45 protein-coding genes (2 of these 45 cut by a window edge) are annotated in these 57,671 nt (G+C 45.9%); 16 read left to right on the top strand and 29 right to left on the bottom strand.

The window, feature by feature from the left end:
- Both EHV08_RS06010 and EHV08_RS06005 read right to left on the bottom strand, forming a co-directional pair.
- A protein-coding gene (locus tag EHV08_RS06010) for an aminotransferase class IV (RefSeq protein WP_126678516.1) crosses the window boundary here: on the bottom strand, positions 1–59 show its beginning. Its footprint begins 538 nt before the window's first position; only the first 59 of its 597 coding nucleotides appear in the window; the start codon lies at positions 57–59; its stop codon lies off the left edge, out of view.
- Complete coding sequence (locus EHV08_RS06005; RefSeq protein WP_126678515.1) at positions 43–1,026, bottom strand: aminodeoxychorismate synthase component I; 984 nt, start codon at positions 1,024–1,026, stop codon at positions 43–45. Before EHV08_RS06005 ends, EHV08_RS06010 begins: the two co-directional genes overlap by 17 nt.
- A 256-nt stretch (positions 1,027–1,282) precedes the next feature.
- Between EHV08_RS06005 and priA the strand changes: the two genes are divergently transcribed.
- Together priA and EHV08_RS05995 are read left to right on the top strand one after the other, a co-directional pair.
- On the top strand, positions 1,283–3,553 hold the full coding sequence (gene priA / locus EHV08_RS06000; RefSeq protein ID WP_126678514.1) for a replication restart helicase PriA: 2,271 nt from the start codon (positions 1,283–1,285) through the stop codon (positions 3,551–3,553).
- Positions 3,554–3,760: 207 nt separating this feature from the next.
- Entirely contained in the window at positions 3,761–4,660 is a 900-nt protein-coding gene (locus tag EHV08_RS05995) for a hypothetical protein (RefSeq protein ID WP_126678513.1), read from the top strand.
- A gap of 131 nt (positions 4,661–4,791) precedes the next feature.
- Here the strand turns inward: EHV08_RS05995 and EHV08_RS05990 are convergent, their stop codons facing one another.
- A complete protein-coding gene (locus tag EHV08_RS05990) occupies positions 4,792–6,276 on the bottom strand; it encodes a transporter (protein WP_126678512.1) in 1,485 nt (494 codons plus the stop codon).
- A 182-nt stretch (positions 6,277–6,458) separates the two neighbouring features.
- Entirely contained in the window at positions 6,459–8,513 is a 2,055-nt protein-coding gene (locus EHV08_RS05985) for an HD family phosphohydrolase (RefSeq protein ID WP_126678511.1), read from the bottom strand.
- A 196-nt stretch (positions 8,514–8,709) separates the two neighbouring features.
- Here EHV08_RS05985 and gltX point away from each other — a divergent pair, with 196 nt between their 5' ends.
- Positions 8,710–10,245 (top strand): glutamate--tRNA ligase, encoded by a 1,536-nt coding sequence (gene gltX, locus EHV08_RS05980; protein WP_126678510.1) that lies wholly within the window; start codon positions 8,710–8,712, stop codon positions 10,243–10,245.
- A 97-nt stretch (positions 10,246–10,342) separates the two neighbouring features.
- Complete coding sequence (locus EHV08_RS05975; protein WP_126678509.1) at positions 10,343–11,578, top strand: 3-deoxy-D-manno-octulosonic acid transferase; 1,236 nt, start codon at positions 10,343–10,345, stop codon at positions 11,576–11,578.
- Positions 11,579–11,744: 166 nt separating this feature from the next.
- Here EHV08_RS05975 and EHV08_RS05970 read toward each other — a convergent pair whose 3' ends face one another.
- Complete coding sequence (locus tag EHV08_RS05970; protein ID WP_126678508.1) at positions 11,745–12,680, bottom strand: DMT family transporter; 936 nt, start codon at positions 12,678–12,680, stop codon at positions 11,745–11,747.
- 140 nt (positions 12,681–12,820) lie between these two features.
- On the opposite strand from EHV08_RS05970, the gene EHV08_RS05965 reads away from it, so the two are divergent.
- Entirely contained in the window at positions 12,821–14,608 is a 1,788-nt protein-coding gene (locus EHV08_RS05965) for an AAA family ATPase (protein ID WP_126678507.1), read from the top strand.
- Positions 14,609–14,713: 105 nt separating this feature from the next.
- Positions 14,714–15,100, top strand: a complete 387-nt coding sequence (locus tag EHV08_RS05960; RefSeq protein WP_126678506.1) for a YbjN domain-containing protein — start codon at positions 14,714–14,716, stop codon at positions 15,098–15,100.
- Between the two features lie 98 nt (positions 15,101–15,198).
- On the opposite strand, the gene EHV08_RS05955 is transcribed toward EHV08_RS05960, so the two are convergent.
- Positions 15,199–15,696, bottom strand: a complete 498-nt coding sequence (locus EHV08_RS05955; RefSeq protein ID WP_126678505.1) for a gamma carbonic anhydrase family protein — start codon at positions 15,694–15,696, stop codon at positions 15,199–15,201.
- Between the two features lie 384 nt (positions 15,697–16,080).
- Here EHV08_RS05955 and EHV08_RS05950 point away from each other — a divergent pair, with 384 nt between their 5' ends.
- Positions 16,081–19,110, top strand: coding sequence for a leucine-rich repeat domain-containing protein (locus EHV08_RS05950; protein ID WP_126678504.1), 3,030 nt, complete (start codon positions 16,081–16,083; stop codon positions 19,108–19,110).
- A gap of 318 nt (positions 19,111–19,428) precedes the next feature.
- On the opposite strand, the gene EHV08_RS05945 is transcribed toward EHV08_RS05950, so the two are convergent.
- Together EHV08_RS05945 and EHV08_RS05940 are read right to left on the bottom strand one after the other, a co-directional pair.
- A complete protein-coding gene (locus EHV08_RS05945; protein WP_126678503.1) occupies positions 19,429–21,723 on the bottom strand; it encodes a PKD domain-containing protein in 2,295 nt (764 codons plus the stop codon).
- Positions 21,724–21,864: 141 nt separating this feature from the next.
- Complete coding sequence (locus EHV08_RS05940) at positions 21,865–23,370, bottom strand: glutamine synthetase family protein (RefSeq protein WP_126678502.1); 1,506 nt, start codon at positions 23,368–23,370, stop codon at positions 21,865–21,867.
- A gap of 912 nt (positions 23,371–24,282) precedes the next feature.
- Here EHV08_RS05940 and EHV08_RS05935 point away from each other — a divergent pair.
- Together EHV08_RS05935 and EHV08_RS05930 are read left to right on the top strand one after the other, a co-directional pair.
- Positions 24,283–25,656 (top strand): tryptophanase, encoded by a 1,374-nt coding sequence (locus EHV08_RS05935; RefSeq protein ID WP_126678501.1) that lies wholly within the window; start codon positions 24,283–24,285, stop codon positions 25,654–25,656.
- Positions 25,657–25,886: 230 nt separating this feature from the next.
- The gene (locus tag EHV08_RS05930) at positions 25,887–27,548 is read left to right on the top strand and encodes a putative transporter (RefSeq protein WP_238988020.1); all 1,662 of its coding nucleotides are present in this window, start codon (positions 25,887–25,889) and stop codon (positions 27,546–27,548) included.
- 323 nt (positions 27,549–27,871) lie between these two features.
- Here the strand turns inward: EHV08_RS05930 and EHV08_RS05920 are convergent, their stop codons facing one another.
- The 15 genes from EHV08_RS05920 to EHV08_RS05850 all read right to left on the bottom strand — a co-directional run bounded on the left by EHV08_RS05920 (position 27,872) and on the right by EHV08_RS05850 (position 46,793).
- Complete coding sequence (locus tag EHV08_RS05920; protein WP_317125830.1) at positions 27,872–28,879, bottom strand: glycosyltransferase family 2 protein; 1,008 nt, start codon at positions 28,877–28,879, stop codon at positions 27,872–27,874.
- A gap of 4 nt (positions 28,880–28,883) precedes the next feature.
- A complete protein-coding gene (locus tag EHV08_RS05915) occupies positions 28,884–29,903 on the bottom strand; it encodes a lysophospholipid acyltransferase family protein (protein WP_238988019.1) in 1,020 nt (339 codons plus the stop codon).
- A gap of 78 nt (positions 29,904–29,981) precedes the next feature.
- On the bottom strand, positions 29,982–30,788 hold the full coding sequence (locus EHV08_RS05910) for a DUF3108 domain-containing protein (RefSeq protein WP_126678498.1): 807 nt from the start codon (positions 30,786–30,788) through the stop codon (positions 29,982–29,984).
- A gap of 40 nt (positions 30,789–30,828) precedes the next feature.
- Positions 30,829–32,796, bottom strand: a complete 1,968-nt coding sequence (locus EHV08_RS05905; RefSeq protein WP_394366039.1) for an Ig-like domain-containing protein — start codon at positions 32,794–32,796, stop codon at positions 30,829–30,831.
- A gap of 24 nt (positions 32,797–32,820) precedes the next feature.
- Positions 32,821–34,380, bottom strand: a complete 1,560-nt coding sequence (locus EHV08_RS05900) for a GH3 auxin-responsive promoter family protein (RefSeq protein WP_126678497.1) — start codon at positions 34,378–34,380, stop codon at positions 32,821–32,823.
- A gap of 272 nt (positions 34,381–34,652) precedes the next feature.
- Positions 34,653–35,246 (bottom strand): hypothetical protein, encoded by a 594-nt coding sequence (locus EHV08_RS05895; RefSeq protein ID WP_126678496.1) that lies wholly within the window; start codon positions 35,244–35,246, stop codon positions 34,653–34,655.
- 297 nt (positions 35,247–35,543) lie between these two features.
- Complete coding sequence (locus tag EHV08_RS05890; RefSeq protein WP_126678495.1) at positions 35,544–38,156, bottom strand: InlB B-repeat-containing protein; 2,613 nt, start codon at positions 38,154–38,156, stop codon at positions 35,544–35,546.
- Positions 38,157–38,532: 376 nt separating this feature from the next.
- On the bottom strand, positions 38,533–39,375 hold the full coding sequence (gene murI / locus EHV08_RS05885; RefSeq protein WP_126678494.1) for a glutamate racemase: 843 nt from the start codon (positions 39,373–39,375) through the stop codon (positions 38,533–38,535).
- Between the two features lies 1 nt (position 39,376).
- Positions 39,377–39,889: an OmpH family outer membrane protein gene (locus EHV08_RS05880; protein WP_126678493.1), complete on the bottom strand. Its 513-nt coding sequence runs from the start codon at positions 39,887–39,889 to the stop codon at positions 39,377–39,379.
- Positions 39,890–40,097: 208 nt separating this feature from the next.
- A complete protein-coding gene (locus tag EHV08_RS05875) occupies positions 40,098–40,598 on the bottom strand; it encodes an OmpH family outer membrane protein (RefSeq protein ID WP_126678492.1) in 501 nt (166 codons plus the stop codon).
- Between the two features lie 62 nt (positions 40,599–40,660).
- Entirely contained in the window at positions 40,661–41,173 is a 513-nt protein-coding gene (locus EHV08_RS05870) for an OmpH family outer membrane protein (RefSeq protein ID WP_126678491.1), read from the bottom strand.
- A gap of 22 nt (positions 41,174–41,195) precedes the next feature.
- On the bottom strand, positions 41,196–43,769 hold the full coding sequence (locus EHV08_RS05865; protein ID WP_394366046.1) for a BamA/OMP85 family outer membrane protein: 2,574 nt from the start codon (positions 43,767–43,769) through the stop codon (positions 41,196–41,198).
- Positions 43,770–43,868: 99 nt separating this feature from the next.
- On the bottom strand, positions 43,869–44,621 hold the full coding sequence (locus EHV08_RS05860) for an isoprenyl transferase (protein ID WP_126678489.1): 753 nt from the start codon (positions 44,619–44,621) through the stop codon (positions 43,869–43,871).
- The gene (porG, locus tag EHV08_RS05855) at positions 44,621–45,325 is read right to left on the bottom strand and encodes a type IX secretion system protein PorG (protein ID WP_126678488.1); all 705 of its coding nucleotides are present in this window, start codon (positions 45,323–45,325) and stop codon (positions 44,621–44,623) included. The genes EHV08_RS05860 and porG overlap by 1 nt, the downstream gene beginning before the upstream one ends.
- 49 nt (positions 45,326–45,374) lie before the next feature.
- The gene (locus EHV08_RS05850; RefSeq protein WP_126678487.1) at positions 45,375–46,793 is read right to left on the bottom strand and encodes a DUF6242 domain-containing protein; all 1,419 of its coding nucleotides are present in this window, start codon (positions 46,791–46,793) and stop codon (positions 45,375–45,377) included.
- Between the two features lie 637 nt (positions 46,794–47,430).
- Here EHV08_RS05850 and EHV08_RS05845 point away from each other — a divergent pair.
- The 4 genes from EHV08_RS05845 to EHV08_RS05830 all read left to right on the top strand — a co-directional run bounded on the left by EHV08_RS05845 (position 47,431) and on the right by EHV08_RS05830 (position 51,416).
- A complete protein-coding gene (locus EHV08_RS05845; protein ID WP_126678486.1) occupies positions 47,431–49,479 on the top strand; it encodes a tetratricopeptide repeat protein in 2,049 nt (682 codons plus the stop codon).
- Between the two features lie 15 nt (positions 49,480–49,494).
- Complete coding sequence (locus tag EHV08_RS05840) at positions 49,495–50,280, top strand: ADP-ribosylglycohydrolase family protein (protein WP_126678485.1); 786 nt, start codon at positions 49,495–49,497, stop codon at positions 50,278–50,280.
- Between the two features lie 62 nt (positions 50,281–50,342).
- Positions 50,343–50,762 (top strand): type II 3-dehydroquinate dehydratase, encoded by a 420-nt coding sequence (gene aroQ / locus EHV08_RS05835; protein WP_126678484.1) that lies wholly within the window; start codon positions 50,343–50,345, stop codon positions 50,760–50,762.
- 27 nt (positions 50,763–50,789) lie between these two features.
- Complete coding sequence (locus EHV08_RS05830) at positions 50,790–51,416, top strand: O-methyltransferase (RefSeq protein ID WP_126678483.1); 627 nt, start codon at positions 50,790–50,792, stop codon at positions 51,414–51,416.
- A gap of 140 nt (positions 51,417–51,556) precedes the next feature.
- Here EHV08_RS05830 and EHV08_RS11540 read toward each other — a convergent pair whose 3' ends face one another.
- Positions 51,557–51,697: a hypothetical protein gene (locus EHV08_RS11540; protein WP_203227057.1), complete on the bottom strand. Its 141-nt coding sequence runs from the start codon at positions 51,695–51,697 to the stop codon at positions 51,557–51,559.
- A gap of 91 nt (positions 51,698–51,788) precedes the next feature.
- On the opposite strand from EHV08_RS11540, the gene EHV08_RS05825 reads away from it, so the two are divergent.
- Both EHV08_RS05825 and EHV08_RS05820 read left to right on the top strand, forming a co-directional pair.
- Positions 51,789–52,889, top strand: coding sequence for a DUF262 domain-containing protein (locus tag EHV08_RS05825; protein WP_126678482.1), 1,101 nt, complete (start codon positions 51,789–51,791; stop codon positions 52,887–52,889).
- Positions 52,876–53,559, top strand: a complete 684-nt coding sequence (locus tag EHV08_RS05820) for an MAE_28990/MAE_18760 family HEPN-like nuclease (protein WP_126678481.1) — start codon at positions 52,876–52,878, stop codon at positions 53,557–53,559. Before EHV08_RS05825 ends, EHV08_RS05820 begins: the two co-directional genes overlap by 14 nt.
- Before the next feature lie 145 nt (positions 53,560–53,704).
- On the opposite strand, the gene EHV08_RS05815 is transcribed toward EHV08_RS05820, so the two are convergent.
- The 3 genes from EHV08_RS05815 to EHV08_RS11440 form a co-directional block, all read right to left on the bottom strand.
- Positions 53,705–54,241, bottom strand: coding sequence for a transposase (locus EHV08_RS05815; protein WP_455430454.1), 537 nt, complete (start codon positions 54,239–54,241; stop codon positions 53,705–53,707).
- A gap of 269 nt (positions 54,242–54,510) precedes the next feature.
- Positions 54,511–55,518: a hypothetical protein gene (locus EHV08_RS05810; RefSeq protein ID WP_126678479.1), complete on the bottom strand. Its 1,008-nt coding sequence runs from the start codon at positions 55,516–55,518 to the stop codon at positions 54,511–54,513.
- 45 nt (positions 55,519–55,563) lie between these two features.
- Positions 55,564–56,136 carry a hypothetical protein gene (locus tag EHV08_RS11440; RefSeq protein ID WP_158676059.1) on the bottom strand — a complete coding sequence of 191 codons (573 nt, stop codon included), beginning with the start codon at positions 56,134–56,136 and terminating at the stop codon, positions 55,564–55,566.
- 1 nt (position 56,137) lies between these two features.
- Between EHV08_RS11440 and EHV08_RS11435 the strand changes: the two genes are divergently transcribed.
- Positions 56,138–56,356 (top strand): hypothetical protein, encoded by a 219-nt coding sequence (locus EHV08_RS11435; protein WP_158676058.1) that lies wholly within the window; start codon positions 56,138–56,140, stop codon positions 56,354–56,356.
- Positions 56,357–56,529: 173 nt separating this feature from the next.
- Here EHV08_RS11435 and EHV08_RS05800 read toward each other — a convergent pair whose 3' ends face one another.
- On the bottom strand, positions 56,530–57,048 hold the full coding sequence (locus EHV08_RS05800) for a retropepsin-like aspartic protease family protein (RefSeq protein ID WP_126678477.1): 519 nt from the start codon (positions 57,046–57,048) through the stop codon (positions 56,530–56,532).
- 28 nt (positions 57,049–57,076) lie between these two features.
- Positions 57,077–57,671: the 3' portion of a hypothetical protein gene (locus EHV08_RS05795; protein WP_126678476.1), read on the bottom strand. It continues 77 nt past the right edge of the window; the window shows 595 of its 672 coding nt (coding positions 78–672); the start codon falls outside the window, past its right edge — the gene reads right to left on this strand; the stop codon is at positions 57,077–57,079.

Here is a 57,671-nt window from a genome sequence, read left to right as displayed (position 1 = left end):
CTTTCGAGATTCATTATCTTCCCATCGACAACCTTTATCGTTTCAATAAATCGGCACATAAATCTTCTCTATCACTTCGTTATATTCGTCGTCGTTGTTGCTTTGGGCAGTAATGCCACCTCCGGCCTTGTAGAATAGTTGGCCGTTCACTTGGTCAATGAAGCGTATCATCACCGCCGTGTCCATGTCGCCGCCCTTTGAATAGCCCATAATTCCTGTGTAGAAACCGCGTTCGTAGCCCTCCGCCTCACTTATTATCTGCATCGTTTTCGGTTTCGGAGCACCGGTTATCGAGCCTGCAGGGAGCAGTCGCAGGAGCATTTCGCCGAGATGTGCGCGGTAATAGTCGGTCAATCTGCCCGTTATTTCCGAACTTGTTTGCAGTATCTCGCCCTTGTGTGTGGTCAGGTGCTCCACATATCTGTATCTCTCCACACTTACCTGTTCGGCCACTTGGCTCAGGTCGTTGCGTATAAGATCCACAATCGTGGCGTGCTCGGCCGCTTCCTTCCTGTTGTTCATGAGCAAATGCTCGGCATCAGGCAGTGTAGCATCGAGCGTTCCTTTCATAGGGAAAGAAGATATGATGCCATTGTTGATCTTGATGAACGTCTCCGGCGAGAAGCATACAAACCTATCTTTCAGCCAGCAACGGTATCTTGCCTGCGAATGGAGGCAGATGTCGCGCATGCTGAGGTTTGTCTTTATGGGCACGCGGCATGTGAGGTTGGCCAGATAACTGTTTCCCTCACGCTGGTTTCGCTTCACGAGGTTTATGCTTCGTTCGTATTGCTCTCGGTCGGGCAGGTTGAACTCAAGCGTCGGATTGTCCGTTAGGCACGGCATGCCAGGCCTTATGTTCGAGAAATCGGGAAATGCCACCAACAGTTCGTTACTGTCGATATTCTCGGTTTCTTCTATATAAACTTGGCTTTGATCGTAACTGAAAATGAAGAAAAACGCTTTGTCGGTCTGTCCGAGTTCGTTAATCTTCCTTTCTGCTTCTATCCTGTCGTATGTTTTCATTTCCTGTTTCCGATTTAATATACAAGGATGCGGTCATGATAACCCGACGTGAGACACTTCTTCTCTGCCAATCCCTGCACCAATAAAGTCGCAAAAGTAACCATTTTTTTTAATTCCTCACATTATTCTGCCCTCTAATTTGAAATCCTTAACTAACATTTTTACCCTTGCAGCGCAAAATATGATGTGCATACCTCCGTGAAACTACGATAAAAATATTAACTTTGCAGCACCACATACAAATTGTGCGATATTTATGTACTTCGTAGATGTGATACTTCCCGTCCCTCTTGAGGGGCTGTTCACCTACGGCCTGCCCGAACAATGGGTGGGTCGTGTGAGTATGGGCGTGCGTGTTCTCGTGCCGTTGGGCAAGAGCAAGCATTACATTGCTATGGCGGTGAAGGTACATCAGACAGAGCCGGAAATGAAGTGGAAGCCGATAGAGCAGGTGCTCGATGAACAGCCGGTGGTTCGCGAGCAGCAGATGAAGTTGTGGCAGTGGATTTCCGAATATTATATGTCTCCCATAGGCGATGTTTTCAAGGCTGCCATGCCGAGCGGAATGAAGAGCGAGGAGGGCTACAAACCACGCACAGAGACCTTTCTCGACTTGTCACCCAAATGGCGTTCGGAACAAAATCTGCATTTGGCTCTCGATATGATGCGACGCGCCGACAAGCAACGCCGCGTGTTCGAGACATTCCTTGCCATGACAGGTTGGGACAAGATGGAGGGTGATGTGCCGCGAGAAACGATAACAGAACTGTCGCGCGACGAACTGATGAATGCCACACACTGCACCGCTACGGTGTTGAAATCGCTGATAGACAAAGGTTTCTTGATAAAATACGAGCGCGAAGTGGGGAGGCTTAATCAAAGTACCGAACCCGACTATACGAAAATACAGAAACTAAACGCAGCCCAGCAAGATGCCTATAACGACATATTGATGGGATTCTTGCAGAAGAATGTGGTGCTGCTACACGGTGTTACGTCGAGCGGAAAGACCGAACTCTACATACACTTGATAAAGCGTGCCATCGACCGTCACGAACAAGTGCTCTATCTCATGCCTGAGATTGCCCTCACGGTGCAGATGCAGCAACGCTTGCAACGGGTGTTCGGGAACCGCCTTGGCATATATCATTCAAAATACAGCGATGCCGAACGTGTTGAGATATGGCAGAAACAACTGTCCGAAACGCCTTACAGTGTGGTGCTGGGAGCCCGCTCTGCCGTTTTTCTTCCGTTCCAACGGCTCGGACTTGTGATAGTTGACGAAGAGCACGAAACGTCGTTCAAGCAGCAAGACCCTGCCCCGCGCTATCATGCAAGGTCGGCGGCGATAGTGCTTGCGGCAATGTATGGGGCGAAGACTTTGCTCGGAACGGCAACGCCATCTGCGGAGTCTTACCATAACGTACTTACCGGAAAATATGCCGGTGCCACCCTCACCACACGCTATAAGGACATCGCGATGCCGGAAATACGTGTCGTCGATACGAAAGACTTGCAGCGAAGGAAGATGATGCACGGTGCTTTCTCGCCCCAACTTATTGGATCGATGCGTAGCGCACTTGATAAGGGCGAGCAGGTGATACTGTTCCAGAATCGTCGCGGTTTTGCACCAATGGTGGAATGCAAGATGTGCGGATGGGTGCCGCGATGCAGCAACTGTGACGTTTCACTTACTTTCCATAAGAACACATCGCAACTCACATGCCACTATTGCGGTTTCACATACAGCGTGCCCGACCGCTGCCCGAACTGCGATAGTCAGGACTTGAAAGGAAGAGGGTTCGGCACCGAGAAGGTGGAAAACCAGATACTGGAACTGTTCCCCGATGCAAATGTGGCGCGAATGGATCTCGATACCACCCGCACACGCAGTGCATACGAGCGCATCATAGGTGACTTCTCGGCCGGAAAGACAAATATCCTCATCGGTACGCAGATGGTTACCAAGGGACTTGACTTCGACCGAGTATCCGTTGTGGGAATCCTCAATGCCGACTCGATGCTCAACTATCCCGATTTCCGTGCCTACGAACATGCCTTCATGATGATGTCGCAGGTGAGCGGACGTGCCGGACGCAAGGGGCGACGGGGGCTTGTGCTGTTACAAACGAAGAACAAAGACCTGCCGATAGTGCAACAGGTGGTTGCCAATGATTTCTCTTCTTACTTCAAAGACCTTGAACAGGAGAGGCGCGATTTCCGCTATCCTCCCTTCACTCACCTTATATATGTATATATGAAGCACAAGGACGAACGCGTGATAGAGAGTGCGGCGATGGAGATGGGGGCGCGACTGAGACAGTGGTTCGGCGTGAGAGTGCTCGGTCCGGATAAGCCTGCCGTGGCAAAAATAAAAACAATGAATATACGCAAGATAGTATTGAAACTTGAACTCGGCATCGACCTTGCCCTCGTGCGCCACTATCTTAGACAGGCAGAGCATGACATGATGCAGAACAAACAATATGTCTCGCTTCAGATTTATTTTGATGTTGATCCACTGTAATGACGTTACGCCGGCATAAATCCTCCTTTATGTCTTTAAAAATTCATGTCTTTCTGTGCATAGTTTCTGTCCTTCTGTCAAAAAAACTTAAATCACGTTGCTTTTATTGTTCAAAAAGTAATGTGTATTGTTTTTTTTACTAACTTTGCGAAACATACAAAGATACATTTAAACGACTAAATTTTAATAACTTAATTCGAAAATCAAATGAAAAAGATCTATTTTTTTGCAGCATTAGCATTTGGCATTACAGTATTTGCAAGTTGCACCAATGGCAAAAACAAGGGTGAAAACAAAGATGGTGACAGCACAGAGCAGAATGTCACAAAGAATGAAGAAGGTAAGAAAATAGGCCCTATGGGTTCTTTTACTATGGCCGAAGGTTCTGCACTTGAGGATGTCGATAACATCGAGTATGTACTTTATCCCAGCAATTACGAGTCTGCTATGGAGGATGGCGAGGACATCAAAGGTGCCACCGCTATCTACTACAATTCTACAATAGCAGATGCCGGTGAAAACAACACCAAACTTTCGGGCAAGGATGTACGCTATCCTAACAACCTGCTCATTCCTATATACAAGGATGCGAAGGCGAAGAAGGGTGATGTGGTTTTGACATGGTGGCAGAGTGGTTCAGGAATGCAGCGTGCAATCGTTACTGATGACAGCGACCCTACAATGCCTAAGGTACACTATCTTGATCTTAGTTACAATGCCGAAGGTACAGGTATCGCACAAGGTCACGAGAACGAACAACTCAAGCCGAACAGTTTTGTTGTGTTGAAAAACGGAGAATTCCAACAGGGTGCTCCTATTGTGGTTAACGAAGACGGTAAAAAGACTGAAGGTGTGCTAGTGAGAGTCGATGGTGACAAGGTTCTCTATCTTGGTTTTGCAAGTTCTTTGAAAGAGGCGAATAAGAGCGAAGTGAAGGTTATTCCTATCAAACCTAACTACAGTGTGGGTGATAATGTGAAGGGAGTATTCGTTGGTTCGTTCACGAAAGACTACAAGGTGACTAAGATTGACAACAAGATTGGTCGCGTTTGGTTAAATGATGGAAACAAAGAGACTATTCTTAACATAATGCAAGTTATGAAGTAAGAACACGGCATCTTATCTTTCGAAAAACAAAATGGGCGAAATTGCAGTGCAATCTCGCCCATTTTGTTTGGTAATTTCGCCCAATTTGCGTTGCAATTCAGCATAAATTGAAACGCATTTGGAATTGTTTCTTATATTGATATTTCAACTCCGATACCCAGAGCGTGGTTTGTTCGTGTGAACGAATCGCCCACAATGGTTGCGCCTGTATTAGGATCGGCCTTTGTCACGCGGTCGTAGTTCTCGTAGTTTGTCTGGAAATATGCTATCGAAGCCTTGACCGTTTTGTTGAATTTATAGGTCATGCCGAAGCCGTAACTGTATGAGTTTACCACGAATGACATATCGTTCATATAGTCGTCGGTGAGTTGGTAACGTGTGAGTTGTCCGCCTGCCGATACGTTTATTTTGTCCGTTATGTCCCACTCCACACCTGCGAGATACTCGTTTGTGCCACCTGCGAGTTTCTTCTCTGAGTGGTTATACCAGTGAGCATCGGTGTCGAAATAGTGATGATAGCCGAGGCTGAGGTTCACTCCCGGTATTGCTGTCCATTGTGCACCAATGGTGAACAGTGCCGGAGCATCCTCATCAACTTCAGTCTGGTCTTGGAATTTGTTCATTGCCTCAATCTCCATCGCCTTTTCGAGTGTAGAGTTGTTCTTCATCTTCATCTGAGTGTTGAACTCATACTTTGCTGCAAGGTTGAAATCGCCAACCTTCCAGTCTATGCCGATTACCGGAGCAATGCCGAATCCGGTCTGATTGCTCATCAGGTTCACACCTTGTGAGTATTTCTGAAGAGCCTCAAGTTGTCTCAATGTGGCCTGTGCTGTTGCAAGACCTTGTGCTGCCTGCTCCGGTGTAATCTGTCCGTTGGCGATTGCGAGTTCTGTCTGCCATACCTTCTTGTTTATCGTTGCGGTGGCGTTGTTCAGGAAACTTGCGAAATCAACGTATGTGTCTGCACCCATTTTCACCTGTATGTTGCTCAGTCTTGCTTTGTATGAAGCGTCTCCGTAGAGTGCGCGCAGACCGCCATATACCGAGAAATTAGGTGTCACTTTATATGCCGCGCCCAACTGCAAACCGATGAAATACTGTCGTCCGCGCATGTATGCGTCAACGTCATATCCTGTTGCTCCGAGCGGTTCGAGTTGTTTTGCTATCGATCCAACCGCACTTTCGAACGAACCGAGACCGTTTGCAAACTCACATACACCGCCACCGCCGGGGATGGAGAAATTAAATTGCAGACTCCAATTGCCTTTGTTCATTGCCGCTTGTATCGAAGGAATGAAAGGAGCGTCTGCTATGCCTTCGAAAGTCTTCACCGCGCTGCTGTTCTTTTTTCCCAAAAGGAATAGCGGGTTGGTGGAAGTGATGGTGCGTGTTTGGTGCGCATACTGCCAGTTGAAAGCAAGATGGAATCCCTCCGGCATGAAAACCACACCTGCCGGGTTGCTATACACACCGTCAAGACCTATCGCTGCGTCGCGAGAAGGGTTCTTGAGGAATGCCACACTCTGGTTGGTATTCGTGAGAATACCACCTGCAAAAGTGCTGCTTGCAATGGCAAGCAACAGCGTTGTTACGCTAAATTTAATTTTAGTCATCTTAAGTAATCTTTGTAAAAATTGGCTGCAAAGTTACCGTTATTGTTCTATATTTCCGACAAAGAATACTTGTGCTTAATGCTTTTTAACTATAATCCTGCACATTTTTGCTCAAAACGGGCAATATGTGCAGGATTATTGAATGGGATAAGTGGTATAAGTGAACAGCGTGGGAAGGTGTTTCACTTCTTTAATTCCGGATAAACGATGCGTGTATGGTAGATAGCCTTGAGTCGTTCGATGAGCACCTGTTTTGCCATAGAGATGTCGTGGAACGTGATAGGGCAGTCTTGGAAGAATCCGTCGGCTGTTTGGCTGTCTATTATTTTGTTCACGAGGTTGGTGATACTTTCCTCCGTGTATTCGCTAAGCGAGTGTGAGGCTGCCTCGACGCTGTCTGCCATCATCAGTATGGCCTGCTCTCGTGTGAACGGATTTGGTCCGGGATAACTGAAAAGCATTTCGTCCACCTCCTCGTCGGGGTGCTCGTTCTTATATGTAATATAGAAATACTTGGTCTTTCCGGCACCGTGGTGAGTGCTTATGAAGTCCTTTATCACTCGTGGCAGGTTGTCCTGTTCGGCCAGTTTCAGTCCTTCGGTTACGTGACTTATTATCACCTGTGCCGCTTCCGTGCACGGCATGTTGCTTAATGGGTTCACTCCGCTTGCCTGATTTTCGGTGAAGAAAACCGGGTTTATCATCTTTCCGATGTCGTGATAGAGTGCTCCCGTTCGCACGAGTTGAGCCTTTGCGCCAATGCGGTCGGCTATCTGTGCTGCAAGATTGCTGACGGTGATGGAGTGCTGGAATGTTCCCGGTGCCACCTCACTTAATCTTCTTAGCAGTTCTTTCGATGTGTTCGACAGTTCTACGAGCGTCACGGCACTTGTGAATCCGAATACTTTCTCTACCACATACATAAGAGGATAGGCAAAAAGGAGCATCACACCATTGAAAGCGAAGTATTTCAAGATGCTCGTGTCGATGTTTCCCATTGTGTTTTCCTGAATCATCTGCATTGCGAGGAATATTCCACACATTGACAGTGTGACGTAAAGTGCCACGCGCAACACCTGTGCACGCTGTGTCAGTTCGCGCAGAGAGTATATCGCCACGAGTCCTGCAACCAGTTCTGTTATGATGAACTCATACTGATATTTCACCGCCACGGCGCATATAAGCACCATTGTGAGGTGGGCGACGAATGCCGTTCGCGAGTCCATGAACACCCTTATGAACATCGGGGTTATTGCAAGCGGCAGCACATAGATATTGAATATGTTGTGGCGCATCATCAATGACACGATGATGGGGAAGAATGTTATCAGCGAATAGGCCATTGCGATGTTCCGAGTGCCGTAGAAATAGTCTTTGCGGAACAGTTCGAGATAGATCGTAAAGAGAATTACGAAGAAGGCGACATACATGAACTGCCCTGCGATTGTGGAACTTATCTCGTTCTTTCCGGCCTGTCGCCTCTCCATTTCGCGCTCTAATGAGTTTAGTACCAGTACGTCTTGGTCGTCAACGATTTCTCCCCGGTCTATTATCTTCTGTCCGCTTATCACCATTCCGTTTGCCACGGTCACCGTGCTCAGCAGGTCAATACGCTCTGTTTCGCTTCGTTTGCTGTCATAAATAATGTTCGGAACGACATATTTGTTGAGGTTGCACTTCTGCAACAGTTGTCTGTAAGGCAACAGTCGGGCATCGATGAACAGATGTTCGTATGCCGACATCTCACTGTATATGTTGTTCGCGCCAATGCTTTGTGCCGTTTTGCCTATCACGAGGCGCACCATCCGCGTCGTGTCCTTGAAGTTCTCGGAATACTCGTGCGTGTCCATAATCCCCGCCTCGTATATCTGTGCGAGGTCTTTGGCAATAACGTCCACCGTGTTTGGCGGCATGCCGGCTATGCCTTCGGCGAAGTCGTGTTTAAGTCTTCTTATTGCAGTCTGTCCGATGCTGTCGTTGAAGTTATAATAAGGCTCAAAATTGTTCAGGATACTGTCTTTCTCATTCTTTATACTCTCTTCTGTCTTATAGATAGGGAAGTCGAATTTTGCTATTAAAGACCCATGCATCCAAGGCTTTCCAACGTCATACTGGTACTGTGGACCACTATTTTTTGGCAAGAACCATACTATTATTGTCACCGTCACCGTAACGAGTGCTGCGCGCATGAAAAATTTTCGCCAAAAGCGAGGTTCTCTATGCTTGAAAATGTTCATTTTATTTGCTTTGTTATAATTACCCTGCGAAAATACAAAAAAATATCGTATAATTGAAATAAAATAAGTAATTTTGCACGGAAATTTAATTACGGGGATATTCTGTGGGCGTTTTCGATATTGAGGTTGCAGGCCTCATACATGTGTTTTCGAATCCTTGCCGATAGAATCCCGTTCCTCAAAAAAGAATAAAAAGATGTCAGAAAGAAGAGTCAGGGTGCGTTTTGCACCAAGTCCCACTGGCGCATTACACATCGGTGGCGTGCGCACGGCATTGTTCAACTACCTGTTTGCCCGTCAGCATGGCGGTGATTTCGTTTTCCGTATAGAAGACACCGACAGCAACAGGTTTGTTCCCGGTGCCGAGGAATACATCATAGAATCGTTCCGTTGGCTCGGACTGAAGTTCGACGAAGGCGTAAGTTTCGGTGGGAAATACGGTCCGTACCGTCAGAGTGAGCGTCGCGAGATATACAAAGAGTATGTCACACGTCTGCTTGATGCAGGCAAGGCATACATCGCTTTCGACACTCCGGAAGAACTCGACATGAAGCGTCAGGAGATTCAGAATTTCCAGTATGATGCCACTACGCGTTCCCTGATGCGCAACTCGCTCACCATGTCAAAGGCCGATGTCGATGCATTGATAGAGGATGGAAATCAGTATGTGGTGCGCTTCAAGGTAGAGCCGGGTGAAGAAATTCACGTCAACGACCTTATCAGAGGCGATGTTGTGATAAAGAGTGACATTCTTGACGACAAGGTTCTTTATAAGAGTGCCGACGAACTGCCCACTTATCATTTGGCGAACATCGTCGATGACCACCTCATGGAGATAACGCACGTAATACGTGGCGAGGAGTGGCTGCCATCGGCACCGCTCCATGTATTGCTCTATCGTGCTTTTGGTTGGGAAGATACCATGCCACGCTTCGCTCATCTGCCGTTGCTGCTCAAGCCGGATGGCAAGGGTAAACTGTCGAAACGTGACGGCGACCGTCTCGGTTTCCCTGTTTTCCCGCTCGAATGGCACGACCCGAAGACGGGCGAGGTGAGCAACGGATTCCGCGAACAGGGCTATTTCCCGGAAGCAGTGCTCAATTTCCTTGCACTGTTGGGCTGGAATCCCGGCACAGAACAGGAACTCTTCACGCTCGACGAACTCGTTAAGCAGTTCGATATATCAAAATGCTCGAAGGCCGGAGCACGTTTCGATTTCCAGAAAGCCATCTGGTTCAACCACGAATACATATTGAACAAGAGCGATGACGAAATAGCCGAACTCTTTGCACCTATCGTTGCGGGCAACGGAGTAGAGGAATCTATGGCTCGTGTGCGACAGGTGGTGCACATGATGAAAGACCGTGTGAACTTCGTTCGCGAACTGTGGCCGCTCTGTTCTTTCTTCTTCGTTCCGCCCATTGAATACGATGAGAAGACCACTCGCAAGCGTTGGAAAGCCGACTCGCCTCAGGTTATGAACGAACTGGCAGAGGTTCTTGAGGGCATCGAAGACTTCTCTATCGAGAATCAGGAACGAGTGGTAATGGCATGGGTAGAGTCAAAGGGCTATAAACTCGGCGATGTGATGAACGCTTTCCGTCTTACGCTTGTCGGAGAAGGCAAGGGACCGGGCATGTTCGACATCACGGCTTTCCTCGGAAAGGAAGAGACGCTCACCCGAATGCGCCGTGCCATAGAGGTGTTGTCTGCCGATGCCGCAGCCCAATAATGGTGACTACGATTTTGAAAACCTATTTATGAAATAAGCGAAGTTATCCCCTGCGTAAGCAGCATTTCCATTCATGGAGGGCAAGGGGGCGGAATGTATGTATCATATAGCAATCTATCTCTATCTGTTTTGCGTCGCAGTTGTCAGCATCTTCAACGAAAAGGTGCGCAAGATGTGGCGTGGCGAACGCGAGGCGGTTAGAATACTGAGACAGAAGGTAGATCCTAACGCCCGTTATGTGTGGTTCCATGCCGCCTCACTCGGCGAGTTCGAGCAAGGCAGACCCATAATGGAGCGACTCAGAAAGGAACATCCCGAGTATAAGTTACTGCTCACTTTCTTCTCGCCTTCGGGCTATGAGGTGCGCAAGAACTACGAGGGAGCCGACATCGTTTGCTATCTTCCGCTCGACACCATAAGGAATGCGCGCCGCTTCTTGCGTGCCGTTCGTCCGGAACTGGCATTCTTCATAAAATACGAGTTCTGGTATAATTACCTCCACATTCTGAAACATCGTGGTGTTCCGGTTTATAGCGTGAGTTCCATTTTCCGTCCCGGACAGATATTTTTCAGATGGTATGGCTGGGAATATGGGCGCGTGCTGAAGTGCTTCACCCATTTTTTCGTGCAGAACGAAGTGAGCAAGGAATTGCTCTCCACCATAAAAATAAATAATGTCACCATAACCGGTGATACGCGTTTCGACCGAGTGCTGCATATAAAAGAGCAGGCCAAACAACTTCCAATCGTTGAAAGTTTCGTTGGCAACACGGCAGCAGGTACCACTGCCCGCTGCTTCATTGCCGGCTCGTCATGGCAACCTGATGAGGATATTTTCATGAAATATTTCGAGCAACATCACGACTGGAAACTCATTATCGCACCGCATGTAATCGACGAGAATCATCTGCGCCACATCATCGGCATGACAAAGCGCAAGGTGGTGCGCTACACACAGACCAACGAGGCCGAGGCGAAAGATGCCGACATACTCATCATCGACTGCTTCGGAATTCTCTCAAGCATCTATCGCTATGGAACGGTGGCATACGTAGGTGGCGGATTCGGCGAGGGTATCCACAATCTGCCCGAAGCCGCAGTGTGGAACGTGCCGGTGTTCTTCGGCCCCAACAACCGCAATTTCCAAGAAGCACAGGCATTGAAAGCGTGTGGCGCAGGAATAGAAATTGGCTCATACGACGATTTTTCTTCACAAATGAATCGTCTTTCCGCATCCCCCGAAGAACTGCAACGCCTCGGAACTCTAGCAGGAGAATACGTTGTTTCGCAGGCCGGAGCCACAAAGAAAATCCTCAGTTGCGTCGGACTTTGACGCACTTTATCCCTGCAAGAAACTCATTTCATTGTGATAAGGAAAGTAATTTCGCCGAAATTGCTCACCAAATTCGCCCATTTTGCCAAGCAATTTGGGCGAATTTGGTGAGCAAAAGGTTATGTTTTGAAAAACGTTATGGGTTATAATAATAACCGATTTGTGTTTATGCTTTAGGAAGTTTTGCCTTATCTTCGTTTTTGCCGCGTTTATCAGAGAGATACATACCGGCCAGAATGAGAGCCGAACCGACTATGAAATAGCCTGTAATCTGCTCGTCGAGCACCCACCATGCTACGACAATCGTTGCTATGGGGTTGAAATATACCCAGTTGGTGGCCACCATCGCACCGAGTTTCGCCATGCACCAGTTCCATGTCAGGTAGCATACCATTGATGCCACGCAACCAAGGAACAGCAGATTGGCAATGACCTGTGGGCGCATGAGCACTTCTGCCGGTGGCAGTCCGGGAGTGATGATATAATAAGGCAAGGCCGTGACGAGTCCGTAGAAAAACACTTTGCGGGTGAGAAATAGAGTAGGGTATCGGCCGGTCATCGGTTTCATAAGCAACGAATAGATTGCCCACGAGATGCAGGCAGCGAATGCGAGAGAGTCGCCGGCAGGCTGAAGGTGGAGCACGAAACGACCGTTGAGCACCACAATGGCCATTCCTGCGAATGCCAGCATAGACCCGATTATCTGTATCTTGTTGAAAAGCTCGCTCTTATACACCGCAGCGAAGAGCAGCATGGTGAACAGCGGGCATGAACATACGATGAGTGAGGCGTTCGTGGCGGTGGTGTATTGCAGTGCCGCATTCTCCGAAAGAAAATACATCGAACCGGCGGTGATGCCCAGTCCCATCATCTTCAGTTCTTCTTTCCACCCGTTGGCAAACCACATGAACTTGTGTTTGCGCACTCTTATCAGCGAGAAACCGAGCAGCAACACGTAGGCCATCAGGAAGCGAATGGTGAATATGTTCACGGGCGATAATCCGTTCTGTATGAGCAGTTTTGTCCAAACGAATGTCGTACCCCATACCGCTATGGTGAGGAATGCGACAAGATGATATAACATTGTGTTTTCTCGTTTCATGGTGCAAAAGTAGTTTAAAGTTATGATACTGCAAAGAATTAGCAAAAAAATATTGTCATTCTGAATTTGTTTTGTAAATTTGCAAGTATAAAAAAGAAATAAGCGATACAAGTAACTGTTTTTTAGATTACCTGACAAGAATGCAACACTTAGAAAAAGGATACGTCATTGATGAGAAATATACTGTTGCGATGTTTCTGAAAGAGGGAATGTGCAATGAGAATTATCGTGTGCTCGACGATAACGGCAAATCATTCTTCATGAAACTTTTTGATATGCAACGCGTGCCGGAACTGCTTGTTGACAGCGAGTTCGGCGTGAAAGAGATTGCAGTTTATCATAAACTGCAGGTTGGTGGCATATCGAGACTGCACACCGATGGGGCGGTAGAGATTGAGGGGAAACGGTTCTGTTATCTCATTACCGAATATTTCGGGGGCGAACTGCTTTCGGAGGTAATCTCGCGGAAGGAAATCCTCGATGCACAAGAGGCTCTGCGATATACTCTGGCCATAGCCGAAGGACTGAAAGAGATGCACGCGGCGGGATTAGTGCATAACGACATAACACCGTCAAACATAATCTTTACGGAGGTGTCGGCGAAAGCCAAGGCGCGCATCATTGACCTTGGGCATACCTGCGAACCGATTGACGGCCAACCACCGTTCTTCACGTCCGACCTCGACCCGTTTTGTCGTGCTCCGGAGACATATAACAATGTATATAATATGGCTGGCGACGTGTTCTCACTCGCTGCCGTGGCATATACCATGCTGACCGGGAAAATGCCGTGGCAGTATGATATCAGCGACCCTGCCGATGTGGAGAAAATACGGGATACGCTGCGTGCCAAACGCATAATGACACCGTTGGAGATTTCAGAAAAGGAAAACCTTTCCGAGCATTTCCGTAATGCCATAACGCAAACACTGAAGGCTTCGGAGAAGAAGAGAATGACACTGGAGCAGTTTGTAGATGCCATTCAAGGCAAGATGCCTGTGAAAAAGGCCGATGTGGAGAGCGAAAAGAGAAAGATGGCGACCGAAAGCAGGCACGAAAGAGAGGACGAGATGCGGGTCAGTGTTGAGGCAGAGAGGAGAAGCGGCAATGGTTTCGATGGTGTGGCAGGCATGGAGGAACTGAAGAAGATGATGCGTGAGAAGATTATTTTTGTGCTGAAAAACAAAGACCTTGCCGAGAAATACAAACTGACACCGCCGAACGGAATGTTGCTTTACGGTCCTCCGGGCTGCGGAAAGACGTTCTTTGCCGAAAAGTTTGCAGAAGAATCGGGATTCAATTTCATAAATATCAAGTCGAGCGACCTTGGCAGTACGTATATCCACGGTACGCAAGGGAAGATTGCAGAGTTGTTCAAGAAAGCAGAGGAAAAAACGCCTACGGTAATATGTTTTGATGAGTTCGATGCGCTGGTGCCAAATCGCAGCGGTATTGATAACAATAACTTGTCGGGCGAAGTGAATGAGTTTTTGTCGCAACTCAACAACTGTGCCAAGCGGGGACTGTTCGTTATATGCACCAGTAACCGACCCGACAAAATAGACCCGGCCGTGCTGCGCACCGGACGAATAGATAAAATGGTTTATGTGCCCATGCCTGACGAGGATGCAAGGCGCGAGATGTTCAGACTGCATCTTGCCGGAAGGCCGTGCGAGAACATCGATTGTGACCGTCTGGCGAAACTCACCGAGGACTATATCTCAAGCGATATCTCGTTCATCGTGAACGATTCGGCTATCACGGCGGCACTCTCCGACAGTATGATAACACAGGAACTTATGGAGAACTGCATACGTTGTAATCGTCCGTCACTGAGTCGGGAAATTGTGAAAAGTTACGAACGGATGAGGGAAACATTCGGAGATACGGTCGCAGGCAATGCAAGACCGCACATAGGTTTTAAGTAAGCGTCACGTTTCTGCAGACGGCCGATAGGCTATGAATAATGGCTGTGAGAAGTGCCGGCTATGGATATTTTGTAATGGATAATGTATAATTGAAACTATAACGAAATGGCAAATTTAGATGATATTATCAGTTACCTACAAGGCGAGGGACTGATGCCGAGTAAAGATGAAGACGGAGACATCGTTTTCAAGTATCAGATGAATAATTATATCATCTTTGATACGCCGGACGATGAGCCTTACTTGCAGATTGCAATGCCCCATATATACGATGTTACGGACGATAATCTTGTTGAGGTGTTGGCAGCATGCAATAATATCAACCGTACAATGAAAGTAGCAAAGACCATTATCACGGGCGATTGCCGTTCTGTGTGGGCAGTGTATGAGACAATTCTCGATTCTAATCCGGTGTATGATGATTTCCTGCCACGTGCCCTCAATATTCTTGTTGAGACGCAGAAGAATTTCTATGAAGTGGTTGAGGGTTGAGGTTTTATCGTTGAGCGTTGAGGGTTGAGGGTTGAGCGAACTTCTCCATTAACAAGCCTTCGCTCAACCCTCAACCCTCAACGCTCAACTTTCAACCATCAATCATACCACTTCATATATTCAACATAGTGTGCCGCGTTGTCGGTCTGTCCCGGCTTTGTTTTCTTTATGAACTTCGCCGGCACACCTCCCCAAATCTCGTTCGGTCCGATTTTTGTTCCACCTATTATCAATGCTCCGGCAGCAACGATTGCACCCTCGCCGATTTCGCAGTGGTCGAGGAGTGTGCTTCCCATACCTATGAGCGCGTGGTCGTGGATTGTGCAGGCATGAACCGTGGCGTTGTGTCCAATGGTCACATCACTGCCGATGTGTAACGGACCGGTATGTCGTGTCGTGTGCAGGCATGAGCCGTCCTGAACATTTGTTCTGTCGCCGATTGTAATCGGTGCCACGTCGCCGCGAACAACGGCATTGAACCATATAGAGCACTCGTCGCCCATTGTCACTTCGCCCACTATCGTGGCGTTTTCACTAAAATAACAGTCCTTTCCCCATTGCGGTTTCAGACCGTTCACTTCTTTTATAAGAGCCATTTTCTTGTTTCGTTTATTTATATTGAGGGACATTACGGCCTCCTCGAAATATGATTTTATGGTCTGCAAAGTTAATAAAAATAGTGGAAAGCAATCTCTTTTAGTCAATGTTTTTTTCACGTCAGCATTCATTGACATCGCAATCAATCTGCTACCTATTTTCTCTTATTTGTTAAAATAACAATAAAATACGGTGTCAGAACACTTTTTCTTGATTTAAATTTTCCGTTCTCATTATTAGTAATTAAATTTGCATCCCCGAAAAGGTTGTTTTGAACAGGTGATAAATTACCAAGATACGGAATATAATTTTATATTATTGATTTTGAATACTTATTCATTTGGAATATATTATTAATCATTAACTAAAATATTTTACACAAGATGAGAAAACTGTTTTTTGTATTATGCTCTGTGCTTATGCTATCCAATATAGCCAAGGCGCAGAAAGTTGAAAACGGTGTGCTTATTTCGTGGGATGATGCGCAGGGCGTAATAACAATCCCTGACAATGTTACCGAGATAGCCGCCAACTGCTTCTATCAGGAAGGAGAGCCGGATGATGAGGGTTGGGGAACGTCAGACCCTATCAGCAACACCAATATAAAAGGCGTAAACCTTAACAATGTAACAAAGATTGGTAAGAATGCGTTCAGAGGATGCACCGGAATCACTTCAATACAAGCACCGAAAGTGCAGACCGTTGGTGAGAATGCGTTCTATGGTTGTGATGCTCTCACAGAGATCAACCTGCCTGTTGTTGTTACACTTGAGAAGGACGCGTTCAGTTATTGCACGGCCGCAACATCAATAACCTTGGGAAATACGCTGACCGATGTCAACGGCAATCCGTTCAAGAAATGCGATATGGTGCAGAGCTTGACCATGCCGGAGGGCGGCGCAATATTCCATACCGTTTCTGATGCACTGCTGCGCAAGGCTGATGCTAAACTCGTGGCTTTCGCCGGAGGTAAAAATGAGTTATCACTCGATGCCGAGACATGTAAGATTGTTGGCGAACAGGCTTTCCAGAGTAATGCTTTGCTGAAGAAAGTGACACTGCCGGGAGTTACTGTTGTTGGTAACAACGCATTCAACATGTGTACATCGTTGACTGAAATCTACTTGCCGAGACTGGTACGCATCAACGACGACAGTTTCTTGACATTCAATGGCGTTGCTTCTCTAAGCATTATCGATATTCATCTCAGTGAGAATTTCGAAACATTCGGACATAGTCTTGCCGACAAAGAGCAAACTACCATATACGTAGCGAATGCTACGATACAGGAAAAATTGCAGAAAGAATATAAGAAATGCAAGATTGTGGTTGGCGAACCCGGTGCTAAGAATAAATATAAGGTGACATACTCTTGGACTCCAAACAATGGCGGAGCCATGGAAGCATGGACAACCGGAAACATGGATGTGCAGAGCGGAGAGGAAATCTACGAGGGTACAATGGTTAGAATCAAGGCAACACCGCGTGGCGGATATAAAATTGACCATTGGACAGTGAACGGTGAGACTCTCACCGAGGAACTGCCGTCAGAAGGAACAACCGGACAGATATACACAATCGATGCACTGCAAGGCAATGTTGATGTTACTGTGACATTCGCTGAACTTCCTGAGGGATACGTGGTGTTCTTCAAGAGCATGCAGCCTGACTACGGAACAGTGACCTGTAAGACACAGGATGGAAAAGATGTGAAGAGTGCCGGAGTGGTGCCTATTGGCTCTGTGCTGACTTTCACGGCAACAGCAAAGGATGGTTTTCACGTTACCGAGTGGTATCGTGAGGTGACAGCACCAGACAATTCTTCGTCATTCGTTTTGATTGAAGGACAGTATGGCAAGGAGACATATACATGTGATGCATACGATATGATGGATATACGCGTTGATTTCGAACGCAACGCGGGAACAAACGTTGTGAAATTCAATTCGCTTAACGAGTATGGAACGCTGACAGCAACGGCCAATGGCAACGATATATCTACCGGCGCAGCAGTGGCTACCGGCTCGAAGTTGGTGTTCACGGCACATCCGCTTGAGGGATATAAAGTGGATAGTTGGCTTAATAACAACGAGTTGGTTGTCGGACTGACCGCAAACGAGTATGTTATAGAGAGCCTTAATACCGATGTGAAAATATCTCTAATATGTTCAAAGGATGAGTCGGCAGGCGACGAACACAAGCCTGTTGTCAATGACGGACACCTTGTGAAGTGGCAGCCGGTTGGTGAGGCTGTTGTAGGCGACACCATCACAGCAATAGACGCGCGTGCTTTCGAGGGTGCTAACGAGATGACAAAGGTAACCATAGGAAAGAACGTGGAGACAATCGGCGAATTGCCGTTCCTCTATTGCATACGACTGACCGACATTACCGTTCATGCCGAGAACAAACATTTCTGTGATGTGGATGGTGTAGTATATAATAAGGAGAAGACAGAAATCGTTGCCTATCCTTCAGGTCGCGAGACTCAGGAATACACATTGCTGCAAACCACACAGACAGTGCGTCCGGGTGCGTTCGCCGCAAACTTCAACTTGAAGGACGTGAAAGTGCCGACAACAGAAATGCCTATCGCTTCTGAGGCCGGAGCACTTTACTCGGCAGACAAGAAGACACTGCTTTTCCAACCGATAACGGTAGGCGAAGAACTCAAAGTGAAGGAGGGTGTAGAGACCATAGGACGATTGGCAATATGTTTCAGTCCGGTGTTCAAGAAGATATTCCTTCCCGCTTCGCTCACGAAAATAGAGTCGTTGGGTATGGCGTATAACATGATGTTGTCACAGTTCGCTTGGCAGGAAGGTGTCACACCGGCACTCGAGACTATCGGTGACAATGCTTTCGAGCGCGACATGTCGTTGCTTCAACTGCCTCACATCGCTTCATTGAAGCATATTGGCAGCAATGCGTTCCTCAATGTACTGCTTATGGAAGAGGCACATATACCTGCCGGATGTACACTGTCGTCTGATGCGTTCACACATTGCGTTGCATTGCAGAACGTATATGCTTACGCTATGCAGCCACAGACTATCACTGATGACACATTCAAAGACATTGAGAACATCACAACTGCAACATTGCACGTGCCGGAGGGTACTGCCGAACTTTATAAGGCTGCTGCCGGATGGCGTCGTTTCACACTCATTGCCGAGGACATAGCAAGCGGTATCTCTTCTACCACTGCCGATGGAAACATTCGTGTGACACGTGTTGACGGAGGTTATCTCGTTGAGGGTGTTGACAATGGTGAGCACTATGCCGTATATACCGTGACCGGAGCATGCCTTGCAAAGGGTAATGTGAATGGTAATAGCATCTTCGTACCTGTACAACGTACTGCCGGTCCGCTGCTGTTGCGTGTGGGAACGAAGACCGTTAAGATGTGGTAATATCTCTCTCCTACCTGTCTTTTGGACATAAAGACATAAATCTTTTTTGGACATAAAGACAGGAATTTAGGACAGAAAGACAAAAAAAACATAAGGTTTTTAGTAGATTTAGAAATGACATTTTTGTCTTTCTGTCCTAAAACCCTTATGTTTTTTTGTCTATTTTTATGGCTTTCTGTCTTTTTGTCAAAAACGTTTTGTCTTTCTGTCAATTACCAATTAGAATGTTCTTTTTGTCTTTCTGTCCTAAAACCCTTATGTCTTTTTGTCTATTTTTATTGCTTTCTGTCTTTCTGTCAAAAACGTTTTGTCTTTCTGTCAATTACCAATCACGTGTTTGCTGACTCGCTCCGTCCCGTCATTCAGCACTTCTCGAACGAGATATAGTCCATGTCTCATCCTATCGGCGGCTACTTCCATGCCGTCAATGGTGTAATATCTGCGAGCAATGACAGAGGCTTGTGTATCAGGTTTTTGCACTTCCAACGAAAAAGATGAGCGTTGCAATACTTTCAATGTTATAGTCGTCACGCTATCGGTGAAAGTCAATACGGCTTGCCTACTTTTCATTCCATCAGGCAGTGGATCGCATTTTATGTCGAGAGTGTCAAGCGTCAGTCCGTTCGGAACATTCGAAACGGTACACCAATCGGCATCACTTCCTTTGAAACGATAACCGAGGTAAGAGAAAAACTCCTGCTTCGTTATGCCGCCCTCGTGAGGAATCTCAACTATTTCCTTGCCAACCGGCAGTGGCGTGATTACGCTGTGAGCGATGCCGGGATAAACATAGAACGATGTCTGCCCGCTCGGCGCACTCTGGAAATAACCCGTCATTGGTCTCCATTCTCCGTCTTTAAGCATATAGGCCGTATTATCCTTGTCACGCATTGGTGCCATTGCGAATGTGAGGTGCAGTGTCTCGTTCTTCTCCGGCAGGTCGGTCACGGTGATGAAAAACTCCTCATCGATGATATGCGGCTTGCCGAACTCCACCGTTATCAAACCATTATTATTCTTTATGGCATAACCAATCTCCGGTATTGTCCACGAGTTGAAGTCGATAACCTCGCCCGGCACACCGTTATTACTTCGCGTCAGGCTGAATTTTACCGGCATTACCTGCTGGTAAACCTCCTCGGCCGAAGCCTCAGAAGCATAAACGTAGGCACCATAGACAAGTATCGGGCGCGACGGTTTGGAGAATTTCTCTGCAAATCCTTGTAGTTTACTGCCTGCAATATTGCATGCTCCGGGAAATTTTCCGTCCTCACCCATATCATAGTTCGTGGGAATATCGGTCTCGAGCAGGTTGCATACAAGTCCGTCGTACTTAGGAAGCACACTGTCTGTTGCGGCCTTCGCAATAATGCTTGAAGACTCGTTGCTCTCGTCCTGTTCCTCATTATCAGCAACGAGTACGGCATATTGTTTACTCAGGAAGTTATATGCAATCGTCGGATTCTGCTCATTGCTATACTCATCGGTCTCGGATGTCGGGCCGTTTGTAAACCTCCACGACCATGAAGTGGGAAATCCTGTCGATGTGTCGTGATATTCCACCGGCACAAGCGGGGCAACCATCTTCAGATGTGACACCGCATCGCGGAACGAGGCAGGGCAATCGAACGATGCGGTGGGCTTCTTTCCCGTCACGCCAACAAATCCTTCGATTGTCTTAACGTCCTCTCCCTCGCCATCGGCAACCGTCAGCGTAACGTCATAAGTGCCGCTTTTGGTATAATAAACCACCGGATTTTGCTCGTTCGAAGTCTCCGGAACGCCGCCCGGGAAACTCCATTCCCATGAGGTGGGATTACCCTTTGAAAGGTCTTTGAAATAAATCTCCTCACCGGCGAGTACGTCAATATGAGTCGCTTCGGCAACCCCTGTCACCGCAACATTGTCTATGCCATACCCATACATATAACCACCGACATTGAAACCATCCTTTGTGCCTGCGCCATAATCGAACCTCACTCTCACCGTTTTTCCCGCGAAGGCTGCAAGGTCGAGTTCCACGCCATGCCACTGTGTGCCCGATGAAGTGATTGACGTGCTCTTCCACAGTTCGGTGCGGGTATCGAAATCGTCATCCGATACACTTATTGTCAGTGTGGCATAGTCGTTATAAGTTTTCCCTCCATAGATAGAGGCATGCAGAAGAGCATTAGATGGCACACTTACTTCGGGACTTGTTGCGTGTGCTTTCTCTCTCTTCCACATCTGATAAGGCACATCGAGCGTCAGCGACTGCACGTCTCCCTCTACCGATGGTTTGGCCATTGCCGCCGTTTTCCATTTCACGTTACCTTCCTGACCATTCTGCAATGTCCAGCCTTCCGAGCCGTTATCGAAATTCTCCGCCCATATTGTTTCCTGTTCTCCGCCGCCTTTCACGCCGAAGTTGGCCGTCAGTCCGTTTGCGGCAGCCCTTTTAAACCTTGCCATTCGCTGCCTATCGGCCTTAATACTTGTTGCTACGTGAATGTCGGGAACATGCTTTTCCATGCCGTTCATCACCTTTCGTGTTACTATCACATCATCGTCATCACCAATTGCAAAGATCGCAACCGAGACGAGAACAACCAATAATAAGAAATTACGTTTCATGTTTATAAGAGTATGGGGTAGGAATAAAAGAGTTTGTGTTAAAATAATTCAGGCATCGCATGCATAATGTTACTGTCGATATGGCAGAACTTTATGCAGGCGATGCCCAAACTTTATTATCAAGAAATGTCGATAATACTATTATCCGCAGTGGAAGTATGTCTGCACGAGTTCCTTGATGGCCTCAGGATTGTTCTCGATGTCGCGACGCAGAGTGCTGTCATCGAAAGAACGGAGTTGCTTGATGATACCATCAATCATAGCCTTGCTGAACACACCTTTTTCCTCGTACACGGCACGCTGACGCTCAAGACGCTCGGCAGAAGCCCAGCAACTGTCAGGCAGTTGTGCCAACTTTTCCAGTTTACCGGCATTTGCAGAGTCGTGTATATTCACATTAACGTATGTGTTGTCTGCCACTTCGAGAGCATTGTCCATCTCGAAACCATGACGACATGCCACGCACAGACCTGCGATAAGTTGATACAGGTCGGCACTTCCGTCCGGAGAGCGCATCTCTACGGTCTGCTTTGAAGAAGTGTCAATGATTGACTCCGGCTCCTGTGGGTTGGCAGCGTGGCAAAGGTCTATGCCTGCTGTCCAGCCTAATGGTACTCTCACCAGCACGCTGCGGTTGCGGTCGCCCCAGCAAACGTTAGTAGGTGCTTCCTGATGCGGTACGAGACGGAAATAAGATGTTGGGTTCTTGTTGCCGAAAGCAGTGATACTCTCTGCCAAGTCCATCATACCGGCGATAGCCTTGCGTGCAGCCTCGCTCAGTTTACCTCCGTCAAGCATCTGGTTCTTGCCGTCTTTCACCATGCGCATGTGGATATGCAAGCCGCTTCCGGCCTTTCCTACGGTAATCTTCGGAGCGAAAGTCACGTCGAGCCCCATTTCGTATGCGAGGTTTCTGATAACCCATTTTGCAAGCATCAACTGGTCGGCCGCTTTCTCTGCATATACCGGGAGGAACTCAATCTCGTTCTGCTCGTAGAGCAATCCGTCTTCTGTGAAGTTTCCAACCTCAGAGTGTCCGTACTTGATCTGTCCGCCTGTCTGTGCCACATAGAGCATGCACTGCTGACGGAACTCGTTCATCTTTGCGTATGGAGCCGACTCATGATAACCGTGCTGGTCGATAGCAGGGTACATTTCAGGGTCGTCGTCGATTACATAATATTCCAATTCGCCCATTGCGTAGAACTCCATTCCTGTTGTTTCGCGGAATGCGCGGCATGCCTTGCGCAGTGTATTCTCAGGCGAAGAAGCAAGAGGCTGACCGTCTTTGTCGAAATAACTACACAGCATACAGAGTGTAGGAATCTCTGCAAACGGGTCAAGGAAAGCGGTGCTGAAACGTGGCAGCACATAGAGGTCGCTACTTCCGGCCTCGATAAACGAGAAGAGGCTTGAGCCATCGACGCGCTCACCGCATGTAAGTATAGTCTCAAGATACTCCTTATTGGTGATAACGAAATTGAGAGTTTTCAATTTTCCGTCACCTGCAGGGTACATGAAGTTGAGCATTTTAATGTCGTTTTCTTCGATAAAGCGGATAATGTCCGCCTTGGTGAACTCGTCTGTCGGCTTCTGTAAGAATGCCACTACAGTGTTGGCATTCATTGCCAGTTCTGCTTTTGTCATAATAATGTTATTAAAATTTATAAGTTAGTAATTTCGATTAATGTCTGCAAAATTAGTCATTTGTTTTAATACTTCCAAATAAAAGGAGGAAAATTATTCAAAGTTATTATTTGTAAGTAAAATACCCCAAATTTAGTGATAGATGTAAGCCTTTTATAATGTCTGTGTTACATATCTTTATATGCTATTAAACTTATTTATTTCCTAATTGTTGTTTCTGCTTTGTTGAACTTTCAGGATTGCTAATGTTTTATTATTGAAGATTCATACTTACCCATTGTAGGAATTAATTTGGTGCATACTTAATTCTGCCGATGGCTCTTTATTAATAAGGTGCAATAATATTTTTCGTTTATATAATCTTGCCAACTGTTTTTTTAGCAAGAAAACTAAAGAAGTAAGGAAGCGTGTCGGTAATAACAAATCTAAGCAATTGCGGTCTAATAGTCGATTGGGGTTTAATGTATAAAGAGTGTGAATCCATGTTGTTGTTTGCCATTGACAATCAACTGTTTTACGTTTTGCCATATTTCGGAAAGTAATTTGGGCGAAATTGCTGACCAAAATGGGCGATTTTGCTGACCAATTTCGCCCAATTTACATTCAAGTTGGTGGCGTAATGTTCCATGAAAGCTTATATACGGTTACTTATGTCATTGTTAATGGGAAATGGGTGCAGAGTATGCGCGACTTCTTATTTTACCGGTTAATATACGGAAGCGCATGCGGTTATTCGTCATTTGCACTTTAACCTCAAACGATCATTAGCCCACAAAGTGGATAATTTCTTATTTATAGATTAGTTTTTACGAATAAAATATGTGAAATGATTGCTTTTGTCGAAATTAGTTTGTAATTTTGTGCCCATACATATTTTATTATTAACCAAATCTAACTTTAAATAATTACGCTATGGAATTACCATTCGCAGAATCTTGGAAAATCAAGATGATTGAACCGATGAGAAAGAGTACGCGCGAGGAGCGCGAACAGTGGCTTCGTGAGGCAAACTACAACGTGTTTCAGTTGAAGGCTGAACAGGTATATATCGACTGTCTTACTGACAGCGGCACAGGTGCCATGTCAGACCGCCAGTGGGCAGAGATGATGCTCGGCGATGAGAGTTATGCCGGAGCGACATCGTTCTACAAGTTCGAGTCGGTGGTGCAGAAAATCTTCGGAATGAAGTATGTAATCCCTACACACCAAGGACGTGCTGCCGAGAACGTGCTGTTCTCTTTTCTCGTGAAAGAGGGTAATGTCATTCCGGGCAATGCTCACTTCGACACTACGAAAGGACACATCGAGAGCCGCAAGGCAAAAGCAATCGACGTTACCAACGATGACGCAAAAGATACGCAGAAGGTGGTGCCGTTCAAGGGCAACGTAGGACTGGACAAACTTGAGAAAGTGCTCGTGGAGAACAAGGGTAATGTGCCGTTCATGGTGCTTACCGTTACCAACAATACCGTTGGTGGACAGCCTGTAAGCATGAAGAACATACGCGAGACATGCGAACTCTGTCATAAGCACGGCGTGCCTGTTGTGATGGACTCGGCACGATTTGCGGAGAATGCTTACTTCATAAAGACACGCGAGGAAGGATATGCCGACAAGACTATAAAGGAGATTGCACTTGAGATGTATAGCCATGTGGATGCCATGACGATGTCTGCAAAGAAAGACGGCGTGGTGAACATGGGCGGATTCATTGCCACAAACAACAAGGAATGGTTCGAGGGTGCAAAACTTTTCTGTATTCCTTTCGAGGGTTACATCACATACGGTGGTATGAGCGGACGCGATCTCAACGCACTTGCAGTGGGTCTTGACGAGAACACCGAGTATGATATGCTGCACACACGCATACATCAGGTTGAATATCTCGCATCTAAACTCGATGAGTATGGAATACCTTACCAGCGTCCTGCAGGTGGTCATGCCATCTTCGTTGATGCCGACAAGGTGCTCACTCACGTTCCGATAGAGGAGTTCCCTGCACAGACACTTACATGCGAGTTGTATCTTGAGGCCGGTGTTCGTGGTTGTGAGATTGGCTATATCCTTGCCGACCGCGACCCTGTGACACATGAGAACCGTTTCGGTGGTCTCGACCTGTTGCGTCTTTGCATCGCACGTCGCGTATATACCGACAACCACATGAACGTGATTGCTGCCGCACTGAAGAACGTTTATGACCGTCGCGAAAGCATTACACGTGGCGTTGCCATAGAATGGGAGGCTCCGCTGATGCGTCACTTCACCGTGAAACTGAAAAGGCTCTAATCGCTTATATTAGAACAAATTACATTAAGGGCACGTGGGATTTTTAATAATTCCGTGTGCCCTTTTTGTTTTTAAGAATATATCCGGTACGCGATATTTTGCCAAAAAAGAAATTGGAAATGGTCTTGAAACAATAAGATTGTTGTACCTTTGCAACGAATAATCAAATACCCTGTGAAATCTTATCTGTGATGGAATAAACAAAATAAGTGACAACGATGGATATTATAATGGATTTAATTAAGGGTGAAGGCATCGGACATTCTATTTTCGTATTGTCCTTGGTTATTACGGTCGGGATATTACTTAACAAGATAAAGATTGGAGGGTTCTCGCTGGGCGTGACATGGGTGCTCTTCTCCGGAATACTCGCAGGTCATCTCGGCATGCAGATAGATCCGATGGTGCTTTCGTTCGTGAAAGAGAGCGGTATGGTGCTGTTCATCTTTGGCATCGGTATGATTGTAGGGCCCGGTTTTTTCTCTACATTCAAACAGGGCGGAATACAATTGAACCTGCTTTCCATGTTGTCTATTGCAATCGCCGTGGGCATAACATTCCTTATATTCCTGTTTTCCGGAACTCCGATAGATACGATGATGGGAATACTAGCGGGAGCGGTAACCAACACGCCTGCTTTGGGTGCGGCGCAGGAAGCGGCAAAAGGTATTACCGGCGCAATATCCCCTGATATTGGTATCGGATACGCACTGTCTTATCCTGTGGCGATACTCGGACTGATACTTACTACCGGTGGCTTGAAATGGGCATTGAAAATAAAGGTTGAGGACGAGTCGAAAAAGATAGAAGACCGTGAGAAAGCCAAGCGTATGGAGGCTCTTGTTTTTTCTATCGAGGTAACCAATCCGGCTATATTCGGCAGTAAGGTATCGCACGTGAAGACGCTCCTCGACAAGCATGAGTTTATCATTTCAAGAATACTTCACAAAGAGACGGGAGAGATAGAGATGGCTCACCCTGAGTCAATAATAAGAGAGGGTGATAAGGTTCTGGTAATATCCGAGCAAAATGAAGTAGAGACCATTTGCGTGTTCATCGGACATAAGATAGAAATGGATGACACTCAGTGGTTTAAACTCGACCATAGGCTTATATCGCGCAGATGTCTTGTGACACAGGGTTCGGTCAATGGGAAGAGTATTGAGGAACTGAAATTCAGGACGTTATACAACGTAAACATCTCAAGAGTGCAGCGTGCCGGGGTGCATCTTATCGGAAAAGCAGACCTCAGACTGCAGATGGGCGACACCGTAATATTGGTGGGAGAGGAGAGCGACGTTAAGAGAGTGGAGAGAATATTGGGTAACTCGGTAAGCACTCTGCGCAAACCAAACCTGTTTGTGCTTTTCGTTGCGGTACTGATTGGCGTACTCGTAGGAAGCATAGAGTTCCCATTCGGAGGAATGCCGATGCCGGCAAAGTTGGGCTTCTCAGGTGGAACGCTCATAGTGGCAATACTCATCAGTAATTTCGGGACACGGTTCAAACTAAATACTCACAACACACAGAGTGTCAATCTCATGTTCAGGGAGTTCGGTATAACGCTGTTCCTTGCATGTGTTGGACTTAGTGTGGGTGAGAGTTTCATTGACAAACTTCTCAGTGGCGGTTATTTGTGGATGCTGTATGCTGCCGCCATAATGCTTATTCCGTTGTGGGTTACAAGTATTGTCGGACGCTACTGGCTCAAACTTGACTACTTCACGCTTTTGGGATACGTTGCCGGTAACATGACCTTTGCACCTGCTCTGTCTATGACTCCCGATGCTTCGAAAAACAATATTCCTGCTATCAAATACGCAACGGTATATCCCTTGACATTGTTCATAAGGGTTATGATAGCGCAAGTTATGGTATTACTCTTCGCTTAACTCTTTTCGACATACAGACAGGATGGTTTTTGGACAGAAAGACATAAAGGAGTTGGACATAAAGACATATTTTTTTTAGACATAAAGACATAAGTTTTTTAGACATAAAGACATAAGTTTTTAGGACATAAAGACAAAAAGATGCTTTAAGGACAAAAAGACATAAAGGTTTTAGTGCATAAAGAGATAACATACAAGTTAATACAAGATATGTTCTTTTTGTCTTTATGTCCTAAAATCTTTATGTCTTTTTGTCCAACCCTTTTATGTCTTTCTGTCCAAAAACTTATGTCTTTCTGTCCGAAGAAGAGTTGTGGGCACTCTCAAAGGTTGAGTGTCTCGTCAGTAAAGTAGCGTGGTCGTCTTTTTGTCTCTTGATAAATCTTGCCCATGTAGGTGCCGAGCACACCGATAGCAATGAGCAATGCGCCACCAACAAACCATATACTTACGGCAAGTGAGGTCCAGCCGGGCAGTGTGTTACCACGTGCATGCTCAACAAGAGAGTATAAAATGATGAGCGCAGCCACTATGGTGAAGATAAATCCGGATAAGGTTATCAGTCTCAGTGGTATGATAGAGAATGACGTTATGCCGTCAATGGCGAAACTGATCATCTTTCGAAGCGGGTATTTTGACTCGCCGGCGAAGCGTGCGGTGCGGTCATAATACACCTTCCCCTCATTGAAACCGAGCGTGCGTACCATACCTCTTAGGAACATATTGCGCTCCGGCATGGAGAGAAGAGCCCTCACTGCGCGTCGCGTCATCATACGGAAATCGGCGTGATTATATATAATGTCGCTACCGGCCATGCGCATCAGTTGATAGAAATATTGTGCTGTGAGACGCTTGAATGGGGTGTCTGTCTTGCGTTCCTTGCGTATTCCGTAGATTATATCCTTTCCTTCTGCCACCATCTTTGCCATGTCAATGATAACCGTTTCGTCGTCTTGAAGGTCGGCATCGATGGTCACGATAGCGTCACACTTATCTACCACTGCCTCCATTCCCGCCCATAGCGCATTTTGGTGACCGGCATTATGTGCAAGTTTCAGTCCTGCAACGTTTTCCATTTCATCACATGTCTTGCTTATCAGAGCCCAAGTGGCATCGCGACTACCATCGTCCACGAACAGAGTTTTTGCCTTGGTGTCAGCCTCTTCGGCAAGTCGCGTGCATAATTCCTGCAATTTTTCCACCGTCTCGGGCAGCACTTCCTGTTCGTTATAACAAGGCACAACGATGTATAAAGACATCGGATTGCCGCTGTTGCCTTTCTTTTGAAAGGTTATATTCATGTTACCCATATTCTGTTTTGTAGTTTCCATAATATCATTTTTCAATCGGAATAGTCCTCCCGTTTTCAACTTTGAAAAGGTGTTCATACTCCTCTCGTGTTCGTTTCCAGCGGTCATGACTCCATAGATAGATTGTCGGGTCGCGTCTGATGCTCTCCTCCAGCATTTCGAAATATCTGCATGTTACCTCGTTTGGCTCCATTTTCGATGGCTCGAGTGTAATCGGTTTGAATGTGAACACATACCTACCACGTCGCGGTCGTTCAGCATCCACGTAAAAAACGGCATTGTTCATTTTCCTTATTATTCGCTCGGCACCGGTAAAAACAGGAGTTTCATGTCCGAGAAAGTTCAGCCATAGATGTATGTTATTCCATTTCGGCGACTGGTCTGCGATATATCCGAACAGTGTCATCCGTCCCTCTCTGCGATATTCCACGAGTTTTCTCAGAATGTCTTTCTTTGGAATACATATCCCGCGCAATGCCTGTCGTATCTCTATGAAAAGAAGGTCGAAAAACTTATTGTGTAGTGGGTGGTATATCAGTCCGCACACTACAGGCTTCCTTTCACCATTTCTGTTGCGTTGAATGGCGTGCGAACCCCATTCGCTGAAGGCGAGATCGGTGGCCGAGAGCAGTTCCCAATTGCCGTAGTGTCCGAGCATTGCCGCGCAGTGCTGCCCTTTGTCGAAGCATTTCTCCAACTCTTCCACACCTTCAAAACTCACGTGCTTCAAGAAAGTCTTATCGCTTACGCTTAGCATTTTCAGTGTTTCCACGAAATAGTCGGACAACCATTTGTAGAACTCGCGCTCTATTTCTCTCCGCTCCTGTTCGCTTTTTTCGGGGAACGACTTGCTCATATTGCTCCTTACCACGTCCTTACGATAGCCCACAATATGATATATTATAATGTATATGCAGTCTGAAAGGAGATAAAGAACACTGTATGGCAGCAGCGAGAGAGCATAGAAAGGCGACATGGCAATCATTCTCACTCCCTTATTTGAGAGTGAGAAAGACTCCTTTATTTTCGTCAGTATGTTGCTCATTGCAAATGTTCGATATATTATTCCTCTCTTTTTATGCCTGCAAACGTAGGAAACATTCCGCCCAATGGGCATATATGCCTATTTCTCAATGCTCGTAACAGGATTTCTTACACCATACATACTGGTAAGGAATGCCTTTGCCGAGCCGAAGCGCAGAAACATATCGAGCCTCACCGGCACATGGTTCTTGTCGTCTGTGACATAGAAACGCACCACCTCCTTGTATTTACCTTTCACCAGTTCCATGTATGACAGTTCCAGACAGCGGTATTTTCTGCCGTTATCTGCTTTCACCGTGGACTTCCCGCGATAGCGTAACAGTGCATGTTCAATACCATTGCCATCGGCCATAGGGAACTTCACCTCGAATCCTTTTTTCCAATTCGCAGGGTCGAAACTACGTGCACGCAAGAATATATTCATCATGTCGAACACACATTCATTGCTTGTCGAGTTGAGCCACGTGTGTGTTCCGTCTTTCTTTTGGCGGTGTTGGCGCAGTTTTGTTTTCCCTCCGCTGTATGTGTACCACACCTCATCCACCGTATATCGTTTCCCCTCTTTCGCCCCTTTTCGGTAATACAGCGGTGCCATGTCGGTAGAGCAGTAGCACAACAGGGTGTCACGGAGTATGAACATCTTATCAACCTTGCTGTTGCCACGCGTCACCAACGACCCGCGCAACGCCTCCTGGCCATTGAAATATGACTTATACACCGAAATTGATGCCGTTCCGGCCTTCACCCATACGAACTGCCAGTTGTAGTAGAGGTTATAGGTCAGCGACTCTCCGGACTGGAATGCTGTGTTGCGGAACGTGCACTGTGCAGACGCATTGACAACGATTGTTGTCAGTAGCAGCATTGCAAATAGTGTCTTTTTCATAATTTGTGCTTATTATATGTTATTTACTGATGGCGGTGCGTCATAACTTGGGAATATATTCAATCCCTAATTTTCGCGCCCTTTCCATATTGCGGTTTTTTATTTTCTTGTCTTTATCAGGCTTCTGCTTTACTATCTCCGATGGTTTTTGCATTTCCAACGGCCTTGCTGCAGGCTGCCAAGACAACGGCAAGTCCCATTTTGCCTTGCACTCCACCTTTTCCGGATAGTAGTAAACCGTCTCTGCCTGCCTGTCCTCGTTATAACTGCCGGTGTCCCAGATACCGTTGCGGTTGCTGTCGATGAACATTCTCAAATAGTATGTTCCCGGATTGACGTAGAAAAATTCTGCCGTACCGTTATCGGTCGATACCTCTTTCTTCATTTTATCGCTCCTGTCGAGCAGTTGCACCACTACAGTTGTGTCCTTCATTCCGCCGATGTTCACTATCACCGTACTGTATTCATCGTTCGATCTCACCTTGAATCCCTGCTTGAACGGCTTGGAAACGCGATTGTAGATGTCGGTAAAGGCGGCCGAGTCAATCTCAAGACTGTATTCTGTGTTCGGTCTCCACTCTCCGAGAATGTCGAACACGCGTTCTGCTCCTTTGCGTTTCTGCACCACCAAGGGAGCGCGATACCACAGAGTGTCTATCTTTGAATACAGATGAACCTTGCCGGTGTCGGCCAATGCGAGCGGGACATCGAACTCTATCGATGGATTGCGGTCAGGGTCTGACATCGAACTGATGTTATATCTCGGTATGAGAGCCTCCTTTGGCATCACCGTAAGGAACGGTTCGCCACGTTTCTCGGCTTTCTCTTGTTTCTTTTTCCATTCGTCGTATTTCTTCTGCTCGCGCTTCATTCGTTTCGCGTAAGTGTCGCGAGAGAGAATTTCGAGTGTGTCGGTCTGTTGTTTTAATGCGCCGAGCGAGTCTGTCGCCATGTATTGCAGTTCCACGTTCAGCGTGTCACGGTTTATCAGTGTGGAGTCTTTTATCCAGTAAGTCAGTGAGTCTTGTAGGGTGTTGTGCTCGATGATGAAAGCGTCTCGCTCGTCGAAATTGAGTCCGCGCAATCTTGGCAACTGCTCGTTGCCATAACTGAAGAACAGCGAGAAGCGGTTGGCCTCCTTGCGTTCGGCCTTTATGAAGTAGCGGTCGGTGTTCACTTCGGTGAATGCACGCAGCACTATATTGTCGGGCATGAAATGTGTATAGTTGACGCGGGCGATGTCTTTGATGCGCAGCGAGTCGAGCCATAGAGTGTCTTGGCGCACGTCGGGCTTCGACCACGGAGTTATGATGTCGTGACTGAAAGCCAGTTTCTCGCTTTTCTGGGTGAACTTGAAGTTTCCGTCGGCATCCGCCAAGGCATAGATGCGATAGTTGCCGGGGGCTATTCCGCGTATCACGAAGCGTCCGCGACTGTCGGTGCGACTAACGCGTAGCATCGGTTCGGTTCTGAACGCCGAATCAGACAGGTTGCTGTATAGTCCTACGAGCATGCCCTTTATCGGTTCGAGATTGGCCGCTTCAAGCACGTGTCCCGACACTTCGAGCGTGTCGATGTTGCCACCTGTGGAGAAACTGTAAGTGAAGTTGCCCAACGGGTTTCCCTCGTTGTTGTCTGATATGGCATCGCTGAAGTCTATCGTGTAGGTGGTGTTCGGGCGCAGCGAGTCTTTCAGTTCAATCTTTATCTGCTTTCCGGCACCCTTTATTTCGGGAGTTTCGAGTTGAGGCGGTGACACCACGACCTTCTCTTGCGGGTTGTCGAGTTTTATGAACTCGTCAAAGTATATGTTTATCTTTCGCGATTTTATCTCGGTAGAGTTGTTTTCGGGTGTCGCACCGATTATCCGTGGCGGTGTCTCGTCATACCATCCGCCGTCCGGTTGTCCCATTTTTGCGCAGGAGAAGAGCAGGAGCACAAAGAAACAAAGTGGCACTGCCCACCTTGCTTTCACGCCAAACCCGTTACTTTTTCGTTCTTTCATCATGCAGTTCCTCTTCTTGTTGTTATCTCATTCCTTGTCGTTCATCGACATGAGTTGTTCCACATACTGACGACTGTTGCTCAGTCGTGGCACCTTGTTCTGTCCTCCCAGTTTGCCGCGCGACTTCATCCAATCCTCGAAAAGTCCCTTCCGGGCACATATTATCTCCGGATGCTGCAGCGTGATATCCTTATGTCGCTTTGCCTCGTAGTCGCTGTTTATCTCTTGCAGTTTCTTGTCGAGCAGATTGCCGAAACGTTCGAGCGAGTCAGGTTGCTGCGCAAACTCTATCAGCCATTGGTGTCTGCACTTCGCATTGTTGTCCATGAACACCGGTGCGGCGGTATATTCCAGCACTTCGGCACCGGTCTCGCGACATGCGTGAGCCAGTCCTTGCTCGGCATTGTCAACTATCAGTTCCTCACCGAAAGCGTTTATGAAATGTTTTGTGCGCCCGGTGATTACGAACTTGTATGGGTTTACGCTCGTGAAGCGTATAGTGTCGCCTATTACATATCGCCACAGTCCGCACGTTGTGCTTATCAGCATGGCGTAGTTAACGCCCGGTTCCACTCCTTCCAGCGGCACGATGCACGCCTGTTTCTCCGGTTCGATGAGTTGTTGTTCAACTCCGGCCGTAGATATTGATTCGTCGAATTTGTCTGTCGGTATGAATTCATAGAACACTCCGTAGTCGAGCATCAGCAGCATCGACGCATCTGAAGGGTCGTTCTGCAAGCCGAAAAATCCCTCGCTGGCGTTGTATGTCTCCATATAGTGCATGTCCGGCGTGACGATGAGTTGCTCGTATTGTTTGCGGTAGGGTGTGAACGACACTCCGCCGTGGAAGAACACCTCAAGATTTGGCCACACCTCATTGAGATATTTCTTCCCGGAGAGTTCCATTACGCGCATCAGCACCGATAGCATCCATGACGGAACACCGCTCAGATTGGTGATGTTCTTCTCTATTGTCTCGTGTGCTATGCGGTCGCGTTTCAGTTCAAAGTCGCTCAGCAGAGCGGTTTGTTTGCATGGCACGCGCACAAGATTGGCCAGCGGCGAGATGTTCTCGATGAGTATTGCGCTTAGGTCTCCCACTAACGAACCGGGCAGATTGTAGTTGGGCGAGTGGCTTCCGCCGAGGATAAGGGCACGCCCATCGAATATACGGCTCTTCGTATTGTTGCCTAAATACATTGCCACCGCGTCCCTGCCGCCCTTGTAATGCATGGCGTTAAGGCCTTCGGGGCTTACGGGAATGAACTTCGACTTGTCGTTTGTGGTACCCGACGATTTGGCATACCATTTCACTTGCCCCGGCCACAAAATGTTCTGTTCGCCGTGTCGCATGCGGTGTATGTCGTCCTTCAGTTCTTCGTAGGTGTTCAGTGGCACCTGTTTGCTGAAGTCTTCGTATTTTTTTATCGAGTTGAAAGAATGCTTTTGTCCGTACTCGGTGTGTTTTGCACGCTCCACGAGATGCTCCAATGCCTCTCGTTGCAGTTGCAACGGCGCACTATTGTGCAACAGCAATTTCTTCTGCCGTGGTATAAATGCGTTCCTTATGATTCCTGTAAGACTCATTCTTTAATATCTGCAGTCAAGGTCTTTTTTACAAATTCGCTATCAAATCATCCTCTTTCGGCTGCAAAGTTACTAAGAAAAAGCGAATACAGGATATGTTAAAGGTTAAAAAGTTAAAGGTTTAAAGGGAAAATACTTTAACCTCAATCAGTCATTAGCATCCTAATGAGCGATTGGGGTTTTAACCTTTGTCTTTTTGTTATGTCTTGTTTTTTGACGTTTGTATGACAGACCGCAAAGTACATAGTCTCCTATTTGTAGTCTTGCTTGGGTTAGAATGATTTTCCGAAACTCAAGTAGGGAATAAGATAAAAGTCATCTACCGTGTGAGCTCCACCCAACCCGAACGACGGAGAGAGACCGACGCGCAACGTGAAACCATTGGCCGGTTGCAGACGGTAGCCGATGTTTCCGAAAAAATAGTATGTGAAACTGTTTTTCTTTTCTATCACATGTTCTTTATATTCATAATATGTTTTGTCGTCTTTCTCCTTTATGGTATATCTGTCGTATTCTGTCTTGCCGGTGAGATATCCGATGTTGGTTCCGAAACCGAGTTCCAACTTACTGCTTTTATTGCCAATAAGATAGTTTGCTCGTGGCACTAACGATATTAGGTGGTATTGCTCTACAACTTTGAATAGGGTGCTTGCCTCGGAATATCCCCATCCGAGCCCGACAGAGTAACCCCAACCGCTGTTCCCTTTGACGCGGGTGTCGTATTGCAGGCCTAACCAGTTGGAGGGGCCTAACAGTTCTACCGAGATGTTCTGTACCGGTTTCGCGGTGGAGTTGTTGTTGTACTGTGCCGATGCCGGCATTGTAGTGAGTAGCGCAATCGCTGTTGCCAAGATTATTTTTTTCATTTCTTTTGTTATGCTTTTATTTGATGTTTCTATGCGATAGACGTTTTTTCAGAGAATCCCCCTACGACTTGCGGCATTTTTTTAGTATGTATGTCTTTTTGGTGTTTACGGTTTGAAAGTTTGGAAGCGATTGATGTTTAATATACAATGACCAATTTTGGTTAAATGAGTCAATGCTTATTGTATTCTCATTGGTAATATAATGCTCATCAAAATGGGCGAAATTGCTCACCAATTTCGCCCATTTTGCTTTTCAATTTCGCCGAATTTGGTCGGCAATTTCGCCCAAATTACAGTTTACTTCACTATTTTCAGTACGCCATTTCCATTATAACGTATGATGTAAGTGCCGCGATGCAGGTTGCACAGGTCTATTATCTTACCGGTTGTTCTCATCATAAGAGTGCCGTCAGTACTGTAAACCTCAGCTGAAGTGGCTGCCGAGAAAACTATTTTTTGCTGCTGTGCATCATAATATACTGCTTTGTCGATGCCTGTTTCGCTTATTCCCGTTACGTCATTTCCCTCATAAAGTTGCATGTCTGATGGCGAACCGTTAAGGTTATAAACACTCCAGTTTCTGCTATTGGCGAGTTTTACGTCAGACTTCAGACATACATTTTCTTCTCCTGAATATTTGGTGTCAATGACGATGAGCATGCCCGGACTGCTCTTGGGACGTATAGGCAGGCTGTTAATCATTGCGGTCATTTCCGAACCGGCAATTTTGTTGCCGTAAACATTCAGGTATGAGAGATCGTTGCATGCTGAAAGGTCGAGTGACTTGAAACTGTTCATTTCGCAACTGAGTTTTGTGAGTTGTGCGCTGTGGCTCAGATTGAGTTCGGAAAGGTGGTTCAATGCACAATTCACGTATGTCAGGTTCGGCATATTGGTGATGTCGAGATGTGTAAGTTGTGAGTAGAGAGCCTTCAGTTCGAGCATGTCGGCATGTATGGCAACGGTGTCTTCGGTCATGTTCAGTATGAGGTTGTCTCCGTTCCATGTGATAAGTGTACCTCCAATGATGACAGGTGTGTAGTTTTGATTAATCAGTTTTATACCGAGACTCAAGTAGTCTTTTAACTCTTTTGACAAGCGGATGTGCTGTGTTGGCACTTCTTGCCCGCTGAAGACTGCGCGAACAACGGTATTGCTGTTGATTTCGGCCATCATTGTGGCCGTGATGTCAATGTCGTTTGCTTTTAGTTCGTTCAGTTCGAAACCTGTTTCGGGTGTAGCGTTGAATCGAAGTTCTGTGCCTTCGAGTATCTGTGTCAGACTGCTTTCGGTCATTGCGTTTATGGTTCCGTGCTTACAGGGTTCTATTGTGACCGAATAATAAACCGGTTCTGTGCCGCTGTATGATTGTCCGAAACCATAGTATCCGCCGTTTATATAGTCGCGTACATTCCATGACTTGTCTGTTGCAATTTTAACATCGCTCTTCAGTGCGATGTTCTGTTCCGGAGTGCCTTCGGCCTTGCTGTCGATGATGAATATTACCGGTTCTGTGGCCTTGCCATCGTATAGCGACTTCACCATGTCGGTCATGCGTTGCGCCCTGAGTTTGTTGTGATAACAGTCCACGCGCAATAGCGCCGTGCATCCTGTGAGATTCAGTTCGCTCAAGATGTTGTCCTGACAGTGAAGCATTGTGAGTTTCTCAAGGTTGTTAAGTGCAAGCGATGAGATTTGGTTTTTAGAACAATCAAGTTTCGTTATGATGTTTCTGTCAGAGAAACTGATTTCCGTTAGGTTGTTATCGCTGCACACGAGAGATTTAACACCGCCTCTTATGTATAGTGTCCGGCTTGTAAGCGTGTATGTTTGCTTGCCGGTGTATGGTCCGTTTTCTTCGATTCCCGTTATCACTATGTCTCCTTCGTCGGGTGTTATGTCGAGAGTGACGGTCTCTCCCACGTTTCTTGAGGTTTTTAACATTATGCTGTTGTTGCATATATTCGGTTCATAGTCGAGTCCGAAATATAATGTTCCCGTCATGTTTGGTGTTTCCGTGCCACCCAGCCAGTCGCATACCACCCAGCCTTTTTCTCTTGCCGCATTGACATCTTTCATGTAACACTTGTTGCCTTCGTTCTTGTCGCGTGTGTCCACGATGTAAAGCATCGGCGAACCTTGTGTCGGTGTGGGTAGATTTTCTATGAAACTATCCATCTTCTCGCCTTCTATAAAGTTGCTGAAAACCTTTATCCACCATAGTTTGGTGTTCTTGGTGAGGTCGAGGGTGGTGAGTTTGTTCTGTTCTGCGTATAGGTCAACGAGTTCTATGCACTTCGACACGTCGAGCGTTGTGAGTTGGTTGTTGCCACATTCTATGCGCGTGAGTTTAGAATTGGATTCGCCTGTTGTCAAGGTCTGCAGTTTATTGGAGTATGCTTTCAGACTTTCGAGTTTCTTATTTGTGGAAACATCGAGTGTTGAGAGTAGGTTATTGTGACATTCCAGAACGGTAAGTTCCTGACATTTGCTCACATCAAGTGTCTGAAGATTGTTCTTGTAGCATTTTAGAATGGACAAACTTGGCGCACTGACTATGGTCAGGTCGGTTAGTTGACATCCGTAACATTCGAGTGATGTCAATGGTCCGGTTACGGTGATTTCTTCTGTTTCGGCAGTCACAATATACTGACCGAAATACTCGTCTGCATCTACACCTGTCACCGTTGCTTCCCCGTATGGCTGCGTGTAGATGCGCAGTATTGTGCCGACAGGTGCGGCAGTCTTCATTTTTATAACGGTGTTGGTCTCTTGTGCCGTTGCCGTTAAGGTTGATAGTACTAATGCGAAAAACATCAGTAGCAAACTGTTGAGACGATTCTGTACTGTGTCCGCATGATTCTTGTTGACCTGCAGGTCTGCGTTTGATGAGATTAGATACTGTTCCATATTATTCACTTTTTAAAAATTTATGATATGGTATAAAAAAACACAATTCCGTTCGCTTTATTCATAGACAATATGTAATTGTGTTTTTACTACAGGCAAATATACAAAAAAAATGCTTTTGACGCACATTTTTATCAGTTTTTTTTGTGTTTTGCTTTGAATAAATAAAGAAAAAGTCCGTAACAACACTTATGGTATAAGTCATTACGGAGTATTCAGGAAAAAAACAGTGATGGGAAAAATATGGAGAGTGTTATATATGGACGGTAGTACAGACGAGTAGAGGGTTGCGACCGGCATCGTTTATGCTGCCACGTGGCTGCCGTGGATATTGAAATAAATAAAAATATAAGGGTTGTAAGTTATGACAGGGGGATTATCCAAGGGTTACGTTCTTGGCAACGATTGGTTCACGGAGGAATATTCGGGCACATTCCGTGAAGCGGTCGGGGTTCTCGGTGGTAAGGTATCGGCACGAGCCACCTCGTGTTATGCGTGCTTCCATGTCGGGATGACGTTGGAAATATTGGGCAAGGCTTTCGGCTACGTATTCTCCCTGCGACACTATGCGGATGTCGCTTGGTACGTGTTTCTTTATTGTGTTGAGCAGTAGTGGGTAGTGGGTGCATGCCAATACGAGAGTGTCAATGTCCGGGTCGCGTCCCAACAACTCCTTTATTCGTTGTCTTACGAAATAGTCCGCGCCCTCGCTGTCGGCCTCGTTGGCCTCTACTATCGCAGCCCATAGCGGGCAGGCCTGTCCTGTAACTACAATATCGGCAGCCTGATGGGCGATTTCCAGTTCGTAACTGTTGCTCCTTATCGTGCCCTCGGTGGCAAGTATTCCTACATGACGCGATGCCGTGAGAGGCGGGATTGCTTCTGCCGTGGGACGTATTACGCCGAGTACACGGCGGTCAGAATCGATGTAAGGGAGGTCGTTTTGCTGTAATGTGCGCAGTGCTTTTGCCGATGCCGTGTTGCATGCGAGTATCACCAAGTGGCAACCCATTGAGAAAAGTTGCATTACAGCCTCGCGTGTGAAACGATATACCACATCAAAAGAGCGCGGACCATACGGTGCACGGGCGTTGTCTCCGAGATACAAATAATCGTATTGCGGCAACAGTCGGCGCATCTGATGAAGTATTGTCAGACCGCCATAACCGCTGTCGAAGACACCGATAGGGCCGGGTGATGTTGGTAATCGTGTTCCCACTTTATTGCAATGCGTCTTTTACGATTGTCGTAATGTCGTCGGCAATGGTTGTGTCAATATACGGACAGGCGTTGTTGTCTGTGTTAAGTATGAAAGCATAGTGGCGTTCCATGCCGATTTTGCGGAGCACTTCCTTCATTTTTTTGTGCACCGGAATCATCATGTTCTTCTCTGCCTGAGTGAGCAACCGCTCTGCCTCGGCCTTGAAAGCGATATTCTTCTGCATCAGTTCCTGAAGTTCGGCCTGTCGTTTCTGTAATATCAGAGGAGCGAAGTCGCGTTGCCCATCGAGGAACTCCTCGTATTTGTTGTTGAATTCGTCTTCTGCCCGCTTCATCTCTGCTGTGTATTTTCCACGCAGGGAGGCGATGTTCTTCTGTGCGGTTACGTACTCCGGCATTGCGTGCATTGCCTCGTCGTAACTGAAATAGGCAACACGGTTTTGTGCGTTTGCCGTTGAGGGAAGCAGAATAAGGAGGCAAATAACTGTGAAGATGGTTGAGATTTTTTTCATAAGAGTGGGGTGAGGGGATTTTAGATGATATAGGATAATGAGTGATAGGGGATAAGGGAGATAAGGAATGAGGAGGAGTATGAGGAGTTTGGACAGCACCTTTGTGTTTTGTAAGCACATTAATATGGAACAATATGCGTGTGTTGTCCAAACTCCTGAACTCCTCCTTACTCCTCGAATCTTTTTAAAGCAGTGCTCTGCAATATCCTTATTTCAGTTTGTTCAGTTCTGCCTTGACCTCAGTTGTTATGTCCTTGCTGAGAGTTTGGCTGATGTATGGGATGCCGGCGGCTGTGTCCATGATATATACATATCCTCCTGCAGAGCCTACATTCTTGATAGCGTTGAGCAGTTTGTTTGTTATCGGTTGCAGTTTGTCTTGCTGCATTTTTGCCAAAGCCTGCTGGTTGTCTTGGAATGTCTGCTGGATTTTCTGGTACATCTTCTGCAATTCAGCCTCAGTTTCCTGACGCTTAGTCTCGTTCATGGTGCTTGAACTCTTGTCATACTCCTCGCTTTTGCGCTGGAGTTCCTGTTGCATTGCCTGCAGTTCGTCCTCATACTTCTTGGTCTGTGCTTCCACTTCGCCACGTGCCTGAATAAATTCCGGCATTCCCTGCATGATTGCTTGTGAATCAACATGTCCGAACTTCTGTGCGAAAAGAGACAGAGGAGCGAACACCATCAACATAATGATAATCTTTTTCATTTTCTTTCAGTTAATTTTTATTGTTATTGTTTTTATTACTGTTTACCGTTTGTTGTTCCCGTTCAGTTGGAATATCCTAACTTTTGCAGCACTTCGTTGCTGATGTCAATCTTCGGTGAGCCAAAGATAATGCCTGCATTAGAGGCGCGGTCGAGCACGAGAGAATAGCCGCGGAGGTCGGATATATCTTTTACCGCTGTGTAAATCTCCTCCTGTATCGGTGTCATGAGAGCCTCGCGCTTCTTGAACAGTTCGCCTTCCGGACCGAAATATTTGCGTTTCAAGTCGCTTGATTCTTTTTCTTTCTGCATTATGGCATCTTGTTTTGCCTTTTTCTGTTCTTGCGAGAGGAACACTACCTCGTTCTGATAGTTCTTATACATAGTCTGTGCCTCGGTGTTCAAGGCCTCCACCTCAGCCTGCCATTTCTTAGATACTTGGTTGAGTTGTTCGTTGGCACGCTCGTATGCCGGCACGTTTTTCAGGATATAATCCATGTCTATCAGTGCGAACTTCTGTGCGTTAGCCGTTATTGCAACTATTGCCATTACGGCTATAATCAATAATTTCTTCATAATCTATTCCTTTTATTTATTATCAGAACTCCTGTCCGAGAATGAAGTGGAACTGTCCTCCACCTTTCTTTCCGAACACTTTATCGAAACCGTATGCCCAGTCAATACCCATCATACCCACCATTGGCAGGAAGATGCGCACTCCGAGACCTGCCGAACGCTTCATACTGAATGGGTTGAACTTGCTTGTGTTTGTCCAAGCGTTACCCGCTTCGGCAAATGCCAATCCGTAGATTGTGGTGTTTCCGAGCAAGAACGGATAGCGTAATTCCAGCGTGAAGCGGTCGTAAGCATAACCCTCTTGATGGTATGGGGTCAGCGCACCGTTGTCATATCCGCGCAGTCCGATTGTTTCCTGTGCATATCCGTTGCTGTATCCGCTCATTCCGTCACCTCCCATGTAGAATGTTTCAAATGGCGACTTCTTGTCCTTGTTGTAAGAACCGAGCAGTCCGAGTTCCACTCGTGTCATCAATACCAGACATTTCTGTCCTCCGGTGAGTGCCGTGAAGGTGCGAGCCTTGAACTTCCACTTGTGGTATTCTATCCATCGGTATTTCTCTTGTTGCTCCTTTATGTATGTTGCCGACTTAGGGTCTTTGGCAAGGTTCTTATAATCCTTGTTCTCGAACTTGCTCCACGGCGGTGTGATAGTGAGCGATGCCGTGAACTCGGAGCCGCGACGCGGGAACAGTTGGTTATCGGTAGAACTGCGTGCGAGCGTTATTCCGAGGTTCAGGTTGTTACAGTTTCCGGTAGATACGAGGAAGTAACGCCAGTTTTTAAGGATATACCTTGTGAACGACATCTCCACGTTCAGCATGAAATAGTCGTCAGGCCACCGCAGACGCGTACCCCAACCGACGCTTGCTCCCATGAGTTTCACAAACTTGTCAGGGTCGTAGTAGTTCTCGTAACTGTTGTAGTAACTGCTTCCAACACCATATAGGTAGTTGTAATAATTGTTCATGTAAGCATTGTTATAGTAGTTGCTCGACACGTCGGTCTGCTTACTAAAATATGCACTCACAGAGAATTGTATCGGTCGTTTGCCTCCGAACCAACTCGTTGAGTAACTCGCGTTGTATGATTGATAATACTGAGCGTTGGTCTGTGCGCCTATCGAGAGCACCTCACCGTCACCCACAGGTAATATTCCTCGATGTTCCTTGTTCTTTCTGAACAGGTTTGCCAAAGAGAAGTTGTTGAGTTTCAGTCCCACGCGACCGATAACACCGGTCTGTCCCCAACCGAGTGAGAACTCCACTTGGTCGTTAGACTTCTGCACAAGGTTCCAGTCGATGTTCACCGTACCGTCCTCGTAGTTCGGTTTCACGTCGGGCAACACCTGTTCCGGGTCGAAATGTCCCATTGATGCAAGTTCGCGCTGTGAGCGTTGCAGTGCCTCTTTCGAGAATAGGTCGCCCGGTTTTGTGCGCAGTTCGCGTCGTATGACGTTCTCATAGAGGCGATTGTTTCCGGTTATTCTCACGCGATTGACGTGTGCCTGCGGTCCTTCCTGAATACGCATTTCGAGGTCTATCGAGTCTCCCACGATGTTTATCTCGGTCGGTTGCAGGTTATAGAACAAGTATCCGTTGTTCCAATATAGGTTACCCACTGCATCTTCGTCCTCCGAGAGGCGTTTGCTCATGAGTCTTTGGTTATACACATCGCCTTTTTGGAAGCCTAATTGCGCAGCGAGGAAGTCGGTGTTGTAAATGGTGTTTCCCACCCATGTGATGTTGCGCAGGTAATATTTCTTACCCTCATCCACCTTGATGTAGATATTCACATGCTTGTCATCGTTGTTCCATACCGAGTCTTCCACGATTACAGCATCGCGATAACCCAATTCGTTATACTTCTCAATGAGTTTCTTCTTGTCCTCGCTATATCTTTCGGGGGTATATTTCTTTGCTTTCAGGAACGATGAAAGTTTTCCCGCTTCATGTGTTTTCGAGAAAGCACCTTTTCTGAACAGTCCGCCCTTTATCTTTCTGTCGGCAAGTTTTTCGTTGCCTTCGATGATTATTTTGCGCACTTTCATCTTCTCTTTCTTATCTACCATGACATCGAGAATCACCTGATTCTTACTCGTAACATCGTCTCGTTGAGTTATTTCGATTTCGGCATTTCTATATCCTTTGTCATCGAAGTACCTCTTTGCCAATATCTTTGCGCGGTCAATCATGTTAGGTGTGATTTGTGAACCTTTCAACAGACCAAGTTTCTTTTCCATGTCTTCTTGCTCGCTCTTCTTCAATCCGATGTAGTTGATTACGCTCACGCGTGGTCTCAATGCGAGATGAAAGTGCAGATAGACTTGGTCGCCGACGATAGAGTCTGCGCTAATGGCCACCTTGGAGAACAGTCCGTGCCTCCAATATCGTTTCACGGCCTCTGTGATTTCGCTTCCCGGCAGAGTGATATGTTGTCCTCTCACCAACCCGGAAACGCCGGCCAGCACATAGTCTTCATATCCTTCCACTCCCGAAACGGCAATTCCGCCTATCACGCAGTTGCGCGGATTTCCGGCGTATGTTATTTCCGGGTTTATTATTTTCTCTTGTGCGCTGACGGTGATGCTCACCATCAAGGCGGCAATCACGAGTGCCTTCCTTATCGTATTGTTCATTCTCAACGTCTGTTGTATTTTTCTTTATGAGGTATTTTGAACACCATTCTCTTTTTCTTATCCTTCTTCTTCCACCTGCTCTCCGGTCTTTCCGAATCGTCGTTGCCTTCCCTGATAGTCGAGTATGGCAGCCTGCAAACCCTTTTCGTCAAAGTCGGGCCAGTAGGTATCGGTGAAATAAAGTTCCGAATAAGCAATTTGCCATAGCAGGTAGTTGCTCACGCGCAGTTCTCCTCCTGTGCGAATGAGCAGTTCAGGGTCTGGCATGAAGTCTGTTTCGAGGTGCTTTGCCACCGTCTCTTCGGTTATTTCTTCCGGGTCAATGGTTGTCGGCATGAGGTTATTTTTCTTTATCTCCCACACGATGTTGCGCACGGCCTGTGTTATTTCCCATCGTGCCGAGTAACTCAATGCCACCACCAGTGTCATGCTGTCATTGTCTGCGGTGCGTTCCATTGTGCTCCACAGTTTCTCGGCCACCTCTTTCGGCAGTCTGTCTATGTCTCCTATCACTCTCAGTCTGACGTTGTTCTTCATGAAGATTTCGTCTTCGAGCGATGTCAGCACCAGTCCCATTAGCGCGGAAACCTCGCTTACGGGTCTGTTCCAATTCTCTGTCGAGAAGGTGTATAGTGTGAGATATTTCACTCCCAGTCTGACACACTCTGCCGTGATGCGTCGCACCGTTTCTACTCCGGCCTGATGTCCGAATGTGCGTTCGTATCCATGTTCCTGTGCCCAGCGTCCGTTGCCATCCATTATCATGGCAATGTGCTGCGGAATGCGGTTCATATCCAGTTGTTCCATAATCAGTATCTATCGTTATGACAAGTCCTGCACTTCGGCATGAAACTGTATGTCAGCGTCACCTGAAGTGTGTGATAGCAGTCTGTATTCTTGAAAGCACCGTTACTTATTATATTGTACGGGTCTTTTATTCCGTCGAGTTCGTCGCTCAGCGAGAAGTGCATTGCCCATTCTATGCCGAGGTTCACTCTCGGTGCTACTTTGTATTTCACTCCCACTCCGATAGGAATATTGGCAGTGAAAACGTTTTTCTCCTTACCCTTTACGAACGTTCCTCCGAGTCCTATAGCAATGAACGGTGTCAGTGGCTTTGCTCCTCGGTATTCCCTTCCTGTGCCGTATGGCCAGAAGTTGTATTCGTATGAAAGATCCACGTTGACGAGGGTGTTGTCGAACTCATATTTTGAGCCATTGAGTTGTGGATAGTATGTATTGGCATCGGCTGCCTTTCCTTTCATTTTCCCATATCCCATCTGCGCTTTCAGTCCCATGTACGGATTGAAAGTTTTGCGCATCACCGCCGTTGCGGAGGGTTGCAGATTGCTTGTCAGACTTGAGTTGAAGTCGCCGAGATAGCCTGTCACCCCTACGCCCGCGCCTATCTCCATGCGATATTCCTCGTCTTCCTGTGCAAGGAGGGCGAGCGAAGAGAACATGAAGACCGTCATAATGACGAGTCGCAGTATAGGGTTAAGACGTTGCTTCATCTGCCTTTACTATTCCATATTATATAATACGCGTGCGCGAGGGACACTATTATTTCTTGCCATCCAAAGCCGACTGCCAACCCAAGCTGTTCAGTCGTCCGCGCCATATCTGTCCTGTTCCGGCGCAGATAATCCACAGGTGGTTACCGCTATCGGTCACCAAAGCCATTGCCGTGGCATTCTTGTCGATGCCCTCGGGCAGTTGGTAGCGAGCATCATTTACCCATGTTATACCCATGTCGCCACTGGTATATATCTTGTCGAACGCCTCGACCTTGCACGGTGCAATGCCTTTGCCTCCCACAGCCAGCAGAAGGTCGCCGCATAACGTCATGCTCATGTCGGCCAGTCGCGGCATTACATATTTGCTGTTATTGTCAATGACATAGTAAGCCCACGGCATGTTGAGGGCATATTTTCCTTTGTCTTCGATTTTTCCCCATATCACGGCGGTTGTGTCGGCCGTGTATGCTGCGTCACGGTTGCCCACGAGCACCACGTGTTCTACGTCTTTATTCGTGCGAAGAGTGGTGCATGCATAGTTTATGTCGGTTGTCGGCAGCAATTCCTGACCGCTGTCAATATCGTCTGCAACCCATGTCACACCATCGTAACTGCACGACATCTTTCCTTCCGCATCGAAAGCGAACAGTCTGCTGCTTGATGCTGCGACAAGTCTTTTCACCGCCGGCATGCTCACTACATCCCATGTGCCACCATCTTCTGAAGACATCAATCGCCCGTTATGAATCATGTATAGTCTGTCGCCTTTCTTCACGATGTTCTGATAGGCATCTTTGTCGAGCGGTTCGTTGAAATTGAATGGTACCGAAGTCCATGACTTGCCATCGTTTACACCGGTCTGCATGGCCACGGTTTTTGTTCCGTCACTACCGAAAGCCAGTATCCTGTCTCCTATTGCGAAAGCCCTGAACGCTTTGAATGTCGCCATTTCGGCATTCGTGTCGAGCTTTGTCCATTTGAAGTCGTTTGCTTTCTGTTTGTGTACGTTCACTTTCACGGTGTATTCGCGCGTGTTCTTTCCGTCGTGACTCATCACAACCAGCGTGCGTGGAACGGAGAAATCGAGCGTGTCGTTGCTGGTAATACTCTTTATATCTGTTCCGATAATAGATTTCAATCCCACCTTTCCGTTCTTCTCGGTTGTCGCAGTGATGAGCATTTTAGTCGCATCGATACCGTAAGGCAGGGAGTCGGTGTTGTAGATTTCGCATTTGTTCTGGTCTATTTTGAAACGGAACAATGCTCCGCTCACTGTCACCACGTATGTGCTATCTTCTCCCTTTGACGACTTTTTAGTCTTATACAAACGCATAGTTTTGATTGCAAATGCGTTTATTGCGGTGTCCTTGTAAGACACGTTTTTGTCGTTATCGTCCGGAAAACACGACACCAATGTCGCTGCCGCAAACAATATTATCAGGAAAGGTGAAATAATCCTTTTCATTTTCTTATTTATTTGAATTTTACGTGCAAAAGTAATCAGATTTCTGCAATTACCATATCATTTGTCGGTATTATTATCTAAAATAATGATTTGAACTGCGATTTTTAAGTTTTATTTTGACAACTTTTGTGATTTTTCGGGGAAATGGCGAGGGTGTTATGGAAATGTATGTTGGCAAAAGCCTTTTTCAAGACTACGTCTTGGTGTTTTCGATAGACTTAAACATGTCCTTTTGAAGAGCAATTTCGGCGAAATTGGTGAGCAAAATGGGCGAAATTGCGTGGCAATTTGGGCGATTTTGTGGTGGACATAAAGACATAATTGGTTGGACAGAAAGACAAAATGTTTTTTGACAGAAAGACAAAAAGGGTTAAACAGAAAGACAAAAAGAATATATCTCGTATGAATTTGGATGCAAGTTGTTTCTTTTTAGGGATTTATGTCTTTATGTCCAAAACCTTTTTGTCTTTCTGTCAATAACCTTATGTCTTTCTGTCAATGGCCTTTTTGTCTTTATGTCCAACCAATTATGTCTTTCTGTCCAAAACCTTATGTCTTTTTGTCAAAAATGTTTTGAGGGTAAATAAATAATTCATACCTTTGCAAATATATTGATTAAAATACTAAACAGTAGATTATGAGAAAGTTTTTGCCGATAGTATTGGCTTTTTTAATGAGCGTCGTTGTGTCCGCGAAAGAGATTAAACGACCGACCTCCTTTAACTATCTTCGTGCCGAGGAGGCTGTGGAAAATGGTGACTATGATGAGGCACTGCAGTATCTTCAAAAAGAACTGAAAGAAAATCCCAAGAACGGTTACGCTCATTTCCGTGTGGCTTGGATATATCTACAGAAAGACGAGAACGGACTTGCTCTCTCTAATATTGAAAAAGCACTGAAATTCCTACCGAAGAAAGATGGCGAATACATCGGTTTCTCGCATAATCTGAAGGCCAATTTGTATAAGAGCCTCGGGCAGAAAGATAAGGCTATTGAGGAATTAGGACTGGCGATAGAGGCGCAGCCGGAAGACATTGACTATCTTAATTTCCGCGGACAGGAATACTACGAGATGAAGAAGTATGACCTTTCTGATGCCGACTACCGCAAAATCACCAAGATAGACCAAGGTTCGACGGTGGGATTTCTTGGGCTTGGTCGCAATGCCACAGAACAGAAAAACTATGCCGAGGCAGAGAAGAATTTCGATCACGCTTTGAAACTCTCGCCGGATGAAACGCAGGTGTATTGCTTCAGAGCAGAATGTTACATCGGACAGAAGAAGTGGGGAAAGGCAATAGACGACATTGTAAAGGCGGCTTCCCTTGGTGGCAGCGGATGGGTGATGGAATTGATGTCGAAGATTGACGAAGAACCGCAGTTCTCGCAACTAATTTCACGACTGAAAACTGAGGCAAAGAAAGACCCTACGGAAATGACATGGTATTTTATTGCCGGTTCGTTATGTGCCAAGTTGGGCAAACCGCAGGATGCCATTCCTTTTTTTAAGAAATTGTACGATATAGGGAACACCGAGACTGCTTCTTACCTGTTGGCCAGCGCTTACAGTGACCTTGGAATGTATGACGAGGCAATGAAAAACATAGACAATGCGCTTGAGGAAGATAGCACAGACATAAATTATCATTGGCTGAAGTCTCGTGTGGCTCATTGTATGGGCGACGTGAAAGGCGCGATAACATCGGCAACGAAGATGGTTGATAATGCTTCGGAAAACGACTTTTCGCATCAGGCACTCGGAACCGAAATGATGTGTGCGGGGCTTTACAATGCGGCAATCGACGACTACAACACTGCGATAAGCATCGATGGCAATAGTACACATGCGTATCTATATCGTGGATATTGCAATACAAAACTTGGAAACACCGATGTGGCGCGTGCCGACTATGAGAAAGTGATTGAGATAGATTCCGTTCCGGCCACTGCCTCGGAAGCGATGTTTGCTTATGCCATGCTCGGAAACCGCGAGAAAGCGGTGGAGATGTGCGACAGTGTGCTGGCAAACGACAGTTCGATTGGCATGTTGTATAATGCGTCGTGCCTCTACTCGCGACTGAACGACCCGAAGATGGCGTGCCAATACCTGCGCAAGGTGTTCGAAAAAGGCGTTTTTGAACTCGGTCATATCGATGCCGACTTCGACATGGATAACGTGAGAGACAACGAAGAGTTTAAGCAGATAATGCAGGAACAGCGCAAGAAAGTTGCGGAAATCGTAGCAAAACTTAAAGAAAAGTCTGACGAAATAGAATATGAGGACGAGGAGGTGGAAGTGCCTTTCACCAAGGAAGGTAATCTGTACCGTGTGAAGTGCTCCATAAACGACCTGCCACTGAGTTTCATCTTCGATACCGGAGCGAGTGATGTCTGTCTGTCGATGGTTGAGGCTACGTTCATGATGAAGAACGGCTATCTCTCAAAGAGTGATGTCATCGGGTCGGCTAACTTCACTGATGCCAACGGAAACGTGAGTGCGGGTACGGTGATAAATCTGCGCAACGTTAACTTCGGCGGACTGTCAATCGACAATGTCAGGGCTAACGTGGTGAGAAACCAGAAAGCACCGCTGTTACTCGGACAAACGGTGCTGAATCGTGTTGGAAAGATTGAGATAGACAAAGAAAAGAAAGTGCTGAAAATAACGCATAAAGTTCAGAAATAAACAAGGAGGGGCTATATGTTAGGCGCGATAATAGGAGACATTGTAGGGTCGAGATTTGAGGCAGGTCCGCCACCGCAGCCGGGTTTTAAGTTGTTCACTCCCGAATGTTGTTTCACCGATGATACGGTGTGCACGGTGGCAATAGCCGATGCTATTCTTAAACATCGCGACTATGCCGAGTCGCTGGTGGATTGGTGTCGGCGTTATAATAATCGAGGCTTTGGCGGACTGTTCTATCAGTGGTTTATGGGCAACGACCACACCCCTTACGGCTCTTACGGCAATGGTTCGGCAATGCGTGTCAGTTCTGTCGGGTGGCTGTTCAATGACATTGATACGGTTATGGAGGAAGCACGGCGTTCGGCAGCGGTGTCGCATAGTCATGAGGAAGGCATTAAGGGGGCGCAATGCACTGCAACGCTGATTTATTGGCTTCGCACCGTGCGTGTAACGAAAGAACGACTGAAACATTCCGTGGAGCAGAAATTCGGATATGAGATACCATCTCTGAAAGATGTGATGCGCATTGGTTCGTTAGGCCATTTCGATGGCACGTGTCAAGAAACGGTGCCTGCAGCAATACGCTGTTTTCTCGAAAGCGACAGTTTTGAAGATGCTATACGCAAGGCGGTGCTCGCTGATGGCGACACCGACACGAAAGCAGCAATAGCCGGTTCCATCGCTGAGGCTTACTATGAAGTGCCCGATGAGATTGTGAATAGTGCGTTTGAATATCTTCCGCACGATATGCTTGATGTGGTGAATGAGTTTTGCGATTGTGTTATAGGTGGAATGAAGTGAGTGTGATTATACTCATCTGTTCATAAACACATAGAATCCGTATAAATGTAATCAGAACAAACATGAATCTCCTTATTATTAATGGTCCAAACCTCAACCTTCTTGGTACTCGCGAGCCGGGCATATATGGAAAAGAAGGAATGGAGCAGTACTTGCAGACATTGCGTGGACGGTTTCCACAAGTGAATATTGAATATTATCAAAGCAATATCGAGGGCGAGATGATAAACAAGATGCAAGAGGTGGGCTTCACATACGATGGAATAGTACTCAATGCCGGAGGTTACACGCACACGAGTGTGGCACTGCGCGACTGCATAAGCGCGATAACAACGCCGGTGGTTGAGGTTCATATATCAAATGTGCATGCACGTGAGGACTTCCGTCACCACTCAATGCTCTCCGCAGTGTGCATGGGAGTGATTTGCGGGTTCGGACTTGACAGTTACCGGTTGGCAGTAGAGGCAATCATAAACAAATGAAAGACCGTCGGTAATTATAAAAAAAGAATGACACTCGACGATTATATACTGTCACATATTGACCCTGAGGGAGATTATCTTTATCGTCTTTGGCGAGCCACGAACGTGCATTTGCTGCACGGACGCATGGCAAGCGGACACCTGCAAGGCAGACTGTTGAAGATGATTGTCACGATGATACGCCCGAAGAACATTCTTGAGGTTGGTACGTTCAGTGGGTATAGCGCAATATGTATGGCCGAAGGACTTGAAGAAGGCGGACGACTATACACTTTCGAGATAAACGATGAGATGGAAGATTTCACTCGAACGTGGTTAGAAGGCTCGGCTGTTGCAGACAAGATAGACTTCCGTATCGGTGATGCAAACGTAGAAGCACCGCGATTGGGAATTGAGTTCGACATGGCTTTCATTGATGGCGACAAGCGCACATATCTCGAAACATACGAAATGGTGTTGCGGATATTGCGCCCCGGAGGTTTCATTCTTGCCGATAACATATTGTGGGACGGTCATGTTCTGGAACAAGCGAAACCTGCCGACCGACAAACGCAGGGCATAGAGGCGTTCAATGACTATGTGGCGCGTGACAGTAGGGTGGAAAGAGTGATATTGCCGATTCGCGATGGACTGACAATAATACGCAAACTCTGACGGTTATATCAAAAAAATTATTGCTGTCCGGTAAACCCTAAATCACATAAAAATGCTTGCGGGATTGCTTTTAAATAGGTAATTCCGCATTATTTTTTGAAAACAAAGCCCCCCTAATCAAATAAGTCAAGTTCTTTTGGTTATGAATTTTCCTTTTCTGCCATTATTATGAGTTCATCATTCTGTGGATTTTCCATAAACGAGATGAGATCTGTATAATACATTAGCGTAAGCCTTAGCATGGTTACCTGCTGCGAGAAAGAGACGTGTCTTTTTATCATTCTGCGATAAAAAAGGCGTGAAAAACCATCTATATATGGCTACCTTTTTGTACCTTTGCAAAGTTATTTCATTCATAATATAATATTGCATATGAATACATTAAGTACAGAGAGACAAAATAAGATTCAAGAACAATTATCCAATGAACAAAAATTGGTTTCTTTTGATATGCGAGAACTCACTATAGAGTTTTATGTCACAAAGTATCTTAAAAATATAGAAAAAGATGACAATGAAATATATGTGCCTGATTATCAACGCGAATTTGTTTGGGATATTACCAGACAGTCTCGATTTATAGAATCATTGTTATTAGGATTACCTGTGCCTTTTATATTTACGGCAGAAATTCTGGAAACAGGACGTCTTGAAATTGTTGATGGTTCTCAACGTATTCGTACAATGGCTGCATTTTTATCAAATGATCTTCAATTAAAGGGACTTGAAAAATTGACGGAGTTTAATGGCATTAAATTTGGGCAATTACCTTCTGCTACCCAACGAATGTTTAAAAATATTGCTATTCGTATGATAGTTCTATCTTCTCGTGCCACAGAAGAAGTACGAAAAGAATTGTTTGATCGTATCAATACCAGTAGTGTTGCTTTGGTTCCTATGGAAACACGTCGAGGTGTTTATCGGGGTGAATTTATGACTTTTATAACTGAACTTGCTAAAAGTGAAAAATTTAAAGCCTTGTGCCCTTTTAATAAGTATTTAGAAAAACGACATGAAGAAGAAGAACTAATCTTGCGCTTTTTTGCATTCATTGATGCGTATCCTGACTATCACCAGGTTGAATATAAAGGAGTTGCAAAATACCTTGATGAATATCTTGATAACGGAAATAAGAATTTTACGGATGACGAACTAAATAATAAGAAGGTTGCATTTGAGCAGATTGTGGATTTTATATCAAAGACTTATGAAGGACAGGGGTTTGCCAAGAAACCAAACGCAGTAGGTGTTTCTAAACCATATTTTGAAGCAATTGCTATTGGTATATATATGGCTTTACAAGAAAATCACGATATTCAGCCACATAAATTAGATTGTCTTATTGTTGACAAACATAATAGGAATGATTTCTTTGAAACCATAGAAGGACGCTACCGCACTCATACGGCAACAAAAATATTGAAAAGAATAAATTACGTGAAAAATTCATATTTGGCAGATGCAGAAAAATAAATTCAATCAAAGTATTGAGGACATCAATGATTTTTTTTCTTTATTAGAATTTATTGATTCTATTGAAACATACAAAAAGATCACATTGCGAAATCCATTAGTGCTTTCTTCACTATTAGTTACTTCAACTCAACAAAAATGCATGAGAAGTCACGCTATTTTGATATTATACAATATCGTCGAAGCAACAGTTGTAGAATGTTTTTTGGCGATAAATGATGCGATTAATGATGAACATCTTAAATATTATGAACTTGAAGATTCTTTGCGTGACCTATGGTTAAAACCTATTATGACCAATGGAGATTCAATTAAAACCCGTATTACAAAAACTAAAAAAATAATAGGCCAGATAAGCTCTGATATACATTTCGATGGTGTGATAGGACGTTTTAATGGGAATGTTGATCTTAGAACGATTCTTAATGAATGCAAAGATTATAATTTACAATTGGGAGCCATACCAAATAAAAATGAAGTCGCTTCTACATTGAGAGTAGTTAAGGATGCACGAAACAACCTTGCTCATGGGAATGTAAGTTATTCTTTTTTGGGATCTAATATAGTGTTTTCTGATATAAAAAAGTATAAAGATGACATATTAGATTTTCTTCCATTTTTTATAAATCGAGTTGAGGAATATATTTCAAACAAGGAGTATAAAAAATAAAATGGATAAACAAATTGGAGTATTTTTAGGTAGATCTGGTCTATATTTAGATATTACTGTCCGGTAAACCTTATATCGTATAAAAATCCTTTCGGGATTGTCTTTAAAGGGGTGATTCAGCATTCATTTTTGAAAACCAAGCTCCCTAATCAAATAACTCAAGTTCTTTTGGTGGTGAATTTTCCTTTTCTACCATTATTATGAGTTCATCATTCTTAAAGTTATTGCTCAGCAGAACAACTGACTTATGTGAGTTATTACTCCACAATTCCACTCGTCTTGCCTTGTGCATTATCTCTCCCTTCTCAAAGAGAATCTTCTTGTCAGTATGCATAACCAGCCCGTCAGGACTTACATAGGTTACTGATGATAGCTCCTTATATGTGAGATTCTTCTTCATCTTAGTCACATAGCATACTCCTTCCTCTGTAAGTCTCTGGAACTGTGCATAATCTACGTATGCCCTGTTCATTGTAAGGGTTGCATCTTTTGGAAGATGCACTTCTTTAAGTAGATAATGATCATGCGTAGCTGCAGATGTAAGCTGTACACCCATGGGAACGCCAACATGATACTTCATTACCGTATGAACCTTCATACCTCCTTTCTTCTTACCACTCTTAGGATGTCTGCCTACTTCTTTGAGGATGTTGTCAAAAAGGGTAATCATAGTTGAATCCATCATATACAGAAGTTTCTCCCATGTCTTCTGTTCACCTTTTGGGCGACTATCCGCTAAAATGTGTACTTTTGCCCATGTTATTGAAGTTTTTTTGCAGAAACAAAAGTAACAAAAAAAAGAGCTAAATCCATGTGAAGATTTTAGCCCATAACTTTTATATGCTGAAAAAAAGGTTTATCGGACAGCAATATATCAAAAAAATCGGTCATTAGGATTTCTCGTTGCATCATGATGCATCTAAAAGTCCTAATGACCGATTCTTGTTAATATCAGTAAGTGACACTGATTGGCACTTTCTGTAGTTCTTTCGTTGCCGTTCCTTTTAAATCCTTTCCTTCTCGTTTGAGGTTTATCTTTATGAGTTCTTTGTCATTTGTAGCGTTGAGGAAGAACTCGTCGCCGTATTTGTCACCGGATATTTCGAGTGTTATATCACTACTTTTATATACCAGTTTTCCTGTTACGAAGCCTCCGGAGGTGACATTGAGGGTCAGAGTGATGTCGTCATTGGCCATTGTTCCCTTGCAGTTATAATTGCCACCGGCCTTTGCCACGTCTTTCTCTGCCTTTTGTTTTTGCTCTTCCGTGAGTATCTCCCGTTCTTTCACAGTGGTGTTACTGTTGCCTTCGTCTCCGGTATCTGTCACCGAACCGTTTGCCGTATGGGTGTTGTCGGCATTTTGTTGCGCTTCGTCTTTATAGTCAGAGTTGCCGATAGATGAAGCCTCGTCGGTCGGTTGAATGGTTATGTTATTCTTGGTTTCCTCCACATGCTCCTGTTCATCGTTGTAGGAAGAACTGATTGTATTGAACAAACTCTTGCCTGCGAACGAAATTATTGCTATCGTGAGCACTGCAAGAACAGCCACAACAAGGCATCCCAAGGCAAACATCTTTCCGCAAGATGACTTCTTTTTCGGTGGTGTGGGTGGTGTAGGCGACTTGCGTACAGGTTCTTCCGGTTTATTCTGTACGGTTAGGGGCGATTGTGGAGGCACTACATTGGGCTTGTTTTGAGGTTTCGGTTCGTCGGAAGGTATGTATTTCAGATGGTCTTCCGGAATTGATGTGGGAGGAATGTTATCGGGCGATGGTGTATGAACGTCGGTTACCCGCGACTGATTTTCGCTGTATGTGGGAGCGACTTCAGGAGTATCAGGCGACTGTATAGTGGTCTGTATTGCACCGCAACGGGGACATATCACTGTGACTTCCTGTTGATTGTCGCAGATATTGATGTCATATTTGTATCTGCATTTAATACATCTTATTTCCATAATATTAGGTGTTATATGTTAAGCGTAAATCAATGAATGTTATTATCAGTGGGTTGATAACTCGAATTTGAATTTTTTCCGGTTATAACTCTTGAATGTTCCGCTGAATGTACCGTCAGAATAGAGTGTTCCGTAGAAGTCTCCGGTATGATCGCCCTCCACGTTATATTCGCTCATTGTGACCACTCCGTTTTCTTCCACAATACCATGCAGCGTGAGTTGTGTGTGACTTCCGCGCAGCACATAATAGTAATTGCCGTCTATCTTGCTCCCGCGTTTGGTAAGATTCATCACTATCGGCAACTGCTTTTTGGGACCTATGATATAGCCTTCGAAGCGGAATGTGGAGTTGCCTGTTGTGCTTATTGTCATCGTTGACGGTTCAGTCACGTTTGCGATGCTGTCCTCCGGTATGTCGTTCTCGTCTTTTCCGAATATTTTTGACATGCCATAGATAAAGCCAAGGCCTATTGTCGTTATGATTATGAACAGTACAAATGCAGAAAGACGGCGCGAAGAACCTCCGTTGGATTGCGGCGAATAGTTATGCCGTGCGGGTTGGTGAGCCGGGTTTATATTGCTGTATGATGATTGTTTGTTCTCATCTTCGGTTTGCATTTTGCTTTGTTTAAAAGCAGAGGGGGCAGAGGGAGGAGTGTTCCCGGGGTTTGAATTGTGTGGTAACTCCGGTGTATCTGATTGTGACGGCATAAATTCCGGTACTTCCGGAACTGCGGCTTGCGGCATAGGTGGCACAGCAGACGAACTTACTGAAACCTGTGGAGGTGTCTGTTCCCTGCGAATGTCATCTTCTGTTACTTCAAATGAGAATGAATGACCGCATCGCGGGCAAATCGAGAGCACCTCTGTTGTTCCTGATTTCAGTGCTTCGCTGTACTTAAATCTGCAATGTGGACATTTTATTTGCACAACCTTCGATATGTTAAAAGTTAAATGTGAAAAAACTAAGCCTTATATTAAGGACGTTTATTTGTTGTGGCAATGATGCCGTTACTCGAATATCAGGTAGCCGTTCTTATAGTCGAGTGAGACCTTTCCGAACTTAGATAGTGCCGTTTGTCCGAGCAACAGTGGTGCGTTCTGGGATTCTATCACCGCTGCTTCCACGTTTCTTATGGTTCGGTTGCCTATCTTTACCTCTTTCAGTCGTATAACTGTGCCTTCCGAAAGACTTCCGTCGGCAGTCTGATAACTCTCTCTTCCTATTATATCATTCTTTGTTAGGAGTCCCTGTTTTGCGAGAAACTGCGCCTCGGTCTGTGAGATTGTGATGCTGGAAGCACCGGTGTCGAATACGAATTTCATAGGTACCCCATTCACTGTTGCCGGCATAACGATAACCCCACCCTCGCGTTCCATCTTTATCTTCTGCGGTTTTCCGCTATGGCGTGATGTTGATGTCTGTTCGGTGTCGTTCTCTCGGTGCTGTTTCTCGCTGCCTCCTCGTGGTCTGTATTGACACGATGCAAGGACGAGAACCGTGATAATGAATAATGATACCTTTCTCATTCTGTATATTTGATATGCCTGCAATTCCCTATTCAAACCTTACCGTGGCCTTCTCCACTACCCGCCAGGAGTTGCCTTCGCGCACAACCTGTCCCTCTTTCACGTTCACGATGTTGCGTGGGGCATTCTTGTTGTTCTCCACGCGACACACAGTCTTCACTATCTGCGATATTGAAATCATTGCCGTAGCAAGTGCATCGCGGTTGTCGTAGAAGATGAAAGTGCCGTTGTTGCCATCGACCGTGGTCATCTGATATACCGTTTTGCCTACTCGAGGCTGGGGGAATGTCTCGTGGAAGACACCATCAGGGGATGGAGGAGGGAGGTATTGTGTCAAAGGTTCTGTCTTGGTTTCGCTCTGAAAGTCTCTCCTGTTGGAGTCGAGCGGAGGATTGATGGTTGAGAGACAGGGGGCGTTGTCCGGGCTATCGAATCTCTCCGATGGGGTAGATAGATTCTCTTGGACAGGCTTGTCCGATTTGTTAGATAGTTCCGATTCAAGTTTCTCAATCCTCTCTTTAAGGGCCTTTATCTCCTTGTCATATTCCTCTGCCGTTATATATACATGCGTTTGCTCATCGTTTTTGGCTAATTTTCGCATAACGAATTTGATAAGCCATGTG

It is taken from the genome of Prevotella koreensis (assembly GCF_003977605.1).
Taxonomy (GTDB): domain Bacteria; phylum Bacteroidota; class Bacteroidia; order Bacteroidales; family Bacteroidaceae; genus Prevotella; species Prevotella koreensis.
Note: the sequence above shows the minus strand (reverse complement) of the source record. Positions and strands in the feature narration are given on the sequence as shown.

Coding starts and splice junctions, on each gene's coding strand:
- EHV08_RS06005 (WP_126678515.1), bottom strand. CDS start 1,026: ATGAAAACATACGACAGGATAGAAGCAGAAAGGAAGATTAACGAACTC.
- priA (WP_126678514.1), top strand. CDS start 1,283: ATGTACTTCGTAGATGTGATACTTCCCGTCCCTCTTGAGGGGCTGTTC.
- EHV08_RS05995 (WP_126678513.1), top strand. CDS start 3,761: ATGAAAAAGATCTATTTTTTTGCAGCATTAGCATTTGGCATTACAGTA.
- EHV08_RS05990 (WP_126678512.1), bottom strand. CDS start 6,276: ATGACTAAAATTAAATTTAGCGTAACAACGCTGTTGCTTGCCATTGCA.
- EHV08_RS05985 (WP_126678511.1), bottom strand. CDS start 8,513: ATGAACATTTTCAAGCATAGAGAACCTCGCTTTTGGCGAAAATTTTTC.
- gltX (WP_126678510.1), top strand. CDS start 8,710: ATGTCAGAAAGAAGAGTCAGGGTGCGTTTTGCACCAAGTCCCACTGGC.
- EHV08_RS05975 (WP_126678509.1), top strand. CDS start 10,343: ATGTATCATATAGCAATCTATCTCTATCTGTTTTGCGTCGCAGTTGTC.
- EHV08_RS05970 (WP_126678508.1), bottom strand. CDS start 12,680: ATGAAACGAGAAAACACAATGTTATATCATCTTGTCGCATTCCTCACC.
- EHV08_RS05965 (WP_126678507.1), top strand. CDS start 12,821: ATGCAACACTTAGAAAAAGGATACGTCATTGATGAGAAATATACTGTT.
- EHV08_RS05960 (WP_126678506.1), top strand. CDS start 14,714: ATGGCAAATTTAGATGATATTATCAGTTACCTACAAGGCGAGGGACTG.
- EHV08_RS05955 (WP_126678505.1), bottom strand. CDS start 15,696: ATGGCTCTTATAAAAGAAGTGAACGGTCTGAAACCGCAATGGGGAAAG.
- EHV08_RS05950 (WP_126678504.1), top strand. CDS start 16,081: ATGAGAAAACTGTTTTTTGTATTATGCTCTGTGCTTATGCTATCCAAT.
- EHV08_RS05945 (WP_126678503.1), bottom strand. CDS start 21,723: ATGAAACGTAATTTCTTATTATTGGTTGTTCTCGTCTCGGTTGCGATC.
- EHV08_RS05940 (WP_126678502.1), bottom strand. CDS start 23,370: ATGACAAAAGCAGAACTGGCAATGAATGCCAACACTGTAGTGGCATTC.
- EHV08_RS05935 (WP_126678501.1), top strand. CDS start 24,283: ATGGAATTACCATTCGCAGAATCTTGGAAAATCAAGATGATTGAACCG.
- EHV08_RS05930 (WP_238988020.1), top strand. CDS start 25,887: ATGGATTTAATTAAGGGTGAAGGCATCGGACATTCTATTTTCGTATTG.
- EHV08_RS05920 (WP_317125830.1), bottom strand. CDS start 28,879: ATGGAAACTACAAAACAGAATATGGGTAACATGAATATAACCTTTCAA.
- EHV08_RS05915 (WP_238988019.1), bottom strand. CDS start 29,903: ATGAGCAACATACTGACGAAAATAAAGGAGTCTTTCTCACTCTCAAAT.
- EHV08_RS05910 (WP_126678498.1), bottom strand. CDS start 30,788: ATGAAAAAGACACTATTTGCAATGCTGCTACTGACAACAATCGTTGTC.
- EHV08_RS05905 (WP_394366039.1), bottom strand. CDS start 32,796: ATGATGAAAGAACGAAAAAGTAACGGGTTTGGCGTGAAAGCAAGGTGG.
- EHV08_RS05900 (WP_126678497.1), bottom strand. CDS start 34,380: ATGAGTCTTACAGGAATCATAAGGAACGCATTTATACCACGGCAGAAG.
- EHV08_RS05895 (WP_126678496.1), bottom strand. CDS start 35,246: ATGAAAAAAATAATCTTGGCAACAGCGATTGCGCTACTCACTACAATG.
- EHV08_RS05890 (WP_126678495.1), bottom strand. CDS start 38,156: ATGGAACAGTATCTAATCTCATCAAACGCAGACCTGCAGGTCAACAAG.
- EHV08_RS05880 (WP_126678493.1), bottom strand. CDS start 39,889: ATGAAAAAAATCTCAACCATCTTCACAGTTATTTGCCTCCTTATTCTG.
- EHV08_RS05875 (WP_126678492.1), bottom strand. CDS start 40,598: ATGAAAAAGATTATCATTATGTTGATGGTGTTCGCTCCTCTGTCTCTT.
- EHV08_RS05870 (WP_126678491.1), bottom strand. CDS start 41,173: ATGAAGAAATTATTGATTATAGCCGTAATGGCAATAGTTGCAATAACG.
- EHV08_RS05865 (WP_394366046.1), bottom strand. CDS start 43,769: ATGGTGAGCATCACCGTCAGCGCACAAGAGAAAATAATAAACCCGGAA.
- porG (WP_126678488.1), bottom strand. CDS start 45,325: ATGAAGCAACGTCTTAACCCTATACTGCGACTCGTCATTATGACGGTC.
- EHV08_RS05850 (WP_126678487.1), bottom strand. CDS start 46,793: ATGAAAAGGATTATTTCACCTTTCCTGATAATATTGTTTGCGGCAGCG.
- EHV08_RS05845 (WP_126678486.1), top strand. CDS start 47,431: ATGAGAAAGTTTTTGCCGATAGTATTGGCTTTTTTAATGAGCGTCGTT.
- EHV08_RS05840 (WP_126678485.1), top strand. CDS start 49,495: ATGTTAGGCGCGATAATAGGAGACATTGTAGGGTCGAGATTTGAGGCA.
- aroQ (WP_126678484.1), top strand. CDS start 50,343: ATGAATCTCCTTATTATTAATGGTCCAAACCTCAACCTTCTTGGTACT.
- EHV08_RS05830 (WP_126678483.1), top strand. CDS start 50,790: ATGACACTCGACGATTATATACTGTCACATATTGACCCTGAGGGAGAT.
- EHV08_RS11540 (WP_203227057.1), bottom strand. CDS start 51,697: ATGATAAAAAGACACGTCTCTTTCTCGCAGCAGGTAACCATGCTAAGG.
- EHV08_RS05825 (WP_126678482.1), top strand. CDS start 51,789: ATGAATACATTAAGTACAGAGAGACAAAATAAGATTCAAGAACAATTA.
- EHV08_RS05820 (WP_126678481.1), top strand. CDS start 52,876: ATGCAGAAAAATAAATTCAATCAAAGTATTGAGGACATCAATGATTTT.
- EHV08_RS05815 (WP_455430454.1), bottom strand. CDS start 54,241: ATGGATTCAACTATGATTACCCTTTTTGACAACATCCTCAAAGAAGTA.
- EHV08_RS05810 (WP_126678479.1), bottom strand. CDS start 55,518: ATGGAAATAAGATGTATTAAATGCAGATACAAATATGACATCAATATC.
- EHV08_RS11440 (WP_158676059.1), bottom strand. CDS start 56,136: ATGCAAACCGAAGATGAGAACAAACAATCATCATACAGCAATATAAAC.
- EHV08_RS05800 (WP_126678477.1), bottom strand. CDS start 57,048: ATGAGAAAGGTATCATTATTCATTATCACGGTTCTCGTCCTTGCATCG.